Annotated in this window: 54 protein-coding genes and 1 pseudogene (2 of these 55 cut by a window edge); 11 read left to right on the top strand and 44 right to left on the bottom strand. The window is 48.0% G+C overall.

Going from position 1 to position 57671, the window contains the following annotated elements:
- The 9 genes from AC3WTF_RS11340 to AC3WTF_RS11380 form a co-directional block, all read right to left on the bottom strand.
- Positions 1-456 carry the start of an NAD(P)/FAD-dependent oxidoreductase gene (locus AC3WTF_RS11340; RefSeq protein ID WP_015239119.1) on the bottom strand. It extends 555 nt beyond the left edge of the window, so 456 of the gene's 1011 nt are visible here — the first part of the coding sequence; the start codon lies at positions 454-456; its stop codon lies beyond the left edge, outside the window.
- Between the two features lie 196 nt (positions 457-652).
- The gene (gene putR / locus AC3WTF_RS11345; RefSeq protein ID WP_003156600.1) at positions 653-1888 is read right to left on the bottom strand and encodes a proline utilization transcriptional regulator PutR; all 1236 of its coding nucleotides are present in this window, start codon (positions 1886-1888) and stop codon (positions 653-655) included.
- Positions 1889-2045: 157 nt separating this feature from the next.
- Positions 2046-3500, bottom strand: coding sequence for a sodium/proline symporter PutP (putP, locus tag AC3WTF_RS11350; protein WP_015239118.1), 1455 nt, complete (start codon positions 3498-3500; stop codon positions 2046-2048).
- Between the two features lie 91 nt (positions 3501-3591).
- Complete coding sequence (gene pruA / locus AC3WTF_RS11355; RefSeq protein ID WP_011996302.1) at positions 3592-5139, bottom strand: L-glutamate gamma-semialdehyde dehydrogenase; 1548 nt, start codon at positions 5137-5139, stop codon at positions 3592-3594.
- A gap of 17 nt (positions 5140-5156) precedes the next feature.
- Positions 5157-6068 carry a proline dehydrogenase family protein gene (locus tag AC3WTF_RS11360; protein WP_087920787.1) on the bottom strand — a complete coding sequence of 304 codons (912 nt, stop codon included), beginning with the start codon at positions 6066-6068 and terminating at the stop codon, positions 5157-5159.
- Between the two features lie 187 nt (positions 6069-6255).
- Positions 6256-7041 carry a nucleotidyltransferase domain-containing protein gene (locus AC3WTF_RS11365; protein ID WP_011996301.1) on the bottom strand — a complete coding sequence of 262 codons (786 nt, stop codon included), beginning with the start codon at positions 7039-7041 and terminating at the stop codon, positions 6256-6258.
- Between the two features lie 65 nt (positions 7042-7106).
- Entirely contained in the window at positions 7107-8063 is a 957-nt protein-coding gene (cah, locus tag AC3WTF_RS11370; protein ID WP_007409374.1) for a cephalosporin C deacetylase, read from the bottom strand.
- A gap of 140 nt (positions 8064-8203) precedes the next feature.
- A complete protein-coding gene (locus AC3WTF_RS11375; RefSeq protein ID WP_003156609.1) occupies positions 8204-8764 on the bottom strand; it encodes a shikimate kinase in 561 nt (186 codons plus the stop codon).
- 125 nt (positions 8765-8889) lie between these two features.
- Entirely contained in the window at positions 8890-10200 is a 1311-nt protein-coding gene (locus AC3WTF_RS11380) for an MFS transporter (protein ID WP_047935180.1), read from the bottom strand.
- Positions 10201-10419: 219 nt separating this feature from the next.
- On the opposite strand from AC3WTF_RS11380, the gene AC3WTF_RS11385 reads away from it, so the two are divergent.
- Together AC3WTF_RS11385 and AC3WTF_RS11390 are read left to right on the top strand one after the other, a co-directional pair.
- Positions 10420-11208, top strand: a complete 789-nt coding sequence (locus AC3WTF_RS11385; RefSeq protein ID WP_047935179.1) for a sugar phosphate isomerase/epimerase family protein — start codon at positions 10420-10422, stop codon at positions 11206-11208.
- A 130-nt stretch (positions 11209-11338) separates the two neighbouring features.
- Complete coding sequence (locus AC3WTF_RS11390) at positions 11339-11623, top strand: antimicrobial peptide LCI (RefSeq protein WP_007409062.1); 285 nt, start codon at positions 11339-11341, stop codon at positions 11621-11623.
- Between the two features lie 50 nt (positions 11624-11673).
- Here the strand turns inward: AC3WTF_RS11390 and nadE are convergent, their stop codons facing one another.
- Both nadE and AC3WTF_RS11400 read right to left on the bottom strand, forming a co-directional pair.
- Positions 11674-12492, bottom strand: coding sequence for an NAD(+) synthase (gene nadE / locus AC3WTF_RS11395; protein ID WP_007409061.1), 819 nt, complete (start codon positions 12490-12492; stop codon positions 11674-11676).
- A gap of 134 nt (positions 12493-12626) precedes the next feature.
- On the bottom strand, positions 12627-13223 hold the full coding sequence (locus AC3WTF_RS11400) for a DUF1989 domain-containing protein (RefSeq protein WP_011996295.1): 597 nt from the start codon (positions 13221-13223) through the stop codon (positions 12627-12629).
- Positions 13224-13347: 124 nt separating this feature from the next.
- Here AC3WTF_RS11400 and AC3WTF_RS11405 point away from each other — a divergent pair, with 124 nt between their 5' ends.
- Complete coding sequence (locus AC3WTF_RS11405; protein ID WP_007409059.1) at positions 13348-14676, top strand: amino acid permease; 1329 nt, start codon at positions 13348-13350, stop codon at positions 14674-14676.
- A 1-nt stretch (position 14677) separates the two neighbouring features.
- Here AC3WTF_RS11405 and AC3WTF_RS11410 read toward each other — a convergent pair whose 3' ends face one another.
- The 3 genes from AC3WTF_RS11410 to AC3WTF_RS11420 form a co-directional block, all read right to left on the bottom strand.
- Positions 14678-15439 (bottom strand): YqcI/YcgG family protein, encoded by a 762-nt coding sequence (locus AC3WTF_RS11410; RefSeq protein WP_020955288.1) that lies wholly within the window; start codon positions 15437-15439, stop codon positions 14678-14680.
- A gap of 64 nt (positions 15440-15503) precedes the next feature.
- Positions 15504-16133: a LysE family translocator gene (locus tag AC3WTF_RS11415; RefSeq protein WP_007409057.1), complete on the bottom strand. Its 630-nt coding sequence runs from the start codon at positions 16131-16133 to the stop codon at positions 15504-15506.
- 63 nt (positions 16134-16196) lie between these two features.
- Complete coding sequence (locus tag AC3WTF_RS11420) at positions 16197-16658, bottom strand: MarR family transcriptional regulator (RefSeq protein WP_003156626.1); 462 nt, start codon at positions 16656-16658, stop codon at positions 16197-16199.
- A gap of 113 nt (positions 16659-16771) precedes the next feature.
- Here AC3WTF_RS11420 and AC3WTF_RS11425 point away from each other — a divergent pair, with 113 nt between their 5' ends.
- Positions 16772-18304 (top strand): MDR family MFS transporter, encoded by a 1533-nt coding sequence (locus tag AC3WTF_RS11425; protein ID WP_003156627.1) that lies wholly within the window; start codon positions 16772-16774, stop codon positions 18302-18304.
- A 41-nt stretch (positions 18305-18345) separates the two neighbouring features.
- Here the strand turns inward: AC3WTF_RS11425 and AC3WTF_RS11430 are convergent, their stop codons facing one another.
- From AC3WTF_RS11430 to AC3WTF_RS11445, 4 genes are all read right to left on the bottom strand, one after another.
- A complete protein-coding gene (locus AC3WTF_RS11430) occupies positions 18346-19299 on the bottom strand; it encodes an L-lactate dehydrogenase (protein WP_129003838.1) in 954 nt (317 codons plus the stop codon).
- 270 nt (positions 19300-19569) lie between these two features.
- Positions 19570-21549 carry an alpha-amylase gene (gene amyE, locus AC3WTF_RS11435; RefSeq protein ID WP_129003836.1) on the bottom strand — a complete coding sequence of 660 codons (1980 nt, stop codon included), beginning with the start codon at positions 21547-21549 and terminating at the stop codon, positions 19570-19572.
- Between the two features lie 229 nt (positions 21550-21778).
- A complete protein-coding gene (locus AC3WTF_RS11440; protein ID WP_042634792.1) occupies positions 21779-22267 on the bottom strand; it encodes a DUF6773 family protein in 489 nt (162 codons plus the stop codon).
- 91 nt (positions 22268-22358) lie between these two features.
- Positions 22359-23792, bottom strand: coding sequence for a YfcC family protein (locus tag AC3WTF_RS11445; RefSeq protein ID WP_007609251.1), 1434 nt, complete (start codon positions 23790-23792; stop codon positions 22359-22361).
- A 133-nt stretch (positions 23793-23925) separates the two neighbouring features.
- On the opposite strand from AC3WTF_RS11445, the gene AC3WTF_RS11450 reads away from it, so the two are divergent.
- Positions 23926-25047, top strand: coding sequence for a M20 peptidase aminoacylase family protein (locus AC3WTF_RS11450; protein ID WP_047935174.1), 1122 nt, complete (start codon positions 23926-23928; stop codon positions 25045-25047).
- A gap of 34 nt (positions 25048-25081) precedes the next feature.
- On the opposite strand, the gene AC3WTF_RS11455 is transcribed toward AC3WTF_RS11450, so the two are convergent.
- The 10 genes from AC3WTF_RS11455 to AC3WTF_RS11500 all read right to left on the bottom strand — a co-directional run bounded on the left by AC3WTF_RS11455 (position 25082) and on the right by AC3WTF_RS11500 (position 35182).
- A complete protein-coding gene (locus tag AC3WTF_RS11455) occupies positions 25082-25963 on the bottom strand; it encodes a glycine betaine ABC transporter substrate-binding protein (RefSeq protein ID WP_039062547.1) in 882 nt (293 codons plus the stop codon).
- Complete coding sequence (opuAB, locus tag AC3WTF_RS11460) at positions 25963-26811, bottom strand: glycine/proline betaine ABC transporter permease subunit OpuAB (RefSeq protein ID WP_003156639.1); 849 nt, start codon at positions 26809-26811, stop codon at positions 25963-25965. The genes AC3WTF_RS11455 and opuAB overlap by 1 nt, the downstream gene beginning before the upstream one ends.
- The gene (gene opuAA, locus AC3WTF_RS11465; protein ID WP_003156640.1) at positions 26812-28068 is read right to left on the bottom strand and encodes a glycine/proline betaine ABC transporter ATP-binding protein OpuAA; all 1257 of its coding nucleotides are present in this window, start codon (positions 28066-28068) and stop codon (positions 26812-26814) included.
- A 381-nt stretch (positions 28069-28449) separates the two neighbouring features.
- The gene (locus AC3WTF_RS11470; RefSeq protein WP_047935171.1) at positions 28450-29652 is read right to left on the bottom strand and encodes an MFS transporter; all 1203 of its coding nucleotides are present in this window, start codon (positions 29650-29652) and stop codon (positions 28450-28452) included.
- A gap of 114 nt (positions 29653-29766) precedes the next feature.
- Complete coding sequence (locus AC3WTF_RS11475; RefSeq protein ID WP_007609246.1) at positions 29767-30855, bottom strand: toxic anion resistance protein; 1089 nt, start codon at positions 30853-30855, stop codon at positions 29767-29769.
- Positions 30856-30862: 7 nt separating this feature from the next.
- The gene (locus tag AC3WTF_RS11480; protein WP_047935170.1) at positions 30863-32485 is read right to left on the bottom strand and encodes a YceG family protein; all 1623 of its coding nucleotides are present in this window, start codon (positions 32483-32485) and stop codon (positions 30863-30865) included.
- Between the two features lie 72 nt (positions 32486-32557).
- Positions 32558-33331, bottom strand: coding sequence for a TerC family protein (locus AC3WTF_RS11485; protein ID WP_003156644.1), 774 nt, complete (start codon positions 33329-33331; stop codon positions 32558-32560).
- Positions 33332-33369: 38 nt separating this feature from the next.
- Entirely contained in the window at positions 33370-33948 is a 579-nt protein-coding gene (locus AC3WTF_RS11490; RefSeq protein ID WP_003156645.1) for a TerD family protein, read from the bottom strand.
- A gap of 32 nt (positions 33949-33980) precedes the next feature.
- A complete protein-coding gene (locus AC3WTF_RS11495) occupies positions 33981-34562 on the bottom strand; it encodes a TerD family protein (protein WP_007409047.1) in 582 nt (193 codons plus the stop codon).
- A 23-nt stretch (positions 34563-34585) separates the two neighbouring features.
- Positions 34586-35182: a TerD family protein gene (locus AC3WTF_RS11500; RefSeq protein ID WP_015239102.1), complete on the bottom strand. Its 597-nt coding sequence runs from the start codon at positions 35180-35182 to the stop codon at positions 34586-34588.
- A 275-nt stretch (positions 35183-35457) separates the two neighbouring features.
- Here AC3WTF_RS11500 and AC3WTF_RS11505 point away from each other — a divergent pair, with 275 nt between their 5' ends.
- On the top strand, positions 35458-36453 hold the full coding sequence (locus AC3WTF_RS11505; protein WP_029973930.1) for an LLM class flavin-dependent oxidoreductase: 996 nt from the start codon (positions 35458-35460) through the stop codon (positions 36451-36453).
- A 44-nt stretch (positions 36454-36497) separates the two neighbouring features.
- Here the strand turns inward: AC3WTF_RS11505 and AC3WTF_RS11510 are convergent, their stop codons facing one another.
- From AC3WTF_RS11510 to AC3WTF_RS11535, 6 genes are all read right to left on the bottom strand, one after another.
- A complete protein-coding gene (locus AC3WTF_RS11510) occupies positions 36498-37337 on the bottom strand; it encodes a metal ABC transporter permease (RefSeq protein WP_007409044.1) in 840 nt (279 codons plus the stop codon).
- Positions 37295-37990 carry a metal ABC transporter ATP-binding protein gene (locus AC3WTF_RS11515; RefSeq protein ID WP_003156655.1) on the bottom strand — a complete coding sequence of 232 codons (696 nt, stop codon included), beginning with the start codon at positions 37988-37990 and terminating at the stop codon, positions 37295-37297. The genes AC3WTF_RS11510 and AC3WTF_RS11515 overlap by 43 nt, the downstream gene beginning before the upstream one ends.
- Positions 37991-38044: 54 nt before the next feature.
- Positions 38045-39004: a metal ABC transporter substrate-binding protein gene (locus AC3WTF_RS11520; RefSeq protein WP_492314262.1), complete on the bottom strand. Its 960-nt coding sequence runs from the start codon at positions 39002-39004 to the stop codon at positions 38045-38047.
- Between the two features lie 185 nt (positions 39005-39189).
- Positions 39190-40869, bottom strand: coding sequence for a glycoside hydrolase family 13 protein (locus AC3WTF_RS11525; protein ID WP_047935169.1), 1680 nt, complete (start codon positions 40867-40869; stop codon positions 39190-39192).
- Positions 40870-40952: 83 nt separating this feature from the next.
- Positions 40953-41732, bottom strand: coding sequence for a glucose 1-dehydrogenase (locus AC3WTF_RS11530; RefSeq protein ID WP_039252868.1), 780 nt, complete (start codon positions 41730-41732; stop codon positions 40953-40955).
- 115 nt (positions 41733-41847) lie between these two features.
- The gene (locus AC3WTF_RS11535) at positions 41848-42969 is read right to left on the bottom strand and encodes a response regulator aspartate phosphatase (protein ID WP_007409040.1); all 1122 of its coding nucleotides are present in this window, start codon (positions 42967-42969) and stop codon (positions 41848-41850) included.
- 109 nt (positions 42970-43078) lie between these two features.
- Between AC3WTF_RS11535 and cwlK the strand changes: the two are divergent.
- Positions 43079-43581 (top strand): annotated as a pseudogene (gene cwlK, locus AC3WTF_RS11540) (peptidoglycan L-alanyl-D-glutamate endopeptidase CwlK).
- Here the strand turns inward: cwlK and AC3WTF_RS11545 are convergent.
- Both AC3WTF_RS11545 and AC3WTF_RS11550 read right to left on the bottom strand, forming a co-directional pair.
- The gene (locus AC3WTF_RS11545; RefSeq protein ID WP_129003828.1) at positions 43578-44936 is read right to left on the bottom strand and encodes a YcdB/YcdC domain-containing protein; all 1359 of its coding nucleotides are present in this window, start codon (positions 44934-44936) and stop codon (positions 43578-43580) included. The pseudogene cwlK and the gene AC3WTF_RS11545 sit on opposite strands and share 4 nt — an antisense overlap.
- 200 nt (positions 44937-45136) lie before the next feature.
- Positions 45137-46537, bottom strand: a complete 1401-nt coding sequence (locus AC3WTF_RS11550; protein ID WP_047935167.1) for a YcdB/YcdC domain-containing protein — start codon at positions 46535-46537, stop codon at positions 45137-45139.
- A 126-nt stretch (positions 46538-46663) separates the two neighbouring features.
- Between AC3WTF_RS11550 and AC3WTF_RS11555 the strand changes: the two genes are divergently transcribed.
- Positions 46664-47659, top strand: coding sequence for a DUF5105 domain-containing protein (locus AC3WTF_RS11555; RefSeq protein WP_047935165.1), 996 nt, complete (start codon positions 46664-46666; stop codon positions 47657-47659).
- A 43-nt stretch (positions 47660-47702) separates the two neighbouring features.
- On the opposite strand, the gene AC3WTF_RS11560 is transcribed toward AC3WTF_RS11555, so the two are convergent.
- The 4 genes from AC3WTF_RS11560 to AC3WTF_RS11575 form a co-directional block, all read right to left on the bottom strand.
- A complete protein-coding gene (locus tag AC3WTF_RS11560; protein ID WP_007409035.1) occupies positions 47703-48635 on the bottom strand; it encodes an aldo/keto reductase in 933 nt (310 codons plus the stop codon).
- Between the two features lie 130 nt (positions 48636-48765).
- Positions 48766-49836: a helix-turn-helix domain-containing protein gene (locus AC3WTF_RS11565; protein WP_007409034.1), complete on the bottom strand. Its 1071-nt coding sequence runs from the start codon at positions 49834-49836 to the stop codon at positions 48766-48768.
- A gap of 136 nt (positions 49837-49972) precedes the next feature.
- Positions 49973-50617, bottom strand: a complete 645-nt coding sequence (estA, locus tag AC3WTF_RS11570) for a lipase EstA (protein WP_007409033.1) — start codon at positions 50615-50617, stop codon at positions 49973-49975.
- A 195-nt stretch (positions 50618-50812) separates the two neighbouring features.
- Positions 50813-51928 (bottom strand): type II asparaginase, encoded by a 1116-nt coding sequence (locus tag AC3WTF_RS11575; protein ID WP_020955272.1) that lies wholly within the window; start codon positions 51926-51928, stop codon positions 50813-50815.
- Positions 51929-52105: 177 nt separating this feature from the next.
- Between AC3WTF_RS11575 and lmrA the strand changes: the two genes are divergently transcribed.
- Positions 52106-52672 (top strand): transcriptional regulator LmrA, encoded by a 567-nt coding sequence (gene lmrA / locus AC3WTF_RS11580; RefSeq protein WP_007409030.1) that lies wholly within the window; start codon positions 52106-52108, stop codon positions 52670-52672.
- 36 nt (positions 52673-52708) lie between these two features.
- A complete protein-coding gene (gene lmr(B) / locus AC3WTF_RS11585) occupies positions 52709-54148 on the top strand; it encodes a lincomycin efflux MFS transporter Lmr(B) (protein WP_032865253.1) in 1440 nt (479 codons plus the stop codon).
- Between the two features lie 35 nt (positions 54149-54183).
- Here the strand turns inward: lmr(B) and AC3WTF_RS11590 are convergent, their stop codons facing one another.
- Positions 54184-55311 carry an aminotransferase class V-fold PLP-dependent enzyme gene (locus AC3WTF_RS11590; protein WP_492314263.1) on the bottom strand — a complete coding sequence of 376 codons (1128 nt, stop codon included), beginning with the start codon at positions 55309-55311 and terminating at the stop codon, positions 54184-54186.
- A gap of 71 nt (positions 55312-55382) precedes the next feature.
- Between AC3WTF_RS11590 and pcp the strand changes: the two genes are divergently transcribed.
- Positions 55383-56030 carry a pyroglutamyl-peptidase I gene (gene pcp, locus AC3WTF_RS11595; protein ID WP_038456871.1) on the top strand — a complete coding sequence of 216 codons (648 nt, stop codon included), beginning with the start codon at positions 55383-55385 and terminating at the stop codon, positions 56028-56030.
- Here the strand turns inward: pcp and tatC are convergent.
- The 3 genes from tatC to phoD all read right to left on the bottom strand — a co-directional run.
- The gene (gene tatC, locus AC3WTF_RS11600) at positions 56027-56752 is read right to left on the bottom strand and encodes a twin-arginine translocase subunit TatC (RefSeq protein ID WP_007409026.1); all 726 of its coding nucleotides are present in this window, start codon (positions 56750-56752) and stop codon (positions 56027-56029) included. The genes pcp and tatC overlap by 4 nt on opposite strands.
- Positions 56753-56813: 61 nt before the next feature.
- Complete coding sequence (locus AC3WTF_RS11605; protein ID WP_003156681.1) at positions 56814-57011, bottom strand: twin-arginine translocase TatA/TatE family subunit; 198 nt, start codon at positions 57009-57011, stop codon at positions 56814-56816.
- 12 nt (positions 57012-57023) lie between these two features.
- Positions 57024-57671 carry the end of an alkaline phosphatase PhoD gene (phoD, locus tag AC3WTF_RS11610; protein ID WP_021495297.1) on the bottom strand. Its footprint extends 1104 nt past the window's final position, so only the last 648 of its 1752 coding nucleotides appear in the window; the start codon falls outside the window, past its right edge; its stop codon occupies positions 57024-57026.

Consider the following 57671-nt stretch of genomic DNA (forward strand, 5'->3'; position numbering starts at 1 on the left):
CGCATCAAGCTTCTCCACCTTATAATGAAGGTTCTTTCCCGAATACCGGCTCGCATCCGCGCTGTCAAGTTCATTGACCTCAAGCGTCCCCATGCCGACAGCCAAAATCACCGTGCGTGTATAGTGCTTTTCCCCTTTGGAACTTTCCAGCACAATGGTTCCGTCTTCCAGCCGTTCAAATCCGGTCACCCGCTGATTCAACACGATATCCGGCTTAAATGTCGCAGCCTGTTCCTTCAGCTGCTTAATCAGCTGTTCTCCGGCAATCCCGGGTATTCCGCCGATATCACGGATGATTTTTTCAGGGAAAAACATAGACACCTTCCCCCCGAGCCGCGGCAAAAACTCGATCACTTTCGTTTTCAGCTCGCGCATCCCGCAATAAAAAGCCGCAAACAGGCCGATCGGGCCTCCGCCTATAATCGTGACGTCATACACCTCATGATTTTCCGCCATCGTTCTGCCTCCCGTTTATATCTATACTTCAACATTTTTAATTGAGAATCAATATCAATAAAAGTATAACACACATCGAGCAGCAGTGTTTATTCATTTCTCTCTTGCGGAAAAGGAGTGATTCAGAAGTGAGGTTCTGAGATTGATAAGCGGGAAGGTATTAAAACTGAAACCAGTACGGCGACTGGTTTCTTTTTTATCTCTTTTTCATCAGCATGATATCGAGATACAGCTGGCACCTTGTCCTGAAGTCGTTTAAATTAATTGATGTCATGTCAAGAATCTGTTTGATACGGTAGTTCAATGTGTTTTGATGAATAAAAAGCTGTTCTGCGGCTGGTTTTGTTTTGCAGTTATTGAGGAGATAGATTTCTAACGTTTTCAGCAGTTCGGTACTGCTTTCTCTGTCTTTGGCTTTTAATAACGCTAAATCATCGTTTACATATTCCAGTGAGGCGTTTTTTTCTTCGATGCTTTCAAGATAGCGGTAAATCCCGAGCTTACTGTATTCGTACGGGATATTTTCCTGGTTTCCGGTAATTTCGGCGGCCTTTATGACTTCAAGGGCCTCTATATAACTTTTGCCAAGCTTCAGGATGCTGCTGTATTCATTGCCGATTCCGATATAGATGGGAGTGGGGATCTTCTGAAAGTGAAAATGAGTCAGCAGTTTGTGGATGAATTCAGATGCTGCCGAAGTGCCGGAGCTTTTTTGCGAGAAGCTTGCGACGACGATGACAATATTGGAATCAATGGTTAAGACGTGACTGACTTTATCCCGCAAATTCAAGTACGATTTGATGTTTTCCTTCACATCTTCGACTGCCTCCCCATCCCCATTTGCGGCGTGCAGGACGACTACCGAAAAAACCGACGGCAGCACGGCGTTCATCTTTTCCGCTTCCCGCCTGAACTCCTTTTCAGAGGAGAATTGCTGAAAGATCGCCCGTTTCACCAGGTCTTCCGCTCTCTCTTCTTTTTCCTGTTTCAGCCGGTTCGTTTTATAGATGATTTTTCCGACATGGAATGAAGTTTCATATAAAAAATCGAGCTCCTCGTCCGTCAGGTTTCGGTCGAGCTCCTGAATCCAGATGTAGCCCATCACTTCGCCTTTATGTTTTGCGCTTACAACCACTCTCTGATTCAGTCCGATACTGTCTATTTTTTCGACACGGAACGGTTCAGGAACGGTTTTCAGCTTTTCGATCACCCCGTCCTTCAGAAACCTTTCAAAAATCTGCACGGGGCATTTTTTTGAAAATATCGTCTGCTGGTTGGCGGAGTCGAAGTGATTAATGTAATAAGAATTATAGGCAAGCAAAAAGAAATCTGCGCTTTCCAGAATAACGGGCTTCTGCAATTCATAACTGATGAAATCAATTAATTTATCAATGTCCGTAAATGAAAAAACTCTCTCTAAAAGCTCTTCCATACCTATTTCTCCTATGCTCTTTTTATCTTTATCATACTCTGCGGGGTGACTTTTTGTATAGAAAAAAATTCACATATTCCCAAAACGGAATTATCCGGAATTCTGTATCGTGAAAAGAGGAAAAAGGGCGGTCCCTTCTTCCTCTCGTTCCTTGCTTTTATTGAGAAAGTGTATCACGGTACTCATGAAACTGATCTGTGACATCTTTTGACGGAGCCTGTGTCAATAAGCTGACGACAAATACAGCGGCAAGGCTTACAGCAAAGCCCGGAATGATTTCGTACAAAAAGTCTGAAAGACCGGCATTCGCCCAAATGATTACGGTAATCGCTCCCGCAATCATGCCGGCGAGTGCCCCCCATTTCGTCATCCGTTTCCAAAATAAACTGAGCAGTACGACCGGCCCGAATGAAGCGCCGAATCCCGCCCATGCATAGCTGACAAGACCAAGTATCGTGTTGTTTTTCTCCCAGGCGAGCACCAAAGCGATGATTGACACCGCAAGCACTGCCATTCTCCCCAGAAATACGAGTTCCTTATCAGAAGCCGAACGCCTGAACATGGACTTATACAAGTCCTCCACTAAAGAACTGGACGTAACGAGCAGCTGAGACGAAATCGTACTCATAATGGCCGCTAAAATCGCAGAAATGAGAAATCCCGTAATAATCGGGTGGAACAGAATGTTGCCGAGCTGAATAAAAATGGTTTCCGGATCAGCCAGCTTCAGTCCGTTCTGGTGGTAATACGCGATTCCCGCAAGACCCGTAAACAGCGCGCCTAGTGCAGACAAAATCATCCATCCCATTCCGATCCGTCTGGCTCGTTTGATTTCTTTCACAGACGTGATCGCCATAAAGCGCACAATAATATGCGGCTGCCCGAAATAGCCGAGCCCCCACGCAAATAAAGAAATAATGCCAAGGACGGTCGTCCCTTTGAACATGTTAAACAGTTCCGGGTTGACGGAACGGATATCGGCAACGGTTTCCCCCGGGCCGCCCGTATGGAAAATCGTCACAATCGGCACAAGAATAAGCGCCACAAACATAATGATCCCTTGAACAAAGTCCGTCCAGCTTACCGCCAAAAAGCCCCCGAACAAGGTGTAGGCGACAACGACGCCTGTCACGACCCACAGTCCCGTGTGGTAATTCAACCCTAAAATGCTGTTGAATAAGACACCTCCGGATACCATGCCGGATGATACGTAAAATGTGAAAAAGACGAGAATGACAAGACCCGAAAACAGTCTGAGAAGCTTCGTATGATCACCGAAACGGTTTTCAAGGAAACCCGGAATGGTGATGGAATTCCCCGCTTTTTCGGTATACGTTCTCAGTCTCGGCGCCACGAAAAGCCAGTTCGCCCACGCCCCGAGCACAAGCCCGAGCACAATCCAAGCGCCGCTTAATCCTGTCGAGAACATAGCACCCGGAAGCCCCATCAAGAGCCATCCGCTCATATCCGCCGCTCCCGCGCTGAGCGCTGTGACGGCAGGGCCTAAAGAACGCCCCCCGAGCATGTAATCCGTCAGATTTGACGTCCGTCTGTAGGCGAAATAACCGATAAACAGCATACCCGCCATATAAATACAAATGGAAATAATCAACTGAATGTTTGCTATGGCATTTCCTCCTCCGCTTTATATGTTTATGGTGAAATGGACACCCCCCGCGAGGAGGATGCCCATTCAGTCCCTCTTAAAACATTTCACTGATTGTTTTCGCCTGCATGTGGAGGGCCAAATAATCCGGGCCGCCCGCTTTTGAATCAGTGCCGGACATTTTGAAGCCTCCGAACGGATGGTAGCCGACAATCGCTCCCGTACAATTGCGGTTGAAGTACAGGTTGCCGACATGGAATTCCTGTTTCGCCCGTTCAATATGTTTGCGGTTATTTGTAATGACCGCGCCTGTCAAACCATATTCAGTATTGTTGGCCACTTCTAAAGCTTCATCAAAGTTTGACACTTTAGAAAACGCCACGACAGGCCCGAAAATTTCTTCCTGCATGAGTCTTGCTTTCGGATCAAGGTCAGCGAAGATCGTCGGCTTGATAAAGTAGCCTTTTGAATCATCTCCGGTGCCGCCGCTTACTAAACGGCCTTCTTCTTTTCCGATTTCAATGTAGCTCATGATCTTGTCGTAAGAACCTTGGTCGATGACAGGCCCCATATAAACATCTGCACTGTCAGGTTTAGCAGTTACTTTTGATTCCGTAATTTCAATGACACGCTCTAATACTTGATCATACACTTTTTCATGGACAACTGCACGTGAACCTGCAGAACATTTTTGTCCCGCGAAGCCGAATGCTGATGTAAAGATGGATTGAGCCGCCAATTCAATGTCCGCATCTTCGTCAACGACAACCGTATCTTTACCGCCCATTTCTGCAATGACGCGTTTCAGATGCTGCTGGCCCGGCTGCACTTTCGCCGCGCGTTCGAAAATTCTCGTACCGACTTCACGTGATCCTGTAAATGTGATAAGGCTTGTTTTCGGATGGTCAACAAGATAATCGCCTACTTCTGCTCCGCTTCCCGGCACAAAGTTGACTACGCCTTTTGGCAATCCGGACTCTTCAAGCACCTCAACAAATTTTGCTGCAATAACAGGTGTAGCACTCGCAGGTTTTAGAACCACTGTGTTTCCAGTAACGATCGGCGCCACTGTTGTTCCTGCCATGATCGCAAACAAGAAGTTCCACGGCGGAATAACAACTGTCACTCCAGTCGGCGTGTACACATATTGGTTTTTCTCGCCCTCACGGCTGTTGACCGGTTTGCCTTTTGCCAGTTCGATCATTTGGCGTGCATAATACTCCATGAAGTCAATCGCTTCAGCCGTATCTGCATCAGCTTCGTTCCAAGGTTTTCCCGCTTCCTTGACGAGCAGGGCGGAGAATTCGTGCTTTCTGCGGCGGACTTTGGCAGCTGCGCGGAACAAAACGGCCGCTCTTTCTTCAGGGGATGTGTATCTCCACTCTTCGAACGCTTTCGCAGCAGCTTCAATCGCTTGCTCAGCGTGCTCCTGGGACGCCTTTGACACTTTTCCGACGACTTCTTCTTTATCAGCCGGATTGATTGAAACGATTTTCGCTTCCGTCTCTACCTTTTCACCGTTGATGACGAGCGGATAATCTTTTCCCAGATACTCATTTACCGTCGCAAGCGCTTTCTTAAATTCTTCAACGTTCGATTGATCTTGGAAATTCGTGAATGGTTCGTGTTTATAAGGTGTAGTCATTGTCATCTCTCCCTTTTTTACTTCTTAGTCATTCCTTTAAAGGCGAATGCGATGTTTGAGGGGCGTTCAGCGAGCCGTCTCATGAAATAGCCGTACCAGTCATCCCCGTAAGGCAGGTAGACTCTCATGCGGTATCCTTCTTCCACCAGGCTGAGCTGGGTTTGCGAGCGCATGCCGTACAGCATCTGAAACTCAAAACGGTCGTTTGGAATGCCGTGCTCTTTGGCAAGCTGTTTTGTAAACTCGATCATTTTGTCATCATGCGTGGCAACTGCCGTATAATGTCCTTTTAAAAGCTGTTTGCGGATGAGTCTTTTATAATTTTCATCGACGTCGCTTTTTTCAGGATAGGCCACCTTTTCCGATTCTTTATAGGCCCCTTTGACAAGCCGCAGAAACGGATTCAGCGGGCTGAGGTCATCAAGATCCTTCTCCGTTCTGTACAGATAGGCCTGCACCACGGTGCTTACATATTCATACCGGCTCCGGAAGTCTTTAAAGATATCCAGCGTCTTCTGGCATCTCGTTTCATCTTCCATGTCAATCGTCACCATGACTTTATGTTTTTCAGCCGTCTGGAGGATTTTCGTCATATTTTCATAGACGAGATCGAGATCTATATCAAGACCTAAAGACGTCATTTTTAATGACACTTGGGAATTCAGCTGTTCATCAGCGATTAAGGCGATGGTCTGCATGCACTCCTCGGTGCGTTCTTTCGCGACATCACCGCTGTTGACAAATTCCCCCAAATGATCGACAGTAACTGACAGCCCCTGGCTGTTCAAATGTCGGATTGTCGGGATAGAACTGCGGAAATCCATTCCTCCGATGATTTTGCCGGCTGCCACACGGCTTCCCCAGCTTCGCGCCATCTTATTGAGAAAGCTGCTCTTGGATAAAAATAAGAAAAAATCTCTTGTAATCACTTCCAACCTTAACACCCCGCAATCTAAGAAGTATTTGTATGAGTCTATTGTAAATGGACAAAACATCCTCTCACAATATTCTAAAAATACAAAGATTCTGATAAATTTTTGTGGTTTTACCACAATCAGCTTCTTAGATAGCAGGCGGATTATGCCGAAAAAAGGCGGACGGAAATGACGGCAATCGTCAATTTCCGCCTTTTTCCCCCCACGCCTCTTCGACGGTCTGAATCAATAGCCGATTCAGTTCCTCCGTTATGTCAGGTTTCGGCGTTTTGATCGTTTTGACATAGTGCCCGATGCGTTCTATTTCTTCTTCTATAAATGCATGAATGATCGTATTTCTCGGTTCCGGAGCCAGCTCCTGACCGCTTTTTTTCCTTGTAAGCAGTGTATTGATTTCAGAAATGAGCGCTTCATCTGTCAATAAGGCATCGGCCAGTACGGGAAATGACATCGGCGGTACGGAGCCGAACGTTTCAATCCATCTGCAGGCAAGGAGAGGACGCAGAACATAAAAATACTTTTTAATCTTCACTTCACTGCCCCGCAATTCCGTTTTTTCATTCCGTTTTGCCATATTGAGATAATGATAGATGCCGGCTTCAGGCGAAAAGGCGCGGATTTTCAGTTTTCGAAGCTTTTCAGCCGCTGAGAAAGCTTCATAATAGATCATCTCAGAAGAGAGCCATTCCAAAAGAGGCGGATTTGATTTTTTAAAAAGCCGCAGCGCTTTTCTCAGTTCCCAGCCGCTGATGTCAAGCATGTCATGAATCGGCTCTTCTATGACATCCCTATGCGGTTCGATCGAAAAGTACCATTCTTTTTTCGGCACATAGAGAAACCGTACATCGTAGTCGCTGTCGCTTGACGGAAATCCCCATGCGCGGCTCCCTGATTCTACGGCGTAAAGCACCTTGACGCCGTGCTGTGCTTCAATTCGTTTTAATTCTTCGATGATCCTTTGTTTCATCTGTATCCGTCCTTTTCCGTGATCATTCCTGAAAAAAGCCCAAGTACTTGGGCTTTTCGCTGTCGTCAGCCTTTCAGATGCGCTTTCAGAAAGGCCAGCTTTTCCGTATGGAAAGAAGGTATGTATTCATGTCCGAAATACCGGTAAACCTTCAATTCTTTTTCCGTTTCCAGATGATTGTACGCGGCAAACACCGTCGACGGCGGAGTCACGCGGTCAATCAGCCCGATGGACATGAGCACCGGAACTTTTACGCGGTCCGCCAGATTCATGATATCAAAATAGGCCAGTGTATTCATCGCGGCCTTCTCCGTTTCAGGGCTGCCGTTCTTTCTGAAAAAGGAGTTAATCTCAAGATACGGCTCATCAAGAGCGACATCAATGGCCCGCTCAAAATTGCTTAAATAAGGATAATCGGCCGCAACCGCTCTCGGAATGTCAGATAGTGCCGCCGCGGCGATTGAAAGTCCGCCTCCCTGGCTCCCGCCGATGACGGCGATCCTCGTTTCATCCACTTCATCAAAGCCGCTGATGACTTCCAAAGCCCGGACGGCGTCTAAGTACACGCCGCGGTAATAATATGTATCTTTATCTAAAATCCCTTTCGTCATCCAGCCGGGAACGTGTCCGTGCGGTGAGACGCTTGTATCTGTGCTGCTGTGCTGGCCGCGGACAAGCATGCCGAACGCGGCATATCCGTGAAGCGCCCAATTTACGATGTCATGTATATCCCCGTCATAGCTCGCATTATAGCCGTGATATTTCACGATGGCCGGATGCGGTCCTTGCCGGTCGGGAACGGCGTACCATCCCTCAATTTCCGCCTTGCCGAAGCTTCGGTATGTCAGCCGGAATACTTTCACGCCGTCAGCCGGGTAGCTTTCAGCCTTCAATTCAGGCTTTGCCTCTTCCTTTGCAAGCTCATGTAATGATGATGCCCAAAAATCCGAAAAGTCATGAGGAGCGGTTTTATTTGGTTTATAGGTTTGCAGTTGGTCGAGCGGCAAGTCGTATAATTGCATATCCGATTATTCTCCTTTGTTTTATAAGATTTAATTTTCTGACTCTATCTTAACACGATTTTACACTCATTTTCTAAACATTTTAATAAACGTTTGTTTAAAAACAAAAAAGCCGTGCGCTCACAGCGTCACGGCTTTTTTTACATCGGCTGATACAAGTCCCAGCCGATTTTTAACGTTTCTACGATATAATCGGCTATTTCTTCTGGTTCCAGATTATCCGTCGCCACTTTTGAATTATGTTTATCATAGATGCTTTGGCGCTCGTTAAAGAGCTGCTGCATTTCATCCATGGAACGGTTATGCAGAACAGGACGGCTTTCAATCAGCAGGTCAGCCCGCTGCTTCCAATTCTCCCATGATAAATCAAGATGGAGCACGAGACAGTTTTCAAGGCAGCACTGTCTGATTTCCTCTTGTTTAAACGAACCGCCCCCAAGCGACACGATCTTGAATTTCGTATTGCGGCAGATATCTAATATATAGTCCTTTTCAGTCTGACGGAAAAAGGCTTCACCTTTTTTCTCAAACATTTCAGGGATGGACATATTGAAATCTTTCTCAATCTGCAAATCAATATCAATAAAGTCTCTGTATAGTTTCTTAGCGACCAGCTGGCCGATTGTCGTCTTTCCGACACCCATGAATCCGATCAGTACGATATTTCTTTCTCTTACGGGAATGGCACGTTTTGCGTTCATCTTCGGCGAAATCCTCCTAAGAAATGAAAAAGTTATGTTTATTATATGATAACTCAATATTGAAATATAGAGATAATGCAATGAAAGAAAACCCATCCTTTATAAGAAGAGATGAGTTTTTCTTTCTATCGGAGCGTAATGCGTTCCACCTTTCCGACAATGAAAATATAAGAAAATGCCCCGATAAATGCGACAGCGCCGACAAACAGAATCGCTCCGTTATATGAACCGGTCGCAGAAACGATAAACCCGATGAGAAGCGGGGTGATAATGCCGGCCATATTGGCGAAAAAGCTAAAGACGCCCCCTGCCAATCCGATTGTTTCGCTTGGCGCGACCTCACTCAGCATCGTCCAGGATATATTGGACATGCCCTGCGCAAAAGAAGCAATGGATAAGATCGTCAAAACCGCGGGAGCAGAATCCGTAACATTCGCAAGCACGATGGAGCCTGTCAGCAGAAGACCGAGGATGACGGGCGTTTTCCGGGCAACGTTCACCGACACCCCCCGTTTCATCATGCCGTCAGACCAAAATCCGCCGAACAATACGCCGAAAAAAGCGGCGATATACGGGATTGATGCGGCGAAGCCGACTTTTAAGAAAGCCATGTGCTTTGCCTCCGCCAGATAAGTCGGAAACCATGTCAAAAAGAAGAACAGCGTGGAGGCTACGGCGAATTGGCCGATATACAATCCGACAAGCTTGCGGTATTTTAGAAGCTGGACGAAATCCGCCCACGATATCCTGCCGGCTGCATCAGACACCTCAGTCAGTCCGCCGCCTTCTTTAATATAATCAAGCTCCTCACGATTCACTTTCCGATACCCGTTCGGCTCGTGATACATTTTAAACCAGAAAATGGAGAAAACAATTCCGAGCACCCCTGAGGAAATAAATACGGCGCGCCAGTCAAATGCCGTTAACACCCAGAATAAAACCGGTGTGGCGAACGCCAGCCCGACATATTCCCCCGCCGTATAAACACCCGTCGCAAAGGCGCGTTCCCGCCTTGGAAACCATGTCGTAACAATCCGGTTGTTTGCCGGAAACGCCGGCGATTCAGCTATCCCGATGAGCAGGCGGCAGCCGAATAGAAACCCGAAACTTGTCGCAAAAGCTTGTACTCCGGTAAAAACCGACCACACAAATAAAGAAATTCCGTATGTCCGTTTTGACCCGAATTTATCCAAAATGAGCCCGCCTGGAATCTGCATCCCCGTATAGGTCCAGCTGAACGCAGAAAAAACGATGCCCAAAAGCGCGGGGCTTAGGTTCAGCGAATGTTGAATGGATGGGCCGACAATAGATACACTGGCTCGGTCTATATAATTAATCGCAGTGATAAAAAACAAAAGAACCAATATCACATAACGAGCGCGAGTCGGTTTATTGCGGACGGGACTGAAGGCCCTCAGCTCCGTTTCTTTTTTCAATGGCTTCTCCCCCCTTACTCGAATGAAATTAATTGTACAACACTTCGGTTAATTATTTAATACTTTGACGCAAAAAAGCGTTAAACAATTTGTGTGCCGCACTGACCTGATGCAGACACACCCCGCTTATAAAAAAGTGTCTGCCCTTTTCACCTGTTTATCCGTATCGCACCCGGGGAAAAAGTACACATATGATAGACAGTTACGGGAGGATTATCGATGAAACTGAGTTTTTGCACGACAGGATTTAAGAAAAAGCATATTTTCGACATCATTTCTTTCGCGAAGGAGCACTCCTTTGAGGGAATCGAACTGTGGTACGGACACGCTAAACAATATATAGAGGAAATCGGCCCGCTCGACAGGCTTTATCAGCAGCTTCAGGAGGAAGGCATCGGGGTGCCTGCCGTCAGTTTGTACACTGACTTCGCCACTCAGGATGAAAGGCAGGCGTTAAAGGATGTTCAAAGGGCATTAAGCGCGGCACGACAGCTGCACAGTCCCTTGATCAGGGTCTTTGCCGGCAATCTTCCTTCGCACCGGACGTCACCGGAAAAGTGGCAACGTGCGGTTGATCAATTTCAGCAGGCGGCACGGCTCGCAGATGACTATGAAGTCGATATCGGGCTTGAGATTCATTACGATACGTACGCGGATACACCGGAGGCGGCGCTGGCATTTTTGGAGGATGTCGGACATCCGCGGGTCCGCACCATTTTTGACGGCTCCAACCTACACGTCAATCACGTTGACCAAATGTCCGCTTTGGAAAAACTGTATCATACCGTCAGCCACATTCATCTGAAAAACTATCACTGGGATTTTGCCAACTGGTATCTCAGCAAGCCGGTATCCGTTCTGCAAGGGGATTTACGGCAGGAACCCTTTCTGAAAGAACTGATGAACAGGCAATACGGCGGATTCGTATCACTCGAATACTTCGGTCATCATGCTGAAGAGCATATCAAAGAATCACTGAATGAGATCAGGCACTGCTTTAAGAAATAAAAAACATCCCCTCTGAAGGGATGTTTTTTCAAATTAAGAAAAAAATTTTAGAAATACAGAAGTAATTTTATGGATAATCATCTAATTATTAACACTGTAACACATTTCATTTGAAAAGGGAGTGCTCGAAATGAAATTCAAAAAAGTGTTAACCGGTTCTGCGCTGTCTCTTGCCTTACTGATGTCTGCCGCTCCTGCCTTTGCCGCATCACCAACAGCATCCGCATCCGCGGAAAATAGCCCAATCTCAACGAAAGCAGATGCCGGCATTAATGCCATCAAACTCGTTCAAAGCCCTAACGGCAACTTCGCTGCTTCTTTCGTTTTAGATGGAACAAAATGGATTTTCAAAAGCAAATACTATGACAGCAGCAAAGGGTATTGGGTAGGGATTTATGAAAGTGTAGATAAATAAAAATGAAATAAACAAAAAACCTCCCTTTCAAAAGGGAGGTTTTTTTCATTCTATTTCCACCAATCATCAAACATCGATGCCGGCACCTGGCGCTTATGCTCCGTACTGAGGTAGCGTTTTTCCAGCGCTTCAATCACTTCGGAAGAAACATCCTTGCCTTCTAAATAATCATCAATGTCATTGTATGTGATGCCGAGTTCGGTCTCATCAGTCTGCTGCGGTTTTTCATCAAGCAGATCGGCCGTCGGTAATTTCAAATACAGGCGTTCCGGCGCGCCGAGCTCTTCTAATAAACGTCTGCCCTGGCGTTTCGTTAATCCGGTCAGCGGCAGCAGATCAGCTCCGCCGTCACCGTATTTCGTGAAGAAACCGGTCACCGCCTCGGCCGCATGGTCGGTTCCGATGACAAGCAGCCCCTCTTGTCCGCCGATGGCATATTGAGCGATCATTCTCATTCTGGCTTTTACATTTCCTTTGTTAAAGTCAGACAGCTGATCGCCCGTGTCTTTTTTATACTGATCAGCGAACGCGCTGACAGCGGACTTAATATCAAATGTCCATGATTTATCAGGTTTAATGAATTTGAGCGCCAATTGGGCGTCATCCTCATCTTGCTGTGTGCCGTGCGGAAGGCGGACGGCGATAAATTCAGCGTTTCCGCCTTCTTCTCTGATGCTTTCAGCCGCCAATTGGGCGAGGCGTCCCGCAAGCGTGGAATCCTGCCCCCCGCTGATGCCGAGCACAAAGCCTTTGGCACCTGTTTTTTTCAAATATTGTTTCAGAAAGTTCACTCTGTCCTCAATTTCTTGTTTCGGATCAATTGAGGGCTTTACATGGAGATCATTCATAATTTGTTTCTGGATGCTCATCCCAATCACTCCTCCTGCATTGTTTCTTTATGATCCATTTCCCGTTCATGCTGAAAATGAATCATGCCACTATGTACGACTCTCTGTTAAATATAGCACAGGTGCAGATTTTAAGTGAATCAAATACACCGGGATCAGCTGATTTCCACCCGCAGCGCCGTGATGCTGTCTCCGTTGCATTTTCCTTTTTCAATCGGACAGGATGAAAACGCGACGACGAGATCCATTTCCGCACGGAGCCGTACATAATCACCCGCGTCAGAAAGAGGCGTTTCGACTGATAAGTTCCCCTTCTCATCGAGCACCGTGTTCATAAAGATGGCAAATGGGTAATGCATATGCGGCCGCGGCACCCCGAACGGTTCAAGCGCCCCGCTCATATTGTCATAGCACGTATCCTGGAGCTCGTCTTTATGCTTTCCGTATAAAAGCCTGTTCATATCCGGACGGCAGGCGGGAAGCAGCAGGTCATGCTTGCCGACTGTATCCTCAATCAGCGTCAGCATCGGCTTGTATAAATTCGAATAAATATGATCACCCGTTTTTACATGAATGGACTGGTTGGCATCAATCGTCGCGCCCTGATCAAGATGTTCATAAAAGTCCTTGGCATGATACGCCGTAAAATCAGCCACCTGCTGCCCTTCCACATCGACTACTTTTATAATCTGCCCTTTGTGAACCTTCAGGCCGAGCCCTTTTTTCGGCGGTACAATAAATTGCTGTGTCATCAGACTGCTCCTTTTTTTCTTCTATTATGAACTTCGGCCGTTTGTTTCATGTAAAGCAATTTATTGGATGTATATTCCCCTTCTGACGGCCGCAATCTAAGCTTTGATAAAGGGGTTGAACTTCATGGGTAAATCACAGGACCAGCCTAAAGGAAATCTCGCTTGGTGGCAGCTCTCCTTAATCGGCGTCGGCTGCACAATCGGGACGGGCTTTTTTCTCGGGTCCAGCATCGCTATTGTCAAAAGCGGATATTCCGCGCTGATCTCATTTCTTATTGCCGGGCTTGGCACCTATTTTGTCTTTGAGCAGCTCGCGAAGCTTTCGGCCAAACAGCCCGAAAAGGGGTCTTTTTGCGCTTATGCGAGAAAGGCTTTCGGCACTTGGGCCGGTTTCAGCAACGGATGGGTGTACTGGTCGTCCGAGATGCTGATCACTGGAAGCCAGCTGACAGCGATCTCGCTTTTTACGAAGCATTGGTTTCCGAATGTGCCGCTGTGGATTTTCGCCTCCATCTATGCGGTGCTCGGTCTCTTGATTATATTTACGGGGCTGTCCGTTTTTCAAAAAACGGAAAATGTGCTCGCTGTTGTCAAGACGGCGGCGATTTTTATGTTTATCGTCATCGCCATATTGGCGCTGTGCGGTATATTTTCTCATAAACCGGATGTGCAGGTGCCGAACGAATCAAAGGATTTGTTCCCGCACGGAGCGATGGGGTTATGGACGGGATTGATTTATGCGTTTTACGCCTTCGGAGGAATTGAAGTCTTGGGGCTGATGACCGTGCATTTGAAAAAGCCGGAGGAAGCCTCAAAATCAGGCCGGCTGATGCTTGCCGTTCTTGCGGTGATTTACGTCATTTCTCTCGGCCTGGCGCTGCTGTTAGTGCCGCTGGGCAAATTCACCGAACAGGACAGCCCGTTTATTACATCGCTGAAGGGTTTTCATTTAGATATCATTCTTGATATTTTTAACGGGATTTTTATTATTGCGGGATTTTCCACGCTCGTCGCCTCGCTGTTTGCCGTGACGACATTGCTTTGTACAATGGCCGATGACGGGGATGCGCCGAAATGCTTCAGATTAAAGGAAAACAAAAAAATCTGCTGGCCTGCGCTCGGATTGACGTTTGCCGGACTCATCGTCTCCATCATCCTGTCATTGGTGCTGCCGAAAAATATATATGAACACATGACAACCGCGGCGGGCCTGATGCTTCTTTATACGTGGCTGTTCATTTTGTTCTCGGGCAAGAAACTGCTTGAAACGACAAAGATGGGAACCGTACAGATTGTTATCGCCCTTGTGCTGATTGTCGCGGCCGTCTCCGGGACGCTGTTTGAGAAATCGAGCCGGCCCGGTTTTCTGGTCAGCCTTTGTTTTCTCGCCGTCATTGCGATCGTGACATGGATCGTACAAAAAAAGCAGGGACACAGCCCTGCCGGATCATAGCTTATTTCGTCGGTTTAAACAGTCTCTTCAAATAAGAAAAGGGACACTTTGACACTTGCGTCTCATCATCACGGAGGAAATATTGCTTCCATTCTAAATTGTCTTTTCCTCCGTACCACCCCAATCGGGGATGAAGAGGGGCTTCATCATACGCCTCTAAGCGTTTTCTGATCAGCCGGCTCATGTTTCGTCCGAACGCGGTTGAATCATTTAATCCTTCGAAAACCCATCTCGGCTGAAACGCCAGCATAAAAAACGGGAAGCTTCTGCTTTGTCTCGCTTCATGCGCAGGCGTCGCGCACAGAATAAAATACGGCTCGCCGTCAAAGCAGAACTCCCATTTATAATGTTCAGGGTCTTCCGGCATGTCTTCCGGCCAGTCATTCGGGTCGCAGCCGCTCAGCCGGTTTAAAAAAGACCAGAACAGCTCTTCATACGCCTCAACGGAATAATGCTCAGCTAAATCCTCAGGCGTATCAAAAATCACAAGCAGCGACGCGTATCTTCCGGTATCCCTTGAGATCTTTCCGTACTCGGACAGCAGCATCCCCACTTCCTCCGGGGTTCCCTCTTCGCGGGGATCACCCGCAAAAGATATCCGGAGCTGATCTGTCAAAAATCCCTGACGTCCGGGAATGCACGGAAACGTATCCGCTTTATCGCCTATTTTTTCTGATAGAAGCTCAAAAGCGATTCTCTGCCAATTTGGCAGATCCAACAACTTTTCCTCAAGGCAACTTTTTGTGTACAGCCCGCTTGTCATCGGCCCACCTCCAGTATCGTCATGATACGTTATGACGGAGATAGGCGATGGGTGACTCTTCTATTTATGAGATGAGCATTTGAATCCCCTGCCATCCGAAATAAAACCCGAAAACGATCAAAGACACACCCGCCGCTCCCGTCAGCCAGCGGAGCGCTTTTTCATGAAGGAGATTTCTGAAAGTGCTCGCGGCGACCGCCATGCAGAAATCCCAGATCAAAATGCCGAGAAGAATGCCGGAGCTGTAAATCAAAAGCTGATTTGCATCGAAGGATTCAGCGGTTTTAGCGAGAATGCTCCCGTATATGCCGAGCCAGAATAAAATGCTCAGCGGATTGGAAAGAGAAATAAAAAATCCCGCGCCGAATGTTTTGTAAAAAGCCGGTTTTCCTTTTCCGCTTCTGACATTCATGGCTTCCCTTATATTTTTTAACGTTTCGACTCCCGTATAGGTCAGCACGAAAAAACCGAAGAGCCACAAAAACGTTTTAACGAAAGGCGCCGTCAAAAATTGAGACAGCCCGAAATAGATCAGAATCATATACAGCCCGTCCGCGGCCATGGCGCCAAGACCGAAAATCCATGCATGCCAAAAGCCGTTTTTGATGCCTTTGTCAATTTGCGCCGCATTGACCGGTCCGACAGGTGCTGACAATGACAGCCCGAGAACGATGTAGCTTAAAAAGATGTTCATTGGCTTCCCCCTCATTCATGCAACTTGTACAAGTTATTCATGAATGGGCCGTGCTATGATATATTATTTTAATTTCTCAAGCTCGTCTTCCATCATGTCCGTCGCTTTTCCTAAAAAATCGAATATCAGCCGCAGTTCTTCTTCTTTATATTGCCGGCAAAGGCTGATCGTGGACTGGGATAAGGAGCTGAACAATTGCTTCACATTCGCCTTTCCGGCTGTCAGCGGCACGATAATCACCCGACGTTTGTCTTCGGGGTCTTTTTTCCTCATGACATATCCCGCTTTTTCGAGCCGGTCAATGAGCGCCGTTACCGAACCTGTGCTGAGACCGGTTTTTTTCCCAAGCTCGCCTGCGGTCATCGGGCCTGCTTCATTTAAGATATCAGCTGATTTTAAATCGGTCGGAAACAGACCGAGAGATTGAGCGGCCGCCTGATGAAAAAGGATCGTCCTTGTGGCCATCTTTCGGAATAACTGTATCGCGGTTTCCTCCGTCTCGCTTCTGGTATTTCTTGTTGACAACTGACAGGCCTCCCTATAAAATCAATTTATCTTGACGATCAAGATAATTTTCGGCAAATCTAATATGATCATAGCAAATTTAATGATCAAAAGTAAGTATGGGAGGAAAAAGCATGGAACAAACAGCCGCGAAGGACGCCTCGACGAAGTTTGTCGTCATCGGTCTTTTGCTGGGCATTTTAATGTCGGCTATGGATAATACAATCGTTGCCACTGCGATGGGAAATATCGTGGCGGACCTCGGAAGTTTCGATAAGTTCGCGTGGGTGACGGCATCATACATGGTAGCCGTTATGGCCGGTATGCCGATTTACGGAAAACTGTCCGATATGTACGGACGCAAACGTTTCTTTTTATTCGGTCTTATTCTTTTCTTAATCGGATCCGCGTTATGCGGAATCGCCCAAACAATGGATCAGCTCATTATTTACCGCGTCATTCAGGGAATCGGCGGAGGCGCGCTGATGCCGATCGCCTTCACGATCATTTTTGATTTATTTCCGCCGGAAAAACGCGGAAAAATGTCGGGCATGTTCGGTGCCGTTTTCGGCCTGTCCAGCGTTCTCGGGCCGCTTTTAGGCGCGCTCATTACCGACTCCATCAGCTGGCACTGGGTGTTTTACATCAACGTGCCGATCGGTATTTTATCATTGTTTTTCATTCTTCGTTATTATAAAGAATCCCTTGAACACAAGAAGCAGAAAATCGACTGGGCCGGCGCAATCACGCTGGTGGTTTCCATTGTCGGTCTGATGTTCGCTCTTGAGCTCGGCGGAAAAACATATGATTGGAACTCCGTGCAGATCATCGGTCTGTTCGCTGTGTTCGCCGTGTTCTTTATCGCCTTTTTTATTGTGGAAAGAAAAGCGGAAGAACCGATTATCTCATTTTGGATGTTTAAAAACCGTTTATTTGCTACGGCACAGATTCTAGCGTTCCTTTACGGAGCCACGTTCGTCATTTTAGCGGTGTTTATCCCGATCTTCGTTCAGGCTGTGTACGGAAGCACCGCGACAAGCGCGGGCTTTATTTTGACGCCGATGATGATCGGTTCTGTTATCGGAAGTATGATCGGCGGAATTTTCCAGACAAAAGTGCGGTTCCGCAATTTAATGCTGATTTCCGTGGTCGCTTTCTTTATCGGAATGCTGCTGCTTTCCAATATGACACCGGATACGGCGCGTACGATGCTGACGGTATTCATGCTGATCTCCGGATTCGGCGTCGGCTTCAACTTCTCACTGCTGCCGGCTGCGTCCATGAACGATCTGGAGCCGCGTTACCGCGGAAGCGCCAACTCAACAAACTCGTTTTTGAGATCATTCGGTATGACGCTCGGTGTGACGATTTTCGGAACCATCCAGACGAATGTGTTTACTAACAAGCTCACAGATTCATTCAGCGGCATGAAAGGAGCGGGCGGTGCGATGCAGAACATCGGAAATCCGCAGGAGATTTTCCAGGCCGGCACGCGCGCTCATATTCCGCCGCACATTCTGGATCGCATTATTGACGCCATGTCGCAAAGCATCACATATGTATTTACGCTTGCGCTGGCGCCGATCGTCATTGCGGCCGTTACCATTTTGTTTATGGGAAAAGCGAGAGTAAAAACCTCTCAGGAAATGGCGAAAAAAGCGAATTAAAAAAAGCAGTACATGGCGTTTGTCATGTACTGCTTTTTTGTTTACTCTGCGAAATGCGGAGCGAGAATATCTTTCAGCACGTTTGCGCTGCGGCTGAATTGAGCCTGTTCTGTTTCATTCAGCTCAAGTTCCGTCACACCTGCAATGCCGTTCCGATTGACGACGGCCGGAACGCCGATAAAGACGTCGTTTACACCGTATTGGCCGTCCAGATATGTGCTGACGGTTAAAATGCTGTTTTCATTACGCAAAATCGCTTTTGTGATACGGGCGAGGCTCATCGCCACTCCGTAATATGTCGCGCCTTTTTTCTCGATAATATGGTAGGCCGCGTTTTTCACATCGTCAACAATCTGATCCAGCTCGTCCTGCTTGTAAGCTGTATTTTTCTCCAGCAATTGCTGCACCGGCACTCCGCCGATATTGGCGTGACTCCATACAGGAAGCTCGGTATCGCCGTGCTCGCCGATAATGTGGGCGTGTACGTTTTGCGGAGCGGCTCCGAAGTATTCACTCAGCATATAACGGAATCGCGCAGAATCCAGTGTCGTGCCGCTGCCGATGACGCGTTCTTTCGGCAGCCCGCTGAATGTCCATGTCGCATAAGTGAGAATGTCGACCGGGTTTGTGGCAACGAGGAAGATGCCGTCAAATCCGCTTGCCATTACTTCACCGACAATGCTTTTAAAAATGGCGAGATTTTTTTCGACCAGCTCAAGTCTCGTTTCGCCCGGTTTTTGATTGGCTCCGGCACAGATGCACACGATATCGGCATCCTTGCAATCCTCATATATGCCGTAAGATGTTTTGACCGGATGAGGCGCAAATGCCTTTCCGTGATTTAAATCCATGACATCTCCCATGGCTTTTTCTCTATTTACATCAATGATCACAAGCTCATCTGTGATCCCTTGGTTAATTAACGCAAATGCATAACTGCTTCCAACAAAACCTGCTCCGATTAATGCTACTTTGTTCACTCGTTCGTTCATCATATATGCTCATCCTCCAGTGTTTCGTGGTGTCTGTTTTTATCTTGTGAAGTATTTCACATTTATATTGTGCAATACTTCACAAACTTTTGCAAGAGAAAAGTTTGATTTTTGGACAAAAAAATATCGGTGATGGTTTCCGGATTGTTGACAACATCCTAAAACGGAACCGTTTTAGGATGTTGTCATCTTTTCAGCGTGATTGATGATGCGCTGTCCTTTTCCCAGAAGCGAGGGTTTGCCCGCACGCTGATGTGATGATGGCCCTATCCATTAATGCGGAAGATAACCATTCAAACCAGAATTGTTATACAAACCATTCTGCACATAATCAAAGCCGGGCTGGTTCTGTCCGGGCACTTGGGCGCTGCCATTGTTAAAAATCACTTTGGCGTTGGCCGTATCCGCATTCGCAGGCAGCGTCAGCGTGTACATTCCATCTGCATTCTTAGTCATGGCTTTCCCCGGCCACGATCCGGTTAATTCTATGGCCCTGCCTCCATCATGTTTATAGATATAAGCATTTACCTGGCCCCAATGGTCCGGATTTTGATAGCCAATGACGTTGGTTTGGGACGGGTCTTTTTTGACAAATGTGTATTCTTGGGTTCTCGCTGCACCCTCGCCGTTCGTTCCGGTTAATTTGATGTTGTATGTCGTGCCGATTGGATCTCCTTTCCCGATCGTTAGTCGGTCTCCATCCTTAAATGCTGTCTGCTGCCCATTATTGATTTGGTAAACGGCTTTTGTTGTTTTCGCATTTGCACGCAGGGTGACCGTTAGCTGATCATTGAAAGAATGGACTGCCCCCGTTTGGTAATTCTCAAGAAAGACATGAGGCGCATTTCCAATATCATCAGGATAAAGAACAGCCGCGGATCTGGCATTGATCGTACCTGTCAGTTTGCCGTTCGTTACTTGAAATGAACCGGCGCCGGCCCTATTATCATACCTGCCGTCAGGTAATTTCGTTGAAGTATTGATGGTGACAGAAGACGATCCTGCATTTGCCAGCACAACGCCTTTTGAGCCGCGCTGATTCATAAAGATTTGGTTGTTCCCATTCGGATTCGAGAGTTCCTCAGGCTGCCCGGCCATTACATTGTGAAATTGATTGACCGCAGTGATCGCCTGATCTTTAAATAAGGCGCTCCCGCGATCTCCTATTTGACTTTTTCCGGGAAATCTTACACCATTTCCTCCGCCCTCAGGTCTGGAAAAGAAAAGAGGCGTACTTCCTGAACGGGAACCAATCACTGCCCATCCTAAACGAATATCGTCATCACTCATCCATGTGGACTCTTCATCATCATTGGCATACGTATCATGTGATTCCACCCATGTGACTAACTTGTCCGCAGACACGTCAGATGCATAATGGGAGATATTCGACACACTCAGATTACGGTTCTTTAAAGCGGAGCTGATGGAATGCCCGTAGTTAGAAGCCGTCACATTCATATAATTCGCATAAGCAGTATCTCTGGACGCGCTGTCTTGCAGGATTTCTCCGTATTGGAACTCTGCCGATATATTTGTGATATTCGGCCAAAATTGGCTGCCGTAATTCCCATCATCCGGAAGCTCTATATGCTTGGCGGCATCATAGCGGAATCCGTCTGCTCCGTCATTCAATGCTCTTTCCAAGAAACGTTTCAGATAGACCTGCACCTCAGTATTCTGTGTATTCCAATCATACAGCCCAAGCAATGAATTTTGAGTGACGTCCCATCGATCCGACCAATTTTTAATTTGTGTGTTTCCATGGGTCCAGTTTGGAATACGCTTAATCTCGTCAGAAATCGCGCCATAATCGCTGGTAGTATGATTGATAACCGCATCGACAATGACTTTTACGCCATATTTTTCCGCGGCTGCACACATGTCCTTAAATTCTTGTTCAGTGCCTAAGTAACGGTTGCCGATTTGGTACGATGTCGGCTGATACAGCCAGTACCAGTTCCTCATGCTTTTATCTCCTTGGTTCCCTTCCTTTACTTGGTTAATCGGAGACGTCTGAATGGCTGCATAGCCCGCATCACGAATATCTTTCATATTTTGTGTTAACGTATTGAACGACCAATTCCATGCATGAAGGATGGTCCCGTTTTTGACCGATGACGCGGTCACCTTATTCGATTTGTTTGCAGTTTCAGCGTTTGCAGCCGCCGGGCCTGACAAAACCAAATGAAACAGCAATAAAAATCCGGCGAATAACGGCAGTAAAGAGGTTTTGAATCGTTTTTCAAACATTTTTGACACTCCTTATTTGATTTTTGAAGACTGACTGCGGAGTCAAAAATTCCTCTTACTCTTTCTTCAGCTCCTTTCAACTGTTGTGAAGACTGGAGAATTGTGTTAACGCTTACATTTCAACTTATCACACACTCTCTATCAAAGCAACGTGGCAGAGTGAATTCAAATCTATATTCCTATCAAATAAAAAGACCTTCCGCTTTCAAACAAAAAAAGAAACCACCTGTCAAGATGATTTCTTTTTTATTTCTTTTATCGCTCTTCTGTAAGACAGCTTCACAATGACATACCGAAGCAGAAACAGAATGCCTCCGCAGACGATAAAAAGAAAGATCATTTTCAGCCAAGCAAAGAATGTATGGGGAACCCCCCTGTCGTACATCGTAATCGCCGCTGCCGCAAAAGTGACCGCAATTGAATCTATCCGCTGCTGCTTCACCCGCTTTTGCAGTTCTTCTTTGGTGTCTATTCTCGGCATGAGCATTCCCGACGCTCCCGCCCTGATACAATAATAAACAATTATAATGAAGAAAACCGCCAAGCTACCGGCCCATTCCCTAAACGGACAGTTCAGAACAAGTCCGCGTACGATGATGTCAAGCAAAGACAGTGTGCCCACAAGCATTCCGACTTCTGACCAAATCATTCGTTCTTTCTCTTTCACACTCTCACTCTTTCCATTCACGTTTGAAAGTCCGTTCCGACGCTGATTCATGACTTCCTCCCGTACTATTAAGAATGGCTTACAACTCCCATTATATCTTGCCGATTCATAATGATAAACCGAAATATCATTGACAAAAATGTTAATAAGGACCCCAATTGATCAGGACGCCTATGCAGATAAACACGAGACCGATGACAAACCAAATCAGCGCCAGCGGAATCATGAAGCGAAGCCACTTTACGTACGGAATGCCGCTGGCAGCCAGTACGGCCATCAGCACGCCGGAAGTCGGATTGACACAGTTTACGACGCCTTCTCCGAGCATGACCGCTTCAACCGCGACCTGTCTCGTGATGCCCATCAGATCGGCAAGCGGCGCCAAGATCGGAATAAATACGACCGCCTCCCCTGAGCCCGATGAAATCAGAAAATGAAGCAGGGCGCTGGAAATATACATTCCGATGGCGCCTGCCATCGGGCTGAAACCGTGCAGCAGTGACGCTAGTCCATTGACTACCGTATCAAGCAGCTTTCCATGTTCCAGGATAACGGAAATGCTTCTCGCCATTCCGACGATCAGCGCACCGTAAACGAGCCCCTGACAGCCTGTAATAAACGTTTTTGCGATATCATTTGCCGCCATTCCCGCAATCAGGCCTGACACGATTGAGATAAAAATGAACACGGCGGCCATCTCTGAATCAGACCAGCCAAGAGTAAGCGCGCCGTATAAAAAGCCGGCAAGCGACAAAGCCGCAACAGCCAGAATCAATTTATGGCGGACGGTAAACGGGACATGCTTGTCCTCCGGCTCAGAAACCTGCGGGAGTGAACCTGCCGCCGGAAACCAATCGTTCCCCAGCAGACTGGCGTCCTTTGCTTTTCTGAGTTTTCTCGTATACCGATAAATATATAAAATAGATGATAACAGAAAACAAATGTAGACGGCAATCCGCAGGCCGATACCGGAAAACAGCGGCAGCTCCGCGATGCTTTGTGATAACCCGAGCGGTGAAGGTGATAAAATCGTCGCGTTAAACCCGGCATAGCAGCCGATATAAATGACGGCCGCTCCGGCCACGGCGTCCCATTTCAGCGAGCGGGCGACGATCAGGCCGATCGGAATAAAACCGATCACGGAATTAACGACGATGCCGGTTGTGCCGAGGATCGAAAATAGAGATCCGACAATCGCAATAAACAGCAGCTGTTTTGTGCGGAACGTACTGATGACATTACTGATCAATCCATTGATGGCGCCCGTTTTCTCCAAAATCGCAATGGTGCCGCCCGTAAACAGGATTAAAAAAATAATCGGCGCGGAACTTGTCATCCCTTCCTGAATCGCGGTAAAAAAAGCGATCGGGCTGACAGGAGACTGGTCTAAAGAATGATAACTCCCCGGGACGGCGGACGTCACACTGCCCTTTGTCACCCTGTCAAATTCCCCCGCGGGAACGATGTACGACGCTATCGCGCATAGTAAAGCGACTATGAACAGCAGCACATAAGCATCAGGCATCACAAACAATTTCTTCTTTTTCAATACAGGTTCGGCCTTCGGCACAGCCATAACATCACCATCCCGCTTTAAATTTATAAACTATTCAGAAAATACAGATATGTGCTATATTATATACAGACCGATTGCCTGTTTTCAATATCAAAAATAAAAAACAGACAGCTTTTGAAGGAGGACTTACGGCATGAACAGACTCACAGCGCATGAAAAGCAAGTCATTATGGATATTTTTGACCACCTGCACGCCAATCCCGAAGTAAGCTGGAAAGAATATCAAACAACTGAATATCTGACTGAAAAACTGAAAGAGGCCGGCTGCCGGACCCGCACGTTTGATGATTGTACCGGTGTTGTCGGCGAAATCGGAGAAGGCTCGCCCGTTGTGGCTGTCCGGGCGGATATTGACGCGCTGTGGCAGGAAGTGGACGGTGTCTTTCAGGCGAACCATTCATGCGGACATGATTCACATATGACGATGGCGCTCGGCACGATGATGCTTTTAAAGAGTCAGCCGAAACTTCCGAAGGGCACCCTCCGCTTTATTTTTCAGCCGGCTGAAGAAAAAGGAGGCGGAGCGCTGAAAATGATTGAAAAAGGCGTACTGGATGATGTTGACTTCTTATACGGCGTGCACGTGCGCCCCGTACAGGAAACGGCAAACGGCCGATGCGCACCGTCCATTCTGCATGGCTCAAGCCAGCATATAGAAGGCCTGATTATCGGAGAAGAAGCCCACGGCGCGAGACCGCATCTCGGCCTTAACAGTATCGAAATCGCCGCTCTTCTCGTCCAAAAACTCAGCTTCATTCATCTTGATCCCGGCATCCCGCATTCCGTGAAGATGACAAAGCTTCAGGCAGGCGGTGAGAGTTCCAATATCATTCCGGGAAAAGCATCGTTCAGCCTTGATCTCCGCGCACAAACCAATGCCGCCATGGAGAAATTAACCGCCGAAACCGAAAGAGCCTGTGAGGCGGCGGCTGCCGCATTCGGAGCAAAAATCGAACTGCAAAAAGAACACAGCCTCCCGGCAGCCGAGCGAAACAAGGAGGCGGAAGCCATCATGGCATCTGCGATAAGCGGCATTCTCGGAGAAGAACATGTGGATGAACCTCTTTTGACAACCGGAGGAGAGGATTTTCACTTTTACGGGTTAAAGGTGCCGAACTTAAAAACGACGATGCTCGGCCTAGGATGCGGTCTGCAGCCGGGGCTTCACCATCCCCAAATGACATTTGACCGAAGCGCCATCTTTACAGGCGTTGAGATATTAACGGCTGCCGTCCTCAAATCGTTTGAAGCATAAAAAAAGCAGCCCGTTACAGGGCTGCTTTTCTTCGTTATTTCTTCAAATCTTCAATTGAATTGACGTTTTTCATATACTGAGGAACGACCAGACCCATCTTGACGCCTGTCAGACTCGTTCCTACATCTTCATATTTGCCTTTATATTTAGACGCATATGCCTTATGGGTATTCGGAAGCCAAGCAGACAATGACGCATCCGCGCTGCCTGTCGCAATCGCAGTCCACATCGGTCCTGCCTCCACTTGCGTCAGCTTCACGTCATAGCCGAGGTCTTGAAATACTTTTCCGATTACATTCGTACTTGCGATTTCACTGTCCCATGCCACATAAGCCAGGTTAATTTTATCCCCTTTAACTTTATGGGCGCCTTTTGTCCATTGAGCCACTTGGTCTTTGTGTTGTTTCACATATTCAGCAGCGGCTTTGGCCGGCTTTTCGCCTTCTTCAACGGCAATCATGACTTCTCCCATATCGTCCTGCGTCCATTTGAACTGGCTGAGAACTTTGGCCGCGTTAGGCTGTTCCTTACTGAAGCCGGTTCTTGTAATTGTATGAATCTGCTCGGCAGTTCCGTACGTTTTTTTCGGATCATCAAGGAACTTCAGCTTGTATCTGGAGAACATCCAGTGCGGCGTCCAGCCCGTTACGATGATCGGCTTTTTCCGGTCATATGATTTCTTCAATGTCGCCGTCATGGCGGCACTTGACGCCGTGACGACATTCCAGTCTTTCAATCCGTAATCCTTCACGGCCTCATCCGTCAGGGCCATGATCCCCGATCCCGGATCAATACCGATAATGGTTTTGTTCACCTGGTCCGCAGCCGTTGCCTTACCATCAGTCTGCGAACCGCAGGCAGCCAAAGAAAGAGCCAGCGCAGCGGTAACGCCGACACCGATGATTTTCTTAAGCATCAGGCATTCCCCCTGCTCTTCTTCTTCACTTTAATGTTTTGCGTGATACGGTCGAGTGTAATCGCTACGATAACGATCGCGATACCCGCTTCCACTCCGACACCGGTTTTCAACTGTGTCACGGCGCTGTATACTTCAGAACCGAGACCCGGCGCACCGACCATGGCCGCGATAACGACCATTGACAAAGCAAGCATGATGCTTTGGTTAATACCGGCAAGAATTGTTTTTGTGGCAAGCGGAAGCTGCACCTTGAACAGACGCTGAGACGTCGTTGAACCGAATGCTTCCGTCGCTTCGATCAAATCAGCCGGAACTTGTTTAATACCGAGAACCGTCATGCGGATCGTCGGAGGCATCGCGAAAATAACAGATGCCACGACGCCTGGCACAACCCCGATATTAAAGAAGAAAATTGCAGGCAGCAGATATACGAAAGCCGGCATGGTCTGCATTAAATCCAGAATCGGTGTAACAATGCGGCGGACCGTTTCTTTCTGAGACGCCCATATGCCGATCGGAACCCCGATAATAATGGAAATCAAAACAGATGTGACGACAAGCGCCAACGTTTGCAGCATCGGCGACCAATAGCCCAAATAATCAATAACAAGGAATCCGATTAACGTAAAGAGTGCAATTCCTCTCGTACTGATCCACCAAGCGAGAGCTGCAAAAATAACAGTCAATAAAATAGACGGGATGAAACCCAAACCGCTCACAATCGCGTTTACGAAAGCGGCCAAACCGTTTGAGATTCCGTCAAAGAAACCTCCGAACGTCATGGTAAGCCAGTCAACAAACCGGTCAACGATATCTGCTAACGGAATTCTAGGCAATCTGTCCATTTACTTCACCCCCTGAACAGAAGAATCCTGAGCTTGTTCAGCAGAATCTTCAACATTTATATAATCGTTATTTCCTGAAAGCGCGCCGATTAATGCGCCTTTTACGACAATGCCTTTCATGCGGTCCTTATCGTCCGTGACGGCGATCGGAATATTCGCATCAGACACGACATCGAAAATTTCCGTCAAGTATGTGCTTTCGTGCACAGTCGTAAATTCAGTATTTAAAATATCCTGAAGCGATAAGTCGGATTCCACCGCTTTTTTCGCATCCGCCGCGTGAATGACGCCGAGAAGCTGTTTCTGTTTATCAACGGCGTAAATAGAAGAAATACCGAGATTCTTCATGAGCTGCAGCGCTACACGAGGCCCTTTGTCAATCCGCACGGTTTCAGCGCGCTTCATGATGTGGCCCGCTGTCAGAACTTTGGATAAATCAACGTCCTCAACGAATTTCTCAACGTATTCATTGGACGGGCTCATCAGAATTTCTTCAGGCGTCCCGATCTGAACGATGTTACCGTCTTTCATCAGCACGATTCTGTCGCCGATGCGCAATGCTTCATCAAGATCATGCGTGATGAAGATGATCGTCTTGCCAACAGAGTCATGAAGGTCTAAAAGCTCATCCTGCATGTCTTTGCGGATCAGCGGATCAAGCGCACTGAAAGCTTCATCCATCAGAAGAATGTCAGGATCATTCGTCAATGCGCGGGCAAGTCCGACACGCTGCTGCATTCCTCCGCTGAGCTGATCTGGGAATTGGTGTTCAAAGCCTTCAAGACCGACAAGTTTAAGCGAATCAAGCGCTTTTTGCTCACGCTCTTTTTTGTCGACGCCTTGAAGCTCCAGGCCGTATTCCGTATTTTCAAGAATCGTTCTGTGCGGAAACAGTGCAAATTTTTGAAAGACCATGCTGATTTTTTTCCGGCGCACTTCCCGGAGCTGGTCTTTTGACATATTTGTTATCATGTCACCATCAATATAAATATTCCCGGCAGTCGGTTCAATAAGCCGGTTTAACAGCCGAACTAAAGTTGATTTACCGCTCCCCGATAGACCCATGATGACAAATATCTCCCCATCATATACATCAAAGTTTGCTTGATTGACACCAACGGTTGATCCGGTCGCTTTCAGGATCTCTTTTTTGTTTTTTCCGCTGGACAGCATCTGAATGGCTTTTTTTGTCTGTTTTCCGAAAACCTTAGATACATTTTCGACTTTTATCTTAATTGGTTTCTCATCCAAATTCATATTTTCCCTCCATTATAAGCAATCTTTAATACCGTAACACGTTTGTAATAAGTCAAACAAACATCATAATCCCTTTTATTTTGTATCATTACTTTAAAAACATCCCTGTGTCTTATTTTCCTCTGGTATGCTTCTAAATACTCTCTAATCCTCCTTATTGAGGATAAATTATAAAGGAAATCGGGCTTTTATCAGGCTTGAGAACGTTTCCATCGAATGTGCTGCAAACTGATTCCCTATCCTTTTTTTACAAATACAAGAATTTTTTTGCGACATTGTCCCGGAAAAAGAAGTTTTCGCCTCCTGAAAATAAGGAATATTAAGGAAAAATATAGGTCTGCCAACAGACAGCTCACTAAAAAAAGCACCCCAAAAGGGTGCTCATTGCGCAAGCTCTGTCTGTTTCGTTTCTTTTCCGAGAATAAGAATGGTGATGACGGCAATCAGGATGGCTGCACAAAAGACGGCGAAAATCACTGTAAACGAAACGTTCCGGGCTGCAAGCGATCCGACGAGAAGCGGACCGAAAATGCCGCCGATTCTGCCGACGGCCGCCGTTGTGCCGGAACCGGTCGCACGAATCGCCGCAGGATACTGCTCCGGTGTATAGGCGTAAAGCACGCCCCATGCGCCGAGATTGAAGAAGGACAGCAGCATGCCCGCTGTGAGCAGCATGGCCAATGAATCCGCGGCACCGAAGAAATAAGCGCTGCCCGCCGTTCCGAGCAAATAGATGACTAAGATGGTCTTCCGCCCCGCTTTTTCGATCAGCCACGCCGCAGAGAAATATCCGGGAAGCTGGGCAAGTGTCATCAGAAGGACGTATTCGAAGCTCTCAATCATGCTGTAGCCTTTCATCAGCATCACGCTCGGCAGCCATAAAAACATGCCGTAATATGAAAAGACGACGCAGAACCAAACGACAGACAGCAGCACCGTCGGCCGGATATACGGTTTCGTCCAGACACTTCCCGCCTGCCCGCGTATGCTTTTTTTCTGCGGCAATGCCTGATGCGCCGGTGATTCCGGAAGGCTTCTCCGCAAGTACAGCGCATAAAATGCGGCCAGCGCCGTTAAGAGCAGCGCGGCCTGCCAGCCGAATGACGGTATGACAAAGTAGGAAATCACCGCCGCAAGAAGCCAGCCCGCGGCCCAAAAGCTCTCAAGCAGCACGATGATCCGTCCCCGCTTTTCGGGAGCGGACGCTTCTGACACGAGCGTTGAGGCGACAGGCAGTTCCCCGCCAAGCCCCATTCCGATCAGAAAACGCAATATGAGAAAAACCGTCAATCCCGTTGCGAAAGCGGATATGCCGCTTCCGACAGAAAAGAATAACAGCGTGATCATAAACACTTTTTTCCGGCCGATCCTGTCGGCCAGCATTCCGAATACAAAGGCGCCCGCTGCCATACCGATGGAATTGACGCTTCCGATCCATTTCATTTGATCGGGTGTTAAATTCCAATCAGTGTGAAGCGCGGCGATAATAAACGATAAAATTCCGACATCCATCGCATCAAACAGCCAGCCCATTCCGGCAATCGCCAGAAGTTTTCGCGGAGTGACGGCAGGTTGTTTATTCATGAGCAGCACCTCAAATCGAAAATGATTACCGTATAAGTTTACACCTGTCTTTACACATTGTCATTATCTTTTTTCGCAAAAAATCCCGCTTGCCGTAAGCAAGCGGGGTGTGTGTTAATTCTTTAAGACTGCGTTTTTAATATTATCCTGAAGCTGTTGAATCCGTTTCGCGCCGTCTTCTCTGATACGTCTGTTCTCTTCCTCGATCTGTTTCGTTTCCTGCATACCGCTGACAATCGTATTCCAAGACGTTTCAATCGTCTCAATGTCAATGCTCGGACGGCCTGCCATACGGGCAATCTCCACGCTTTGGTTTGAAATATTTTCAGCGTTTCGCTTCAGCATTTCATTCGTGCGGCGGTCCAGCTCGCTCATTGAATCAGCCACAAGCTTTTGCCGTTTGACTGTGACAGCCTGAATGATGCCGTTTTTGAAAATCGGAATCGTAATGACGAAAGCGGAATTGATTTTCCCGATGAGCTTCGTATTTCCGCGCTGAAGGAGGCGGATCTGCGGCGCCGTTTGCAGCGCCACCATCCGCGCCATATCTAAATCATAGACACGTTCCTCAAGCGCCTGAAGCCCGTCACGCAGCGTATCAAGCTGCATTTGCGCAAGCTGGTTTCCGCCGGCCGCTTTTTCTTCATAAGAAGGAATGAGCGCCTGCATTTCCTCAAGCTTCATCTGCCCGGCAACGACATACTTTTCAAGCTCCATGTAGTAGTTAATGTTGTTTTCATACATCTCTTCAAGCGTATGGTTCGTCTTTGCCATTTCATCTTTGTATTTTGAAATTTCGACGTGGATTTTTTCAATTTCTCCGCCCAGGGTGCGGTACTTTTGAAAAATCTTTTCAATCATGCTGTTGCCGCGTTTGAACATTTTAGCGAGAAATCCTTTTGGTTCATCGAAATCATTTTTGTCAAAACGGTCCATGATTTTTCCGAGCTGCGTCAGCATTGTGCCTGAATCCGTGACACTTGTTGTTTTCATCATATTTAAGATGCGGTCGGAGAACTTCGAGATTTCAACTGCCGGTTCTTTTCCGTACTCAAGCAGCTCCATTTGGTTTTTCACGTCAATCTGCTGTGAAATGCGCTGCACCTCAGGATCTTGGCGCAGCTGCACCCTGATGTCATCTGCTTTTTGTTCAGAAATCTCTTCATTTTTATCAAGAACAAGCGGATTTTGATTTTCTGTCATGTTTTATTTACTCTCCCTGCTTTTGCGTAATGGTTCTAAACAGCTTTCTTACGAGTGACGGCTCCTTATATTCCTGCCGAAATACCATGTCCTCCAGCCAATGGACATCAAATTGGCTTTCTTCAATATAATGCTCAATGTCCTGATGGCCCGGCGGATTATACAAGATGATATCGACGCCGAATTTATTTAAAAACAATAGAGCGGCGGCGTCAGAACGTGTAAGTTCGCCATTTTGTTCCGTATGATATAAAACGAGTTTCGGAACGGTTTGGGCGTAATCAAACGTCTGAATCAATTGCAGCAGCGAAGCGGGCAGGTTCGTCGCCTGGCGGAACAAATAGATTGCGGCATCCCTTGCCTGCTCCCCGGGCAAAGCCTTCAGCCCTGGGTTTCTGCACATGTCAGAAATCACATTGGCGATGGCGTTCTGCACGCCTGACGGGAGATGCTTGTACTGCCAGATGTTGCTTCTTTTCAGCCTGTCCGCGTCAATCGCTCCTTCTTCGTTCAAAACCTGACTGTAGTGATACTGGTAGTTGGCTTTCAGCTCTTCCGTAAACGGAAAACTGCGGATCATGTGTGTCTCCTGATAGTCTGCGGCGGTATGGAGTCTGTTCCAATATTCTTTCGTATCTTTGGAAACCCCCATCACTTTCGCAAAAAGGTTCGGAACGGCCACCCGCTCCCTGTCCGCTTTAAATTGCGGCCGGATAAACGCCCGCTCCTTCGCAATGAGAAATAACTCATCATACGTCGTTTTTAAGGTCACGGACTGCGGGGTATGATCCCTGAACTGCCAAGGCTTATACATCATAGATTCCTCATGGTTCAGCACATGCTCAATTTCTTTCGTTGACCGGTAGGCCGTCGTGGACGTTCTGTCCGGCTTTTCTTTCGGGAATGGCTCAAGGCCGCCTGTTGCGGGGAGCTTTATCACAAAGCTGAGTTCCTCATCCGGATCAATCAAGCTGAACGGATCTTCCGCAGCCGGATGAAACAATAGGACGTCACAGCCGATCAGCATGAGATAATAGAGAAAATAGAGCTGGCTTTTGGTAGCGTCTCCATACCACACCACCTTCGGCATCTCACGCTCTATATCGGCTTGTTCGAGCCATGGATTCAGGTGGTTCAGCGAAAACTTTGACACATCCAAGAGCACACGCCGGAAATCGGGATGATTCAGCCCGTTTTCATGCCGGTCCGCAAAGGTTTCCAAAAGCGTCATAAACGCGGTTCTCAGCCGGCGGTGCATAAGCGGATCAGCGTGTTTGGCAAGCAGCCTGCCCCCATCGAGAAACGCGACAAATCTGGAAACCGAAAGCCCTTTCTCTTTTTGATTGACCGAATGGATGTGCTGGAGCGCCTGAAACGTTTCCGGCGCGATGGTCTTATCCAGCGTCTCGCTTAACACATGGATGTTTTCATGAGAAGACAGCTCGAAAAGCTTATTGTAATACTCCGTCTCATCATAAGGAGTACCCAAAATCCGGACGGCAAGACGGGTAAACGCCAGCCCGTTTTCCCGCTCGTAACCGGGACGTTCCGGCAGCGGCCGCATCAGAAACGTTTCCCAGTCATCGTTTTCCGGCTCGGCCTTTCGGATCACCAATTCTTCCTGCCTCATCATTTTCCTCCTTTCTCTTCATGATGATCGGTACAAAAAAGGAAGGAAATGAACTCTCCCTCCTTTTTTGTTTTATTCTTCTTTAGATGCAGCCGTTTGCTCCTGAACCTGCTTTTGTTTGTTGAAATAGTGGATAATAAACGTTACCACAAACGCAGCGATGATGATTCCGAAGAACACCACGTGCGGCATTTCATAATCAAAGGCGCTCGCCGCCATTTTCACGGCGATAATCCCGATCAGCACAAAAGCCGTATTTTCAAGCTCAGGGATTTTATCAATTAAAACAAGGAATACTTTTGCGACTGTACGCATCATGAGAATGCCAAGCATACCGCCGATCAAGAGCACCCACACTTTTTCCGATACCGCAAACGCGGCCAGAATGCTGTCAACAGAGAAGGCCAAATCCATTAACTCAACTGAAACGACAGTGGCCCAGAAAATTCCGAACGTACGGACCATCCATGAATTTTTCTTCATGCCTTCCGTATCGTCATCACCTTCTCCGATCCAGAAATGCTTAATGACGAGCCAAGCCAGGTACAGCGCGCCAAGCACTTTAATCCACCAGAACTTAATGAGCAGCATTCCGATCCCGATAAAGATAAAACGGAAAATATATGCCCCGAACAATCCGTATGTTAATGCTTTCTTCCGCTGTTTTTCAGGCAGATGCCTTACCATCACCGCAAGCACTAACGCATTGTCGGCCGACAGCAGCCCTTCCAGCAGAACCAAGGAACCGATCAGCCCCCATGATACAGGGTCAGTCAGCACTTCACCCCACATTTTCCAATCAAAAAAGGAAGCGTAGGTCGACATAATATGATGTAGAAAATCCAAGTTTTTTCCTCCTATTTAGTAAAACGGTAATTTCCTGCTTACACCTGCAAGCCGTAATTCCGGCAAAGTGATGCCAGACCGCCGGAAAACCCGCTGCCGATGGCGTTAAACTTCCACTCAGCCCCATGGCGGTAAAGCTCACAAACGACAACCGCCGTTTCAATCGAGAAGTCTTCCCCTAAATCGAAACGAAGCAGTTCATTCTGGCTGTTTTCATCGACGACGCGCACGAACGCGTTCGAAACTTGTCCGAAATTTTGGCCGCGCGCTTCCGCATCATGAATCGTGACGGTGATGCCGATCTTTTCAATATTTGCGGGTATTTTTGAGAAGTCGACGATAATTTGTTCATCGTCTCCCTCGCCCTCGCCCGTCCGGTTGTCTCCCGTATGGATGACGCCCCCGCTTGGGTGTTCCAGGTTATTGTAGAAAACAAAATCAAGATCATTTACACAGTTGTCATGGGCATCGACCAGAAAAGCCGACGCGTCAAGGTCAAAGTCATGCCCTCCGGAGTACTTGTTCGTATCCCAGCCTAAGCCGATTACCGCTTTTGTAAGGCCGGGGTTCGTTTTTGTCAGATCAACACGCTGTCCTTTCGCCAATTGAATAGCCATGTGCCGTCTCTCCCTTCTGTGTTTGATATGGTTCAGCCGATTTGCAGGCCGTAATCTGTTGCAATACGGGCCAGTCCGCCTTGGTAGCCTGAGCCGATCGCGGAAAATTTCCATTCGCCATTATGTCTGTAAAGCTCCCCTGCGATAATGGCTGTTTCAATTGAGAAATCTTCAGCCAGATCATAGCGGATCAGCTCCTCATTTGTCTCTTCATTGACAATACGCACGAACGCGTTGGAAACTTGTCCGAAGTTTTGGCCGCGCGCTTCCGCTTCATGAATCGTGATGACGAATGAAATTTTGTCAATAGCCGCGGGCACCGCGCTCAGGTTGACTCTTACGCTTTCGTCATCGCCTTCGCCCTGGCCTGTCAGGTTGTCGCCTGAATGTGCGACAGAGCCGTTTCCGCCTTCAAGCTGATTATAGAAAATGAAATCATCAGGCGACGCGCATTTTCCTGCTTCATTTAATAGAAAGACGCTGGAATCTAAATCAAAATCATGTCCGCCGTCGTATTTGTTTGTATCCCAGCCAAGGCCGACAACGACTTTAGAAAGACCCGGATTTGTTTTAGTCAAATCTACTTTTTGTCCTTTTGCCAATGAAATTGCCATGTGTGCACTCTCCTTTTTATCGTTTAGGCGTATCGGTTAACGATATCGCCGATTTTTGTATCGTTTGTGCCTTCTCCTACTGCGGCGAATTTCCACTCGCCGTCCTGGCGGTAGATTTCAGCCGCGATCAGGCTCGTTCTGCCTGAATAGTTATCTCTTAAATTGTAAGTCACCAGTTCTTCGCGATTAGCCTGATCAACGACGCGAATGAACGCGTTTTGAATCATGCCGAAGTCCTGTTTTCGTCTGACGCAGTCGTAAATATTGACGACAAACACAAGTTTATTAATCTGAGCGGGCACTTTCGCCAAATCGATGAGGATTTGTTCATCATCGCCGTCGCCTTCACCCGTCAGGTTGTCACCCGTATGTACGACACCGCCGCACCGGCTTTTCAGATTGCCGAAATAGATGACGTTTTTGCTGTCTGTCATTTTATCATTTTCAAGCATCAGTACGGAAGCGTCACAGTCGATATTGGCACCGCCTCCGCCGAACAGCTTTCCGAAAAAGCCCCCGGATGATACAGGGTCCCAGCCGAGTCCGACCAGCAGTTTTGACAGGCCGGCTTTTCCTTTTGTTAAATCAATCCGCTGTCCTTTTTGTAAAGAGATCGCCATATGATTCACTCCTATTCTGTAAGGGTGCCGCTAAGCACGCCGCAAGTGCGCATTTTTACTAAATTCCGGGACAAGAATCCCGGTGTTTATTAAGATATACGTCTTTTATTATATCAAAGTTTCATAAAACATAAGAATTTTTGGCGAAAAACGGCGAAAAATTACTTCCTATATTCTCCTTCGTTCCGGAGAAAATAGAGAAAACAAAGAAATTGACGAAGACTGAACATTTTTCCTATCCTTGTATCAATACATGTCAGGAAAGGGGCAGACGAGTGATTGATTTAAGCATACTTGATCAGGCGCCCGTATCCAAAGGAAACGGGCCGCACGAGACGCTCCGCCGTTCAGCGGAGCTCGCCCGCCTCAGTGAAGGATGGGGCTATAAGCGGTACTGGTTTGCCGAGCATCACGGCACAAGAGGGCTCGCAAGCGTTTCGCCGGAAATTATGATCGCTCATACCGCCGCAGCCACAACGTCCATCCGTGTCGGATCAGGCGGCGTGCTGCTGCCGCAGTACAGCCCCTATAAAGTCGCGGAAACTTTCCGTCAGCTTGAGGCGCTGCACCCGAACCGGATTGACCTTGGGGTCGGACGCTCACCGGGCGGCACGACGAAAATCCGGCTCGCCCTCACAGACGGGGTAAAGAAAAGCATGACCGAGTTTAACAGGCAGCTTCAGGATTTATCATCCTTTCTGACAGATTCGGTTCCCTCGGACCATGCTTATGCAGGAATAAAAACAGCGCCTTTGATTGAAACAGCCCCGCAGCTTTGGGTGCTCGGCCTCGGGGAAAACAGCGCCAGACGCGCCGCTCTTCAAGGTGCGGGCTATGTCTTCGGCCATTTCATTAATCCGGAACGCGGGGAAAAAGCTTTTCAGATCTATCGGGACCATTTCCGGGCCTCCGCCCATTTTTCCGCTCCCGCCTCGCTCTGTGCCATTTTCGTCATATGCGCGGCTACGGATGAGAAAGCGGAAGAACTCGCCTTAAGCCAGGATTTATGGCTTCTTCGTGTCGGAAAAGGCGCCGACAGCCGCGTGCCGAGTGTGGAAGAAGCGAAGGCTTATCCATATTCGCCGGAGGATCGTAAACAGATAGAAGAAAACCGGAAGCGGATGGTGATCGGCTCTCCTGCCGCAGTGAAACGCCGTCTGCTTGAACTTTCTGCGCGGTATCAGACAAAAGAGATGATGGTGCTGTGCAACGTCTTTGATTTCGAAGCCAAAAAAGAGTCATATGAGCGTCTTGCTGATATATTTCTGTAAAAAAAAGCCGTCAAACGGAGCAGCAGATGAGACTGCTGCACCGCTTAACGGCGGTTTTTTCGTTCTTTTCCTTTTTTAAACGCATTCCAAATCCCCTGCAGCGTAAACCCGAGCAGAAGCAGAATGATTAACAGTAAAGTGATTGACGGCCCCGGAGGCGTTCCGAGCTGGTACGAAGACGTCAGCCCCATGAACACACTGAAAAGAGAAATAATAATGGCTGCCGCAAACACCCATTTAAACCCTTTGGCAATACGGATTGCAAAAGCCGCGGGCAGTACGAGGAGCGCGGAAACGAGCAGCACGCCGATAATCGGAATAATGACCGAAATCGCCAGCCCCGTCACGATGCTGAATGACATTGACAGCAGGTTTGTGTTAATGCCTGATGTCTTCGCCGTCGCCTCGTCAAAAGTAAGCAGATAGAGCGGTCTGTTTAATATAATGAAATAAAGCAGAATCAGCAGGGTAATGCCTCCGATAATATAGACCTGCTGCTGGCTGACCGTGACAAGCGATCCAAATAAATATTGATCGATGCTCATCGACGCGCCGCCTTTTGACAGGCTGATCAGAAACATCGCAAACGACAGCCCGGCCGCCATTAAGATTGCGATAGATACCTCGGAATATGTACGGTACGCCCGCCGCATGTATTCAATGCCGATCGCTCCGATCGTGACGACAACGATGCTCGCCGCCGTAATATTGGTACTGAGAAAAAAACCGATGGCCACGCCCGACAATGAAATATGAGACAGCGTATCCGCCATCAGCGCCTGTCTTCTCAGCACGAGATATACGCCTAATATCGGCGCCATAATTCCGATCATGCTTCCCGCTAGAAAAGCTCGTCGCATGAATTCCAAGTCAAACATTTCCATCCGCCTTTTTCCCCCCTTTCAAGCCGTATGACTTTATCCAGATACTGCTGTACTTCGTTTTGTTCGTGTGTCACCATGACGACAGTGCGGTTGTGATTTTTCACCTGATGGTGCATAAATTCGTAGAAACCCTGTCTGCTTTCATAATCAACCGCGGTTGTCGGCTCATCAAGCATCAGCAGATCCGGATTGCTCGCAAGCATTCTCGCAATGCAGATTTTCTGCTTCTGTCCGCCGGATAAATCGCCGATTTTCCGGTGGCGGAAATCCCACATTTCCACCATCTTCAGCGCGTTTTCCACCTCGTGGTGATCCGTTTCGTTCAATCGTTTAAACCATTTTCCTTTCGTATAACGGCCTGATTGCACAAGCTCCAGAACCGTGCTTGGGAATCCTGCGTTAAATGAAGAAATCTGCTGCGGAACATAGCCGATTGTCAGGCGTTTTCCGGCTGCGTTCTTTTTACTGATCTCGGCCGTTCCTTCCCAAGGTCTGAGCATGCCGAGCATGACTTTCATCAGCGTCGATTTTGACGCGCCGTTCGGTCCTGTAATGCCGACGAATTCGCCGCTTTTGATTTCCAGCGACACGCCGTCAAGCACGGGTGTATGCGAATAACCAAAAACGATATCCTGTAATGTAACGAGATTCATGCTGACCTTCCTTTCCCGCATAGAAATAGTGTGCACCCCGCGGCGCACACTATGTTATTTAACCAATAGCGAATCTTTCAGTGCATCAAGGTTTTTCTCCATAATGTCGATATAACCGATGCCTTTATCCCGTTCTTTTTGGCTTAAACCTTCCAGTGTATTGAGCACTTCCGTTTTCGCGCCGATTTCACCGGCAAGCGTATCTGCAACTTTAGGCGATGCAACTTCTTCAAAGTAGATGATCTTCACATCATGCTTTTTGGCAAACGTTTTGAGATCCGCCAGTTTGGCCGCACTCGGCTCTTCTTCAGGAGAAAGGCCTGCAATCGCGACTTGTTTTAAGCCGTATTCTTTGGCGAGATAGCTGAATGCCGCGTGCTGTGTGATCAATTCTTTTTTCGCCGCTTTATTTAATGTTGTACGGTATAGTTTATCAAGATCCTGCAGTTTTGCAATATATTCTTTACTATTTTTCTCATAGTATTCTTTATTCTTCGGGTCCTGTTTTACGATCTGCGCCGTAATGGTTTTGACCTCTTTTTGCGCAAGAACCGGGCTGAGCCACACGTGAGGATCCATGCTGTGGCTGTGGTCATGACCGCCGTGTCCATGTTCCTCTCCCTCTTCATCCGAACCTTCGAGTAAGTCAATTCCTTTCGACGCCTTTACAAACTTCGCATGATCAGAGCCCATGCTTTTTTCCGCTGAAGGAACCCATGTCTCCATATATTCGCTGTTGTATACGAAAAGATCGGCGTTTTGAATGCCGGCGATATCCTTCGGCGTCGGCTCCCAATCATGGGGTTCGACCGAAGACGGGATGAGAATGTCTACATCGCCTTTGTCTTTGACAATTTGTTTCGTGAATTCGTACATAGGATAAAAGGTCGTCACGACGTGCAGTTTGCCGCTTTTTGAAGAACCTGACGAACCTTTTGAAGATGAATTGCCGCAGCCCGCCGCGATTAAAAAGCATGCCGCAATGACAATGATTCCGCTCCATTTTTTAAACAAGCCGTTTCCCCCTGTTCTGTAAATCAGAATGATGACGATTTCCAAAGCGTACTTTCTCGTTCATTTGTTACCTATACCATAATAAAACGAAGTAATTACGTTTTGCAAGATATTTTTTTCTAAATTGATATCCAATTTACCTAAAAAGCCCCCGCCATGTATGGACGGGGGCGTCCTATCACATATCAGGCAAGCAGATAAACTCTTGTTTCGTATGGGCGGAATGTGATGCGGGATTCCGTGCCGCTGTCATTATCATAGTTGCTGAGAAGCAGCTCGGCCCTTTCAGGTTCGGAACCGTCCGGCCAATAAAAAGCGGCTTCTTCTTTCGATACGTTGCTGATGGACATGAGTTTTTGTCCGTTTGCCTGTCTTTCATACACGAACAGCTGCGGGTCATCAGGAAGCAGCAGCGTGTAGCTGCCTTTTATGATATCAGCATACTGTTTTCGCAGGCGGATCAGTTTTTTGTAAAAGTTCAATATAGAATCGGGATCATCCTGAGCCTCGGCCGCATTGACGGTTTTGTAATTGGAATTGACCGCGAGCCACGGTTCGCCCTCCGTAAATCCGGCATTCTTGCTGCCGTCCCACTGCATCGGTGTACGGGCATGGTCCCGGCTTTTCGCCATAATGGACGCCATGACTTCTTCCCTGTTCCGGCCCATTTCAAATACCCTTTTATGATACATATTGATGGTCTGAATATCTTGATAATCCTCTATTCTGTCAAACGGAGCGTTTGTCATGCCGATTTCTTCCCCCTGGTAAATGTACGGCGTGCCTTTCATGAAATAAAGCAGGGCGGCAAGCATTTTGGCGGATGCTTTGCGGTATGTGCCTTCGTCTCCGAAACGGGATACGATCCGGGGCTGGTCATGATTGCACCAATACAGCGTATTCCAGCCTCGATGTTCCAGTTTTTCCTGCCAATCTGTGAGCACTTTCTTCAAATCGGACAGCTCAAGCGGTTTTACATCCCAATGCTCTTGGCCCGGCTTTTGATCAAGCTCCATATGCTGAAAATGAAAAATCATATTCAGTTCATGCTCATCGGTTCCCGTGTAGACCAGCCCTTCTTCAGGCGTCACTGATCCGGCCTCGCCGACCGACATCACGTTATATTTGGAAAATACCTCTTTCGTCATTTCTTTTAAGTAATCATGTATCCGTGCCCCGTTTGGCCGAAAAGGCTTCGGATCGGCCCGGCGGGCGATGTAATCTTCATATGGCGGCAAATATTCTTTTTTTGACAGAAGATGGAGCTGGTCTATACGCAATCCGTCCACGCCTTTATCGAGCCAAAATCTCATCATCTCGTATACTGATTGCCGAACCTCGGGATTTTCCCAATTCAGATCGGCTTGTTTGACGGCGTTCATATGCAGGTAATATTCGCCCGTATGTTCTTCGTACTGCCAGACGGATTGTCCGTAATCCGACACCCAATCGGTCGGCGGGCCGTCCGCGGTGCCCGGCCGCCAAATATAATAATCGCGGTATTTGCTGTCCGGATTCATTTCCGCCTCTTTGAACCAAGGATGCTCCGTGGAGGTATGATTTAAGACGAAATCCATCACAAGCTTTAATCCGCGGCTGCGGCATTCTGTAAGCAGATCGTGAAAGTCCTCCATCGTTCCGTAAGATTCCATAATCGCTTGATGATCCGTCACATCGTAGCCGTTATCGACGTTTGGCGACGGGTAAATCGGGCAGATCCATATCACATCAGCGCCAAGTTCTTTTATATAATCGAGACGCGCGATAATCCCCCGCAGGTCGCCAATGCCGTCGCCGTTCGTATCTTGAAAGCTTCGCGGATAGATTTGATAGACAACGGCGTCTTTCCACCAGTCATTCTCCATCTTGCGGCCCCTCCTGTTTTTTAGAGAACCATTTCCTTTATAATCCTTCCCTAAACAAAAAAGAGAAGGTTTCCCCTCCTCTTTTAACTTTCCAGCTGAGACGGATAAAGCGTCATGCCTCCGTCGACGAAAAGTGTCGTTCCGGTTACGTAACTCGCTTCTTCCGACACCATCCATGCGGCGGCCGCGGCGACTTCTTCCGGTTTTCCGAAGGCGTTCATCGGAATTTTTTTCAGCTGGGCCTGTTTATGTGTTTCATCTTCCAGATCCTTATTGGACTCCGTGGCGATCGTGCCGGGAGCGATGGCATTCACCCGGATGCCTTTGTCTGCGTAATTGAGCGCCATCGTTTCCGTCATCATTTTGATCCCGCCTTTGGATGCCGAGTACTGCACGTTTTCAGGACGCGGGATTTGCTGATGAACGCTCGATATGTTTAAGACAGTTCCTTTTTTGCCGCGCTCGAGCATATGTTTCAGTGCCGCTTTCGCCCCCAAAAAGGTGCCGGTCACGTTGACGTCGATGACCCTTTGCCAATCCTCCAGGCTCATTTCATGGGGCATCGCTTCGGCCCCGTTAAAGCCGGAATTGTTGACCATCACGTCCACACCCCCGAAATGCTCCTGGGCGGCATCAAACAGCGCCTGAATCCCTTCTTCTGAGGATACATCGGCTTTTACGGTGACGGCTCGGCCTCCCGCTTTCTCAATGATGTCCGCCGCTTCTTCCGCTCCGGCGGAATCACCGAGGTAGTTCACAACCACATTCATCCGCTCCTTGCCGAAGCGTTCGGCAATGGCCTTTCCGATTCCTTTCGAAGAACCTGTTACGATCGCTGTTTTTCCCTGTAAATCCTGATACATTGTCTCATTTCCTCCCTGATGTTAATACAGATCATGTACCCGGTTTTGATCGGCCGAAAACAAAAGGGATCATAAAAAGAACGATGAAGCCGAAGCTCCCTCGTTCTTTTTTTCATTATGCGTAGTTGTTCATTTGCAGCCTTTTTTGCACGCCGACAAGCCTGCTGAAAAAATAAGATGCCGCTTTGTAGTTCTCCCGTTTATGAAAGAAATGAGCCGCGTCCTGAAGCAGTTCCTCTGTGTCAGCCAACAGCTCTTTTGATTCCAGGATGTCAAAATACTCTTTGAGCGAATCCTGTCCGCCTTCCCCCTGATAAAGCTCTTTAATCAGACGGAATTTCGTCATATAGATCTCATCTTCCCACTCCGCCGCGCTTCTCATGCCCCGCGCGCAGCTGGCGGCGGCTTCACTGTATTTTTCCGTTTTAAAGTAGATATGCGTGAGTGAAAAAACAGCCTGGATGACCTGCCGGAAGCTGTGTGCTTCAAATCCGGCAGCCGCCCGTTCAAAATCCTCCGCCGCCTTGCAAAAGTCACCCAGACTGTACATACAGTGCCCGATATTATAATAGGCCGCAGCAATCATATATTGATCATCAAGCCGCTCCGCGTGTTCCAAGGCGCATTCGAGGTATTCCAGCGCTTTTTTATGCTGCTGGGCGTCCATCAGATTTCCGGCAATGATAAATTTGCACTGCACCCTTCTCATTCCGTATAATTCATATTTCTTGTAAATATCAAGCGCCTGCCCCGCGTAATTCATTGAAAAGAAAGTCTGCTTGATATGATAGTACACCTCAGAAATTTTATACAGAAACTCGGCTTTCTCTATGTCATCTTCCACATATTCAAGCTTTTCCTCAGCCCGCTTATAATGAGAAATCGCTGAGATGAAGTTTTTCTGCTTAAATTCATACATTCCCCTGAAATAGTAAAAATAATATTCCAGTAAGCCGGTCAGCTTTTGCTGGTTCATCTCAATCTCAGTGAGCATTTCAGAGAACGGAGGCTGGCAGTCGCCGTCTTTCATGGGTTTTAATTTATCCAGCATGATGCGGTGCCGAAATTCCATCAATGAAAAATACAACAATAAATCCTGGTTCTCTTCCATATCTTCGAGTTCATATTGAATCTCCCGCTTCAGCGCTTCAGCTTGATCGGCTTCAAACGCGCGGATCAGCTTATACCATTCATTCATCTTTACGGCCACTTCTTCAGATGGAATCTTGGATTTCATAGATTTGCCTCCTTCCTCCGGCTACTAATTATGTTATATTTTATCATAGCAAATTTATGGCAGTGAGCAAACAAAGATTTTACTCAATTAAAGAAAGAGAGAATTCACCATGAAACGACCAGTCAGAATTGCGCTGCTTTTGATCCTCTTCTTTTCCGCAGACCTATGTTTTTCCTATGTGCAGAAAGAATTGAGGCCGCAGACGGCATTACAAGACAGAGCCATTCCAAGCGCTCTTCATCCGCTCGTGAAACAGAATGCGGAGCTATTGCAGACGGCCGCTCTGAACAAAGGCATCACCGTCGTTATCACAGAGGGTTTCAGATCAATTGAGGAACAAAACGAATTGTACCGTCAAGGACGTTCAAAAAAAGGAAATATCGTCACCTACGCAAAAGGCGGGGAATCTTACCACAATTACGGCCTTGCGATCGACTTCGCCCTGCAAAAAAGGATGGAAGCCTGATTTGGGATATGACGTACGACGGAAACCGAAACGGCACGCCCGATTGGCTTGAGGTCGTATCGATTGCCAAAACGCTCGGTTTTGATTGGGGAGGCGATTGGAGAGGCTTTAAAGATTATCCTCATTTACAAATGATCCCTGGCTAATAAAACCTTTTCTTTTTTCGCTTTTGCGCATCAATGTACGGAGGATAGACAGGCCTGTACACAAGCTTATATCCTTCATTGCCGGACGGCGTAAAATCGCGCTGCCACTCCAGCCGCAGATGGAAATCGGATAAAAAAGCGGCCTTTGCTTCTTCGGGAGTAACGGCCGGCACCGGATTGATCTTCTCCAGCTGCTCCGGGTCAATGTCAGGCGCCATGTAAGCTTCCACAAGCCCCGTTACGGGACTGACAAGTATTCTCGCAGCGCCGAACCGCAGCGGAATATCCTGATGCCATATGGAAAAATGGAAGCGGAACCTGCCCCTTCCGTCCGTTTTCAGCGGGTTCATTTTAAAAAACTCGTCCGCTCTCGGATAAAGCTTGTATAAAAATTGAAGCGCGACGGCCTCACACTCTTCCGCAGAATAAAAGGCCGGGCCCTGATGCTCAATAAAAGATTTAAAGGCTGTCATTTCCCCTGACTTTTTGTCCGTTTTCATCTTCATTGTATTTTTGTTGCTGCTTTCAAAATAGCTTTCGATACTCAAATCTTTCCGTTCCGGAACCGACCCTTTCCGCCATGTCGTTCCGATCTCATCCCCGAGATCGCGCCGGCGCGTCTGAACCATATCCGAGGTAAACCCCATTAATTCATCCAGGCTGATTTCCCGTTTATGTTCAAACGCGGGAAGCGGTTTTGCCGGCTCATTCCTGTCTTCGCAAAGCTGCTGATCCGGCACGATATCATCTTCACCGGCCGGATAGCTGTAAGCCGGCAGAATCGGTTCATAGACGAGACGCGGTATTTTCTCAAAATTGACCACATCATAGACGAGACTGAATGTCAGCACACTCATGTAATGCGAGACGACTTTTTCCCGATCGACGAATGTTTCCGGGACGGGCGCTTCACCCTTATCCCCGTAATAGATAAACTGCACGACGAAGCCGCTCCTGGTTACATCAACGAAAAAACCTGAATCGGGAAGCGGCCGGCCGAGCACTTTTTTTGTATAGATAAATCGGATGCACCCATTGCGTTCTTCCCTCGCCTGAAAGATGAAATTCATAAAAGTAAGCGGGCGGTGTCTCGCCGCAAACCGAAGAGCCGTCAGCTTTAATTCGGCGTCTGACAGCTGCATGTCTGAACCCGGACAGTCGTTGCGTGAATAGGTAAGCAAAGATCCGTCGTCGCCCAGCTCAATCGTGACCGTTTTATCCGGATGGTTACGATCTTTCCATATATAATAGGCTTTCGTTTTTTGTTTTTCATCATAATCTTCTATTTCAAGCTCATAGTCCGGCGGTATGTTCCCGATTTCCAGCGCTTTTTTTCTCAGATGTTCTTTCAGCAATGGGGTCATCCTTTCAGAAGAGTGTATAAAAAAGAACTGTTTTTTATTATATAAAAACGTCCTTATCCTTTTAAAGGGAAGAAAGTGCCTTTTATGTGTCTATTTTTAGCAAAGAGGGAAAAGAGCCGTATTCAGAGCGGCTCTTTTTCATACAAATGTCACATTCCCCGCGAAAGCCCCGGGACGAACGCCCATGACCTTCAGCCTATTAAACTCGTGATCGCTTCCCCTGTATGAGCCTCAATAAACAGCGGGAAAACCGGCTTGTATACGAGCCTGTACACTTTTCCGCAGCTGTCGTCATCGTAACAACGATCCCAAGCGAGCTCGGCTTTGATGGCCCGGCGGATCGCGTCTTTCGCCTCTTCCATTGTCAATGAAGGAACGGGATCGATTTCCTGGAGCTCTTTCGGATCAATTTCCGGCGGCATATATACAGTGACAAGACCCGTCTTTTTGCTGACACAGATTCTCCCCTCTCCGAATCGCAAATCAACGCCGCCCGAACAAGCCTTATATGTAAGTCCCACGTTTTCTCCTTCATCATCCGGCTCATCATATTGAACCCGGAAATACTGATCCGCTTCCGGAAACATGGCGAATAAAAAGCGAATGGCCATGTGATGGCATTCTTCCTCGGAAAACCTCGGTTCGCCTTCAACTTTTATAAATGACATCACCCCGGTGAGCCGGCCCGATTCTTTATCATGCATTGTTTTCAATACGTGTTCATTCCGTTCTTTAAACAGACTTTCAAAGCTTTTATCTTCCCGTACGGATTTTGTTTTTTCAGGACGCCAGGCAACGCCGATACAGCCCTCTCCAAGATCGCTTTCCCTCTCTTTATAAAAACCGTCGTGCAGCCCGATCATGTCATTGATGCTCAACTTTTCCGCTTCAGGTGCAGGGCGTGAAATCGGGACATACGGCCGCGTGTCGTCTTCCAGCTCTTCATATTCGTCTAATTCTACATTCTCTTCCTTCAGGTCGGCCGATATCGGCTGGGTCGGAGACACGATTTCATAGACGAGATGGGGCTTGTCATCCCCCTGCACATAGACGGACTGATGCAGGACGCTGAACAACAGCTCTGCTTCAATATGTTTGACAAAGTGAGCCAATGCTTCCCGCTTGTCCGCAATTGTCTCCGGTCTTAACAGATCATCGGCCTTCCCATGGTAAGAAAAGCCGGTTACTTCCCCTGTCACAGCCAGGTCGATGTAAAACCCGGTCAGCGGAAGCGGCAGACCGTCAGCCATCTGAACATAGGAATATCTCACATCGCCATCATTTGCGGGTCCGTTTTTTTCCGGTTCAAACTCAGCCAATGCCCCCGGACGATGGGTTTCTAAAAACGCCCGCATCCGTTCTTCTATGTCCGATTCCGAAAGAGCCGGCAGATCAGTCTGGAAAGCCGGACGGGATAAGTATTTCAGTTTTCCGTCCCGGTCTAATTCGACAATGATGCCGGCTTCCGGATCATTCTTATCTTCCCACCAAAACAGAACCTCATCTTCCTGGTATTCTTCCACATTACTCTCGTAGCGGGCAGGTACGTTTCCGATTCGGAGAGCCAGCTGTTTCAACTCTTCTTTTTTCATCATAACACTTCCTTTTCTTCCAAAAAGATTGATGATTACCAAGACTCTTTTATACAAAACTAGTATAATTAACCTGTCTGTCTTCATGACTATCGAATTAATCATTAACAACAGGGGGTAAACCAGATGTCCATCAAAAAAATGAGCGCCGTGTTTTTCATTCTGCTTCTCACGGCATTTACCGCCGCGTGCAACAGCGAAACGAGCGGCGGCCAGGAAAGCAGCACGGCGAAAGTGAAAATAAAAGAGACGGCATGGGCCGCTTCAAACGATACTGAACATCCGGCCGCGCTGAAAGTAACGGTCACCGTCAAAAATACGGGCAAAGACCCGCTTACCGTCAAAAGCAGCGACTTCTCACTTTATCAGGATGACGCGAAAACAGCCAAGGCCGATAAGGAAGACTTGATGCAGAGCGGCACGCTTCATGCGGGTAAGACAGTGACGGGCAATCTGTACTTCACGGCTGACGAAGGCAAATCCTATGAATTGGTATATCAGCCGCAGGCAAAAGACGCGAAGCCTTTATCTTATAAACTGAAAGTCAAAGGCACAGCCTCCAACGCAAAACCTGACCCGGCGGACGCATTATCCGCATACATTGATGTGATGCTGTACGGCAAGCACAATAAAGATTTCACCCGCCTGACCGGTGTAAATGAAAAAATGACGGCCGCCGCATATCAGGAATCGGCGAAAGCCAGCTTTATCGCTTCTGCAGGCATATCACAAGAACAGGCGGATTCAAAAGCCATTTCCGCTATTATTGACGCCATGTCATCAGCGCTTCGGGATAACACAGAGCTCAAGGTGCATACCAAGTCCATGTCAGGCAAAAAAGCCGTCCTTGAAGCAAAAGTGACGCCGCTTGATATGTCTCCGCTTGCGGGCCAGCTGCAAGACCGCGTGCAAGACTATGCCGGAAAGCACCCTGATGCTGATGAAAACGAAATTGTCAGCCACCTGCTTTCTGTCTATCCGGAAGAGTTTATGCGCCTCAAACCGGCTTCTTCTTCCGTTACAAGAGAAATCGAGATGAAGAAAAACGCCCGCGGCCAGTGGTATCTGGATACAGACGCCGATCTGGAAGGATTGACAGAAGCGTTTTTGAAAACGTCCTGACAACAAGAAAGGAAATAGCGCAGGCTATTTCCTTTTTTTATTTTCACTTAAAGATGTCACTGATATATTGAACCTCATCCTCGGTTAACTGCACATGAAGCGCGTCCAGATTGTGTTTCAGCTGGTCGGGGCGTTTGGCTCCGGGAATGATCGCATCCACCGCCGGCTGCGACAGAAGCCATGCGAGTGCGATATGCGCTGTCTGCGCCCCTTTTTCCTCCGCAACGGCCCGAAGCTTATCCACTCGCTCCAGATTTTGGTGAAAAGCTTCTCCCTGAAACGGCGGCCTGTTCTTTCGGTTGTCCTCAAAGACTGTGTCTTTTGTAAACTTTCCCGTCAGCAAGCCGGAAGCAAGCGGAAAATAAGGAATAAAGGAAATGCCGTTCTTTTCACAATAAGGCAGCAGATCATGCTCCGCCTCACGCTGAATCAGTGAATATTCCGATTGAAAAACCTCTAAATAGCCGTCGGCGTTAAACTCCTGCAATTGCCGGAAGCTGAGATTGGACGCGCCGATTGCTCTGATTTTCCCTTCGTCCTTCAGTTCTTTTAGCGTGCCCGCCACTTCGGAGAGCGGTGTTTTGCCGTCAGGGAAGTGGACGTAATACAAATCAATCACGTCTGTTTTCAGCCGCTTCAGGCTGTTTTCCGCCTCACTCCGGAGAAATTCACGGCTGTTGTCCAGCTCGATTTGTCCGTTGACTTCTTTATGCGCGCCTTTTGACGCAATCACGAGGCTGTCCCGCACGCCGCGCTCTGCGACAACTTCACCGATTAACTCTTCGGAACGCCCCAAACCGTATATAAACGCCGTATCAATAAAATTGACGCCGCCGTCCAATGCTGTGCGGATGAGTTCTTTTCCCGTTTCATCATTAAGATTCGGAAACAGATTATGTCCTCCGACCGCATTTGCGCCAAAACCGATACGCTTTACCCGTAAATCCGTCCTGCCCAGCGTACGTGTCTCATCCATGGCTCAGGCTCCCTTCCTTTTATCGCTCTGTTTAGTATTAGATAGACGGTAAGAATTATCCTGCCTGAGAGCCTATCTGCAAAAAAAACCTTGAAAAGCGTTTGCCCTTCAAGGTTTTTTTGGCTGTGTATTAAGATGTCAGAGCTGCGGCGAAGCGTTCGGCTTCATCCGTGAGAGCACCCTCGATTTCCTTATAGCGGCTGGAAATCGTTGAGGCGCTGACGCCGTACTTCTTCGCCAGCTTGGCTTGAGAAACGGACGCGCCGTTCAGAGAAATGCTGTTTACGTAATATTCGACCGCCGCCGCGAAAGCTTCAGGCTTTCTGATCGTCGGTGTTTTTTTGATACAGAACGTTTTCCACAGATCAATTACGGCCGGAACCAGCTCAGCCGGGTATTCATCCCCGCTCAGGCCTTTTTCAATAGCGTCTGCCGTTTCCTTTTCCATGTCGTTGGCCCACTCTGTCTGTTTTTCTTCAGCAGCCTGCTCAGGCTCTTCCGCCGTTCCTAAAAGAGCGGCCAGCACAATGTCGAAGTTGTCCTGCATAAAGCGCTCAGGCGATTTTCCTTCCGCAAGAGCCGGGGCAGCCGCCTTTTTCACTTTGCTGATTAGAGCTTCGGTCCGCTTCACAGGGAAGATCGTAAATTGCATGAAGAACTCCGCTTTTTCCGCTTCGTGGATCGGATAGCCGAGAATCAGGCTTCCCGCCGGCGGAAGATCCTGCTGGCTGACGTCCATTTCCACTTTGAATTGTTTTTTCGTCATCACATCTTCAAAGTGAATCATTCCTTCTTTCACATCTTCAAGCACCATAACGGCAGGTGTCATGCTTTTCCATGATTCAACGATTTCCCGTGTTTTCGGGCGGTTGATGCCGCCGGCTTTTTTCTGAAGATATTCTTCAAAAATCGTCTTGCCGCCTGCCAGCGGACGGAAGAAAATTCCCCAGATGCCGAGGTTGAAGACTCCGATGTCTTTTGTCTGTCTGTCCAGCTCCGTAATGAACGCGTGCTGGTTAATAAATGATGATATGCCGTCTCTATGTGCTGTAAAGGCGTACTCCATTAGGCTTTCCTGAATCTGTTTCGCTTCTTTTGCCGCGATGTCTGCCGGAATGGCAGCTTCTTTGCTTCCGCAGCATTTTTTATATTTCTTCCCGCTGCCGCATGGGCAAGGGGCATTTCTTTTCACTTTTCCCACAATAAACCCTCCGAATTCTGATATAACTTTATTATTTTAACAAAAATAACTTCAGAGGGCTTGGTTTACGGCGAAAAAAGAATATGGAAGAAAAAAAGACCCCGGGATATTCTCATTCTCCGGGGCTTTGAAACTGTTAATTTGTATTTTGTCCGCCGCCGTTCAGACCTTCTTTAATCAGCCCGTTTACTTGGCTGTTCATCAAAAGTCCGATGTGTCCGACACCGTGAATCTGCACGTTTTTCCCGCCGATCAGCCGTGACAGCGGGTTCAGGACGATTAAGTCCGCTGAGCTGTAAATCGATGTATATAAAATCTTTTGGTTCGGATCAGTCCCCGGAAGCGCCCGGTTGGTCACAAGGCCGTTCGCTCCGCCCAGTGTGACGACGTTTGCGATTTTGTCTCCGCCGTCAAGATTTTTAATGTAATAGAGCGTGTTGGCGCCGCCCATGCTGTGCGCGACGATATCGACTTTTTTCGCACCTGTTTCGCTGAGCACTTTTTTCACGTAATTGGACAGTCTCGGTGCATTGTGTCTGTTGTTTCCGGTTTTGTCCAGAAAATCAATGGCGTACATCTCATTTCTTGACCAGCCTTGGGATGCCAAGTACGTTTTGATTCCCGCGAAGTTAAAGGACGCCCCGCCGATTCCGTGGACCATGACAACCGGGTTATGCTCTGAGGAGGCTTTCGATACGGTCGGCTGGAAGGCAAATACGGAAATGACGGAGAGCATGCAGACTGTAAGGATCGCTAGGATTTTGCTTTTGATTTGTTTCATGAACTTTCCTCCTGTTATGTAATTTTTTGCAATTTTCATTTTATTAGAGAAGAAAAGGAAAAAATAGAGTATTTTTTACTGTTTTCAACAATTGAAAAAGAGGCGGAAAAATGAGAAAGACGCCCCTTTCCCGAAAGCACACTTATACTTTAATACGGCAAACAAAAAAAGGAGAGAACACCCGGTTCTCTTCTCCTAGTACTCATTGAAATAGGTTTGAATCCGCTTAGGGTCATGCGTTTTTGTCAGCGCGAGCATCAGCAGAATCCGCGCTTTTTGAGGGTTGAGAGAGTTTGAAGCTGTCAAATGGTCTTTTTCATACTCTCGATTAGGTGTTACCGTTCCGTTTCCCGTCCTTGTGGAGCGGACGACCGCCAGCCCGCTTTTGACCGACTTTACGGCGCCTTTATGCGCCGCATCAGACATTGAGCCGTTTCCCGGGCCTGCAAAAATAATGCCTTGCGCCCCTGATTTTACGGCAGCTTCAAAGAGATAGCTTCCGTCATTTTGATAGCCGTATATAATATCGACTTGCGGCAGTTTATCAAGTTTGTCTATCTTGAAATCTGTATCCTTCGTATGCTTTCGGGTCATGATGTTATTAAAATAGATGTCATCAGCAATTGTTCCGATATAACCCATTTCTTCCGATTTGAATGTGTCGGCCGCGGTTGTATTGGTTTTTGTCACATAGCGCGCCGAAGCGATTCTGTCATTTAATACGACAAGCGTCCCCTTACCTTTCGCATCAGGCGCAGCCGCTGTTTTTACAGCGTTATATAAGTTGGACGGCCCGTCTGCTCCGATCGCCGTGGACGGCCTCATTGACCCGGCGACAACAACGGGCTTGTCACTTTTGACCGTCAGATTGAGAAAGTAGGCGGTTTCCTCAAGTGTGTCTGTTCCATGTGTAATGACAATGCCGTCTGTATCATCAGACTTGAGCAGCTTGTTTACCCGTTTTGCAAGTTTCAGCAGTGTCTCGTTATTCATATTCTGGCTGCCGATATTCACAACCTGTTCTCCGCTCACATGCGCGACCTCTTTTATCTCCGGAACGGCCTGAATCAGGGCATCAACTCCGATTGCCCCCGCCGTGTACTCCGTAGCTGACGTCTTTGAAGGAGCAGCGCCTGCAATTGTGCCGCCGGTGGCAAGAATTTTAACATTCGGAAGTCCGTCTTTTTTCGCTGAGGCTGCGGCTGCCATCCGGGGCGGTGTTTCTTTCGCTTGAGGAGATTGGGAGCAGCCGGCCGCGATGAAGAGCAGAGCCGTGATAAATGTAATGAAGGGCATGAATTGTTTTTTCATTCTTTTCTCTCCTTTTCTTTATTTATGAAGATTTTCCTCTCACCGGTCAACGCGCTTGTCAGGCAACCTCCCGAAGAAAATAACCGTTAAAAAACCTTGACACCGTCATGTGAAATCAAGATAATAGACCAGTCACTATATTTTAAATTTGTCAAAAATCAGTAAGGTGGGAACATTATGAGCTATGGAGATTCTCGTGAAAAAATCCTCGCCGCGGCAACCAGGCTGTTTCAGCTTCAGGGGTATTACGGCACGGGGCTGAATCAGATTATTAAAGAAAGCGGTGCGCCGAAAGGTTCTCTTTACTATCATTTTCCGGACGGCAAAGAGCAGCTCGCCATTGAGGCTGTCAATGAAATGAGCCATTATATCCGTATGAAAATAAAAGAAAGCCTTGATGCCCATCCTGATCCTGCGGAAAGCATTCAAGCGTTTTTACAGGACTTATCAAGCCAATTCACATGTCCGGAAAACTTTGAAGGGTTTCCTGTCGGTTTACTGGCTGCCGAGACTGCTTTAAAGAGCGAAAAGCTCCAGCAGGCCTGTCAAAGCGCTTATCAGGAATGGGAGAATCTGTTCGCGGGCAAATTGAGATCAGCCGGTTTTTCTGATGAGAAAGCGGCGGAAATCAGCACTGTTTTAAATGCCATGATAGAAGGCGGCATCATTGTGTCCTTAGCCAAAAAAGACAAAATGCCGATCCTCCATATTTCTAAACAAATCCCGAACCTGCTGAAGACATAAAATACGAGAGACATGTACGTATAGAAAGAGAGGAGAATGATTTTGGAAAACGCTCAGCCTTCCAAACAATATAAAGTCATGCCGATCATGATTTCTTTACTGACGGCAGGGTTTATCGGCATGTTCAGTGAAACGGCGCTGAATATCGCCCTGACTGACCTGATGAAGGAGTTACATATCACTCCTGCGACCGTCCAGTGGCTGACGACGGGCTATCTGCTCGTTCTCGGTATTCTTGTCCCGGTATCGGGTCTGCTTTTGCAATGGTTTACGACGAGACAGCTGTTTATCGTTTCACTTGCTTTTTCTATTATCGGCACGCTGATTGCAGCGCTTGCGCCGAGCTTTCCGTTTCTTTTGGCGGCGAGAATCGTGCAGGCTTTAGGAACCGGGCTGCTGCTGCCGCTGATGTTTAATACAATCCTCGTCATCTTTCCGCCGCATAAGCGCGGAGCGGCGATGGGGACGATCGGGCTTGTCATCATGTTCGCTCCTGCGATCGGTCCGACATTTTCAGGGCTTGTGTTAGAGCATTTGAACTGGCATTGGATTTTCTGGATTTCCCTGCCGTTTCTTGTGTTGGCTCTTTTATTCGGCATCGCCTACATGCAGAACGTGTCTGACATTACAAAACCGAAAATTGACGTGCTTTCCATTATTCTGTCTACGATCGGATTTGGCGGCATCGTATTCGGATTCAGCAATGCGGGCGAAGGATCAGACGGCTGGTCAAGCCCGACGGTTATCGGTTCGCTCACTGTCGGTGCGATCGCGCTCATCTTATTTTCCATCAGGCAGCTGACAATGAAGCAGCCGATGATGAATCTGCGCGCTTTCCGCTATCCGATGTTTGTTCTCGGTGTCGTGATTGTGTTTATCTGTATGATGGTTATCTTATCAACAATGCTTCTATTGCCTATGTATTTACAAAGCGGACTGATGCTGACGGCGTTTACGTCCGGGCTCATCCTGCTGCCGGGCGGTATTTTAAACGGCTTTATGTCTCCGGTGACGGGGCGCCTGTTTGATAAATACGGACCGAAGTGGCTTGTCATTCCCGGGTTTGTCATCACGGCCGCCGTACTTTGGTTTTTCTCAAACATTACCGGCACTTCAACGGCCATTCTCATCGTCGTGCTCCACACATGCCTGATGATCGGCATTTCCATGATCATGATGCCGGCGCAAACGAACGGCTTAAACCAGCTGCCGCCGGAATTTTATCCGGACGGAACGGCCATTATGAATACGCTCCAGCAGATGGCCGGCGCAATCGGCACTGCGGTGGCGGTCAGCATCATGGCAGCCGGCCAGAAGAATTATATGAGCACCGTGAAAAACCCGAATGATCCTTCCGCATACTCTCACGCGCTGATTGCGGGCGTCCAGCACGCCTTTATCTTCGCGATGATTGTCGCCGTTATCGGCTTGATCAGCGCTTTCTTTATGAAACGGGTCAAAGTGAATCACTCATAAGAAAACAGCAGGCTCCCCGTGGGTCTGCTGTTTTTTTATATACCGCGCGCTTCAGCCAGTTCATCAATCGCATACATCAGATCATCGGCCGTGTTATAGAAATGAGGCGCCAGCCGGATGATATGTCCGCTGGGTGCGCATACGATGTTTTTCCGCCTCAACAGCGCAGCCGTTTCCGCCGCTTTTTCATCCCGTATGGAAATCATGCCGGGTCTGTCATCGGCAGACGGCGGCCCTGTGAGGTGCAACCCTTTTTCAAAAGCGTATTCATACGCAAATGCGCTGAGTTTTTTTACTTCCCGGTGAATGCGGTCTGTGCCGGCATCGTTTACTAGAGATAAAGCCGCCTGTGCCGCATATATGCTGATAAATGCCGGGGTTCCGGTCTCAAAGCGTTTGGCTCCGTCCGCATAAGAAAAACGGGTTAAATCCAGCATCGACGCCCGCTGCTGCCCGAACCACCCGGTGACTTTCGGCTTCAGCCGTTCGGCAAGTTCCTTTCTGACATAAAGAAACGCCGTTCCCGGTATGCCGAGCATATACTTTCTCGCACCCGCGGCCAGCATATCAACTCCCCATTCTTTTACATCAATCGGGATGTGCCCCGCTGATTGATAAGCATCGACAAAAAGAAGCGATCCCTTCTTTGCGGATATCTCGGCAATGCGCTTCATATCCTGGACAAAACCGGACGTATATGACACATGGGGCACACAGGTGAAAAGCGTCTGTTCCGATATGTACGTCTCATACCGCTCTAACGGGATCATTCCGTCTTCAGACGGCACGACTGAAAGCTCCATCTCAGTCTGTGCCTTCAAAATGTGGGCGATCGCCGGAAAATCCAATTCCGTATACACCGCCTGTTTCTTTCGGCAATCCGGCAAAGCAGAAACGACGGCAGAGACAGCAGCCGTTACTGAAGGTAAAACGGCGATTTCTTCAGGATGGGCGCCGATCAATTTCGCAAATTCACACCTTGCCTGCTCCGTTCGTCCAATGGCTTCTTCCCAGTTTCCGCCATGCTGAAGCAGGCTTTCCTGATAGTCATTGATCGCTTTTGAAACCGGCAGGGCAAGAGCACTTTGAGAGCAGCTGGCGAGCATCGTATGTGTGCGGAGCGCCGGAAATAAAGATCGGTATTGCACCAGAGGCGAATTCAAGACGTGTTTCCCCCTTCGGCAGGAATATATGTCCATTATAGAGTATGGTAAAAAGAAAAGGAGGGTTTTATATGGAGAAAAAAGTATTGCTGACAGGCTTTGACCCCTTCGGCGGGGAAACGGTCAATCCTTCATGGGAAGCGGTCAAACGGCTGAATGGTGCCGCTGAGGGCCCTGCCTCTATCGTATCTGAACAAGTGCCGACCGTTTTTTATAAGTCTCTTGCCGTACTGCGCGAGGCGATCAAAAAGCATCAGCCTGACATTATCATCTGTGTCGGACAGGCAGGCGGCAGAATGCAGATCACGCCGGAACGGGTCGCGATCAATCTCAATGAGGCGCGCATACCGGATAACGAAGGAAACCAGCCTGTCGGGGAAAACATTTCTCAAGGCGGTCCCGCGGCCTATTGGACCGGCCTTCCGATCAAACGGATCGTTGAGGAAATCAAAAAGGAAGGCATTCCCGCGGCTGTATCCTACACGGCGGGGACGTTTGTATGCAATCATCTCTTTTACGGGCTGATGGATGAAATCAGCCGCCATCATCCGCACATCCGCGGCGGGTTTATACACATCCCGTACATTCCGGAGCAAACCTTGCAAAAGTCTGCGCCGAGCCTCAGCCTGGATCTCGTGACAAAAGCGCTCAAAATCGCCGCGGTGACCGCCGCGGCGCATGAGGACGATATTGAGACCGGCGGAGGCGAACTTCACTAAGCTGCAGACGGCGCCTCGGCCCATTTCTTCCGGTAAACGATGCGGGACAGCGTCACACTGATTTCATAGAGGACGAGCAGCGGAATCATGACGAGAAAGTCAGACATAAAATCCGGAGGCGTAATCAGCACCGAGACGACGATCAGCACAAAATACGAAAGCTTCCGCGCCTTTGCCAGCCGGGTTGGATTCACGATTCCGAGCCGTGTCAGAAACATGACGGCCAGAGGCATTTCAAACAAAAATCCGAACGGCAATGTAAGATTCAGCATAAAGGTAAAATACTTGTCCGCCGTAAATACCATGTCAAAATGGCCGGCGGATAATTGTGTTAAAAATCCGAGCACAATCGGAAACAGCACAAAATACCCGAAGGAAATTCCGATAATAAACAAAACCGAAAGCCCCGGAATGTAAAGCAAAGCGGCGCGGCGTTCAAACGGGGTCAAAGCCGGCGCCGTAAAACGCCAGAGCTGAAAAGCGGCAACCGGAATCGTTGCCGTAAGGGCGCATATTCCCGCAATCATCATATATACCCATAAAATCTCGCTCGGCCCTAAAACGGCCAGCCTGCCATCCAAATCCTTGATCAGCCAGTCATAAATATCCTGCACAAACCAGCAGGCGCCGATAAAAAACACGAGAAAGGCGATAACGGTTTTAATGAGACGCTGCCGGACTTCCTCTAAATGCCCGATCAAGTGGGTTTCTTTTTTATCCAATCGTACATCCTCCTTATAGAGAAAGAGGCAGAAGCGGATTCGTCTGCCCCCATGTCAGGATTCAGCCTGCCGTTTTGTCTTTCTCAGCCGTCTGCTTGTCCGGCTCTTCATTTGAGACCAGTGTTTTTGCGGCGCTTTTAAATTCAAGCAGCGTGCGGCCGGCGGCACGGCCGATTTCCGGAAGCTTTGAAGGCCCGAAAATGATGAGAGCGATGACGAAGATCAGGATCAACCCGGGAATGCCGATATTAGAAAACATGAGTGTGCCTCCTTATTGTGAGATTTTGGCCCGTTTCTTTCTCATTTGCTTTTCATGCGCATTGTTATGGGCGAAGAAACGATCCTCTTCCACCTCGTTTGACTGCTTTAAACCGCCTGCAACCGCAGCTTGAGAGACCTTCCGAATCCCCGTCTGGTCTTTCTGATAAATGAATGAAGCCCGCGTGGATACCTCAGCCCCCGGCTCCGTCACGTACGGCACCACTCTGTAATCCGCTCTCCATTGGGCAGGGGTCACCGTACAGCGGACATAGCCGCGGTAATCGTTGAAAAACTTAATATGCGGGTTTTGTTTTAAGATCTGATCCGTATCGGCCCGTTTATCCGCCCCGTTTCCTCCAGATGTAATGGAGGTCCCGACGAATTCGGCTCCGAAAATCTTTGAATTCGTTTGATTAAAATCGGTATGCAGGTTTGACGCCCAGCTTGCGTGAACATCACCCGTCAGCACGATGACATTGTTCAGGTTTTTGCTTTTTATAAAATTGATGACCCGCTCCCGCTGAGCCGGGTAGCCGTCCCATGAATCCATACTGTATATCGGATTGGCGGTTGTTCCGAAATTCCATTGCGCGAAAAAGATTTGCTGCGCCAGCACATTCCACTTCGCTTTTGAGGCAGCTAAATTTCCGAACAGCCA

Source organism: Bacillus sp. EB106-06-01-XG163, assembly GCF_058791615.1.

Excerpts from the sequence above, each read along its gene's own strand:
- putR (WP_003156600.1), bottom strand. The coding sequence starts at position 1,888 with ATGGAAGAGCTTTTAGAGAGAGTTTTTTCATTTACGGACATTGATAAA.
- pruA (WP_011996302.1), bottom strand. The coding sequence starts at position 5,139 with ATGACTACACCTTATAAACACGAACCATTCACGAATTTCCAAGATCAA.
- AC3WTF_RS11365 (WP_011996301.1), bottom strand. The coding sequence starts at position 7,041 with ATGAAACAAAGGATCATCGAAGAATTAAAACGAATTGAAGCACAGCAC.
- cah (WP_007409374.1), bottom strand. The coding sequence starts at position 8,063 with ATGCAATTATACGACTTGCCGCTCGACCAACTGCAAACCTATAAACCA.
- AC3WTF_RS11375 (WP_003156609.1), bottom strand. The coding sequence starts at position 8,764 with ATGAACGCAAAACGTGCCATTCCCGTAAGAGAAAGAAATATCGTACTG.
- AC3WTF_RS11385 (WP_047935179.1), top strand. The coding sequence starts at position 10,420 with ATGAAACTGAGTTTTTGCACGACAGGATTTAAGAAAAAGCATATTTTC.
- AC3WTF_RS11390 (WP_007409062.1), top strand. The coding sequence starts at position 11,339 with ATGAAATTCAAAAAAGTGTTAACCGGTTCTGCGCTGTCTCTTGCCTTA.
- nadE (WP_007409061.1), bottom strand. The coding sequence starts at position 12,492 with ATGAGCATCCAGAAACAAATTATGAATGATCTCCATGTAAAGCCCTCA.
- AC3WTF_RS11400 (WP_011996295.1), bottom strand. The coding sequence starts at position 13,223 with ATGACACAGCAATTTATTGTACCGCCGAAAAAAGGGCTCGGCCTGAAG.
- AC3WTF_RS11405 (WP_007409059.1), top strand. The coding sequence starts at position 13,348 with ATGGGTAAATCACAGGACCAGCCTAAAGGAAATCTCGCTTGGTGGCAG.
- AC3WTF_RS11410 (WP_020955288.1), bottom strand. The coding sequence starts at position 15,439 with ATGACAAGCGGGCTGTACACAAAAAGTTGCCTTGAGGAAAAGTTGTTG.
- AC3WTF_RS11415 (WP_007409057.1), bottom strand. The coding sequence starts at position 16,133 with ATGAACATCTTTTTAAGCTACATCGTTCTCGGGCTGTCATTGTCAGCA.
- AC3WTF_RS11425 (WP_003156627.1), top strand. The coding sequence starts at position 16,772 with ATGGAACAAACAGCCGCGAAGGACGCCTCGACGAAGTTTGTCGTCATC.
- AC3WTF_RS11430 (WP_129003838.1), bottom strand. The coding sequence starts at position 19,299 with ATGATGAACGAACGAGTGAACAAAGTAGCATTAATCGGAGCAGGTTTT.
- amyE (WP_129003836.1), bottom strand. The coding sequence starts at position 21,549 with ATGTTTGAAAAACGATTCAAAACCTCTTTACTGCCGTTATTCGCCGGA.
- AC3WTF_RS11440 (WP_042634792.1), bottom strand. The coding sequence starts at position 22,267 with ATGAATCAGCGTCGGAACGGACTTTCAAACGTGAATGGAAAGAGTGAG.
- AC3WTF_RS11445 (WP_007609251.1), bottom strand. The coding sequence starts at position 23,792 with ATGGCTGTGCCGAAGGCCGAACCTGTATTGAAAAAGAAGAAATTGTTT.
- AC3WTF_RS11450 (WP_047935174.1), top strand. The coding sequence starts at position 23,926 with ATGAACAGACTCACAGCGCATGAAAAGCAAGTCATTATGGATATTTTT.
- AC3WTF_RS11455 (WP_039062547.1), bottom strand. The coding sequence starts at position 25,963 with ATGCTTAAGAAAATCATCGGTGTCGGCGTTACCGCTGCGCTGGCTCTT.
- opuAB (WP_003156639.1), bottom strand. The coding sequence starts at position 26,811 with ATGGACAGATTGCCTAGAATTCCGTTAGCAGATATCGTTGACCGGTTT.
- opuAA (WP_003156640.1), bottom strand. The coding sequence starts at position 28,068 with ATGAATTTGGATGAGAAACCAATTAAGATAAAAGTCGAAAATGTATCT.
- AC3WTF_RS11470 (WP_047935171.1), bottom strand. The coding sequence starts at position 29,652 with ATGAATAAACAACCTGCCGTCACTCCGCGAAAACTTCTGGCGATTGCC.
- AC3WTF_RS11475 (WP_007609246.1), bottom strand. The coding sequence starts at position 30,855 with ATGACAGAAAATCAAAATCCGCTTGTTCTTGATAAAAATGAAGAGATT.
- AC3WTF_RS11480 (WP_047935170.1), bottom strand. The coding sequence starts at position 32,485 with ATGAGGCAGGAAGAATTGGTGATCCGAAAGGCCGAGCCGGAAAACGAT.
- AC3WTF_RS11490 (WP_003156645.1), bottom strand. The coding sequence starts at position 33,948 with ATGGCTATTCAATTGGCGAAAGGACAGCGTGTTGATCTGACAAAAACG.
- AC3WTF_RS11495 (WP_007409047.1), bottom strand. The coding sequence starts at position 34,562 with ATGGCAATTTCATTGGCAAAAGGACAAAAAGTAGATTTGACTAAAACA.
- AC3WTF_RS11500 (WP_015239102.1), bottom strand. The coding sequence starts at position 35,182 with ATGGCGATCTCTTTACAAAAAGGACAGCGGATTGATTTAACAAAAGGA.
- AC3WTF_RS11510 (WP_007409044.1), bottom strand. The coding sequence starts at position 37,337 with ATGGAAATGTTTGACTTGGAATTCATGCGACGAGCTTTTCTAGCGGGA.
- AC3WTF_RS11515 (WP_003156655.1), bottom strand. The coding sequence starts at position 37,990 with ATGAATCTCGTTACATTACAGGATATCGTTTTTGGTTATTCGCATACA.
- AC3WTF_RS11525 (WP_047935169.1), bottom strand. The coding sequence starts at position 40,869 with ATGGAGAATGACTGGTGGAAAGACGCCGTTGTCTATCAAATCTATCCG.
- AC3WTF_RS11530 (WP_039252868.1), bottom strand. The coding sequence starts at position 41,732 with ATGTATCAGGATTTACAGGGAAAAACAGCGATCGTAACAGGTTCTTCG.
- AC3WTF_RS11535 (WP_007409040.1), bottom strand. The coding sequence starts at position 42,969 with ATGAAATCCAAGATTCCATCTGAAGAAGTGGCCGTAAAGATGAATGAA.
- AC3WTF_RS11550 (WP_047935167.1), bottom strand. The coding sequence starts at position 46,537 with ATGAAAAAAGAAGAGTTGAAACAGCTGGCTCTCCGAATCGGAAACGTA.
- AC3WTF_RS11555 (WP_047935165.1), top strand. The coding sequence starts at position 46,664 with ATGTCCATCAAAAAAATGAGCGCCGTGTTTTTCATTCTGCTTCTCACG.
- AC3WTF_RS11560 (WP_007409035.1), bottom strand. The coding sequence starts at position 48,635 with ATGGATGAGACACGTACGCTGGGCAGGACGGATTTACGGGTAAAGCGT.
- estA (WP_007409033.1), bottom strand. The coding sequence starts at position 50,617 with ATGAAACAAATCAAAAGCAAAATCCTAGCGATCCTTACAGTCTGCATG.
- AC3WTF_RS11575 (WP_020955272.1), bottom strand. The coding sequence starts at position 51,928 with ATGAAAAAACAATTCATGCCCTTCATTACATTTATCACGGCTCTGCTC.
- lmrA (WP_007409030.1), top strand. The coding sequence starts at position 52,106 with ATGAGCTATGGAGATTCTCGTGAAAAAATCCTCGCCGCGGCAACCAGG.
- pcp (WP_038456871.1), top strand. The coding sequence starts at position 55,383 with ATGGAGAAAAAAGTATTGCTGACAGGCTTTGACCCCTTCGGCGGGGAA.
- AC3WTF_RS11605 (WP_003156681.1), bottom strand. The coding sequence starts at position 57,011 with ATGTTTTCTAATATCGGCATTCCCGGGTTGATCCTGATCTTCGTCATC.